Genomic DNA, 45,620 nt, shown 5'->3' with positions numbered 1-45,620 from the left:
CAAAGCAAAAGCCAAGGAACGCTACAAAATAGAAGCCAAAAACAGTGAACTCAAACACGGACACGGGTACGATGTAGCCACATCCTCGGGTTTGCTTGGTATGCAATTGCAAGGAGCCATGGCCATATTTGCAGTGAATCTCAAGCGAATATTGAAATTAACGGATTGAAATTTAGGGTTGATATCCCCGAATAGGATCAAAAAAAAGAAGACATCTCCCCAAAAAAATTGGGTAGATGTCTTCTTTGATTATGAATTTGCCGCCGAAGAAGAAAAACAGTAAGTTCTTCAGTGGCCTCGATGAATGGGATCACATTTTACTATAATTCTCCCTCTCATCTTTACAAGGTTGAAAATAGCCTTGCTGGATTTGCACCGTGCATATATAATGCCGGTTGCCGCGGTTTCATTGGGCCACCCGACATGTATCGATAAGAAATGTGATGATACCTTCCCCCTGCCCGGGTGTCCAATATAAAATGTGTACAGTTCTCATTGCGGGAAAGGCCTCAAAAAGCTGTTCTTGATTTTATTATTCAACTATCGTCTCCAGTTAGCGCAATGCAACTTTCTACCATGTCCTGTTAGCGTGATCTTCATTTTCCATGTGTAGACCCAAATCCTGAAAGAAACGGAGTAGGTAACCATCTGGATCACTAACAACGAATTGTCTGTTGCCAGTTTGCTGGCGTCCTTGACGGTACCAGCGCTCCTCCATAGGAAGGAAGAGTGGAACGCCTGCCGCTATCACATTGGCGTACAGGGTATCAATATCCTGCACCTCGATCTGCAGATTTAGGCCGCGACCGAAGGGATAACTGGGTATTCCGTGTACCAAACGAATACCAGCATGTGTAAGCATGAGTTCGGCACCGTCCAGGTCCAAGTAAGCAAATTGTTCCTCCGGCCGGTCATAACGAACGCGAAATCCTAATATTGCAATATAGAAATGCAAGCTTTCTTTAAAATTTGCACAGGCCAACTCAGGTACGATACGCGGTCCAGTCATAAAGTGTCTCTCCTTTAATCCCATAGATCAAATAAATTGGATATTGCGTAGTTCGTGAAGATGAGGCTGCCGATCCATGCCGACAGCCGCGTCTTAGTTGTATATTGAGCTATCGTATCCCGTTAGTGAAGTAATTTATTTCCAAATTATCCAATCAAAATTTTATATTTATGTAATCATTATTAGTTTCAAGATTATTTATATAAAACTTTAACGCTTCCTTATCCCACTGTTTCCAGTCTTCGTAGTTACAAAAATCATAACTTCGGTATATTGTTGAAATTACCACAACTTGACGAAGATCAATAAACAAGGGAATGCTCTTTAACCAGTTTGAATCAATAGAATTTGTTTTATGATAACCCTCCATAAAGTTATTAAAGAACCGTAATGCAATATTTTTACGTTTCTCACCATCTACAACCCAGGGTATAGGTGTCTCATAGAATAAAGGCATTGCGATATCACTTACAAACCAGCTGTATTCACATCGATCGAAATCAATTAATCTCACTTTTCCGTTTTCATTTAGATAGTTCCCTGGATATATATCTCCATGAATTAGACCATATGAATCATTTGACTTTCTTAACTCCTCAATGGATAAAATAATACTATCAAATCTCTCATGTACTTTGTGTAAGCTATCAGGAACAAATTGCTTGAACTGCCTCAGAGAATTGTTTTCATTCCACTCAGGTCTTTTTATCTGAATTGGCTTGTATTTTTTTGAAAGAGTATGAACTCTTCCAACTATTTCACCAAGACATTGATAAAATTCACTTTTCTCTTCAGCAATCTTCGCTCTAAGACCATTACTAAATTCAAATAAAGAAACTGTAAAATAAGATTCATCAAGATCAATAATCTCCGTATAATTTCCGTTAGGGAATCGTAGAGAATCTGCCACTGAAACACCAGACTCAGCAAGATATTTAATAAAATCTATTTCTGATTCAATTAATGCCCTCTGACGATGAGAATTATGTGTAACTTTTATTATTGTTTCTTTGTTTTCGTAATGCCCACGAAAAACAAAGCTTTGAAATCCTCTCTTCAAGAGCACCAGACTGTCTACTTCTACCCCAATAATCTTTGCTATTGATTCTAATATTTTATTATTATCAAACATGTCTTTAATGAATTTTCCCATGTTCTCTCCTTAAGGTAATATTATTTTTTATATCCAATTATATCCACACAACGCGTCATAGAACAGGTCATTTTTTATTATAATAATGTAACTTTAAAAAGCTTTGTATTCAAAGGAGTCTAGACTCCTGCCCGTTCGTATATGAGGTCGATAATGTGCTAGACAGTCAATCTGAATAACCTGTCTGCCGCCACACAAACCTGCCCCGATAGCTTAATGAGGCCGCCCGCGGCGGCCTCATTAATGTGTTTTCAGTGCTATCGTCTTCGTTAGCGCAATAAGGTATCGGTTGTAAGTGCCCTTACTATCACCCAAGCGCTTAAGATCTGGCAAGGAACATAGGCACTTTATGCATCTTGCAGAACACTCGAAGGCATATCCTCAACATTTTAATGTAAATATACGCTGAACCTTCTCTCAAGAGGGCCTAGCGTTTTTGCTTATTCAGTTTCTATCATTTTCTATTGTGATAAAACCAAGCAGCCAAACCGTAGAGAATACCTCCAAGAAAAAAATACCCATCCATTGCCCGGCTTGACCATAGTGTGTACGTTGATATATGTTCATCTCCAAATATTTGCTCATAAGTCAAACCAGTGATCCCATTTGGCAGAAGGCCAGTTGACCGAAAAAAATCATCGACAAATCCTGCGCCTCCACGCAGAATCAATACCACGCATCCAATCCAACATGCAATAAATATAAATCGGCGAGGAATAAACCGCCCCCAAGATTGAACCGTTGCAAGGGGAACGATAGTGCCGGCAGCAAACATAATGATGACAATGTAAAAATAAATCCATTCTGAAAGACTCGTGGGAAGAGGAGGAATTGGATTAGATGCGTCACCAAGGCCAAAGCGCCCACCAAAAGCCCAATAAATATGAAATAAAATAAATACAGTAACCCAAACAAATGACACATAACCAGGCCAAGTTCTTTTTGACCGCACAGACGACATTTCAGCACTCCATTTTTTGTAAATCATTTACAAACAACTCCTCTCTAGAATTTTGTTTATGGAGATGTCAGTAAGTTGAAAAGCTTCTGTATCTCTCTATAGAGTACTTCTAGATCTTGGCCTTGGATGGGTGAAAAGAGATGTTGACTTCCCACATGGAGGCTGTAAAAAAGCCGGGCCATATCGCGAGAACGTTCACGATTATGACAGATTTGCCATAGGATCTCTTCGAGATATTCAAGTCGTTTTTCGTCAATGCGCTGCTGGTATGATGCAACAAATGGGTCCAGTAAGGCCCAAGCCCGTATGGCCACTTCTAGCTGGTATCTTCGTTCTAGTGATGTCTTCATGATAAGTTCAAACTTATCGAGGGGTGAAAGTTGCTGTTCTGCAATATTTATGGTCTTGAGCGTTCTCTCATTTTCAAATAAAGAGAGGAGGTTCTCTTTATAGCTCTGCCAGTTCTGAAAGTGATGGTAGAATGACCCTTTTGTCACTCCTTAACGGCTTGTGAGTGTATCAATAGTCAAGAATCCCGCACCTTGTTCACCCAGTAGTGAAAACCCTTCCTCCAACCATTTCATTTTCATTTTTGTCGTCATCCTATCGACTCCCTTAAAAATCCATTATCTCTACATCGATTACACCATACCATACCGTGTGGTATGGTATAAAGTAATGATCGCGACCAACTGGAAGCATTTCAACTATCCTGCCCGTAATAATAAAACTATTGAACTGGCTCTGTCGGGAATGAGATCAAGTTCTTGTCAAAATCGGGAATAGGATCAAGTCCTTGTCAAAACCCAATGACAAGAACTTGATTCCATAAAATAAGAAAACCGCGATTTACGCGGCAATTAATGAGATAATGTTCTTGTCACCCGACACAAGTATCATACGGCCGTTGGATGCCGCGCCAGCCGCTTACATTGCATTGGCCATATTCATTATCACCCACAGCAACCACCGTGCCGTCCGATTTAAGGCCGAGAGTATGAGCGCAACCAGCAGCAACCGCCACAATATCGCGCCAGCCACTTACATTGCATTGGTCATGCTTATTCCAACCCACAGCCGCCACCGTGCCGTCCGATTTAAGGCCGATGGTATGATTACTACCCGCCGCTATCGCCACAATACCGCGCCAGCCGCTTACATTGCATTGGCCTTCATTATTTCGACCGACAGCCACCACCGTGCCATCCGATTTAAGCCCGACGGTACGACGCCAACCCGCCGCTACCGCTACAATATCGCGCCAGTCGTTTACATCGCATTGGTCATGCTTATTCCATCCCACAGCCGCCACCGTGCCGACGGATGTAAGACCGATTGTATGAGCATTACCCGTGTTCGTCGCCATATGAACATTACCCGTCGCAACCGCTACAATATCGCGCCAGCCGCTTACATCACATTGGCCATATTTATTATCACCCACAGCCGTCACCGTTCCGTCCGATTTAAGACCAACGGTATGACGACGACCCGCCGCTATGGTATCTTTAGGCCAGCGTTTCACCTTTAACGCCGCTTCAATCGGTGAAGTGTAATCCATGTTTTACCTCCTTGAAAACAAGACCTATTAATGTTGCCATTGAACGTTTACAAGTCCAATCCTTAAATACCGATGTATATCTGTGAATCGAATATTTAAACGAGAGATAGTAGCTTGGGCTACATGTTTTTCCTTGGCCATATCAATGCCTACTACAAAAGAAGTGGTAATCCGTTCATCAATTCATTAATTTTGTCAGGAGATTGTTTAAACTTCATTATAGAGCGCCTCCGTGATGGTGTCGAGGCGCTCCTTTTGTACAAAGGCGATTTTTTAGCTTAAGCGACGCCAGCCTCCTCATTTTACCTCAACTTCCAGTTCAGGTGAATTCGGCTAAAGGCAAAGTTTTTGAAATCATGCTACGTCCACTATTCGGTTCGGTATAACTGACCGCATGCCGCATTAATGTCCGATCCGAATTGAGTTCGGACCGTAACGTTCACACCATTTATCTTCAACGTTCGAACGAACGTTTTGATACTTTCGGGGTCAGATGGCAAGTAGCTTTGAGGCGTCACTTCTGTCGAATTGTAGGGAATTAGGTTCACGTGGTAGAGACGTTCCCAAGCTCCCCTTCCCCTCAACAGAGCGGCAACCGCTTTCGCATGCTCAATCGAGTCGTTGAACCCTCGAAGAAGAATATACGCGATATACACCTTTCTTCCCGTATGCCGAATATGGCAATCCAATGCATTCAGCACGTCGCGGAGTGGAAACCGCTTATTGATCGGCATCAGTTCGCTCCGTTGATCGTCGAACGGCGAATGCAGCGAGAAGGTTAGATTGACCTGCGGAAACTCCCGCGTCAACCTATCGATTCCCGGCAACAGGCCGATGGTGGAAATCGTAATTCTTCGATGTCCTAAACCGAAGAGATGCGGGTTGGTCAAAATCGTCAGCGCATCGAAAAGGTACGGGTTGGCGAGCGCCTCCCCCATACCCATGAAGGACACGCTGTCCAAGGCGTGGCCGTTCAAGTGAAAGTGAAGCAATTGGTCGGTAATTTCGTCGGCGGTCAGATTTCGTTTCAAGCCGATGGTACCAGTCGCGCAAAAGCGGCACCCGAACCCGCAGCCGCATTGAGTGGAAATACAATACGATTTCCACCCCCGTTCATAGGTAAGTCGCACGGCCTCTACGCGTTCGCCACCCCCGATGGCAAACAGTACCTTGCTGACCTGCTGCGATGTGAGTTCCTTTACCGGAATAACGCTGGAGACGTGCGGACCAAGCGTCTGGGCCAACTCTTCTCGCAAAAATTTTGGCAGTATGGTGATCCGTTCGTATTCAGTAATTTTTTGTTTGAAAATAGCGTCCATAATTTGCCCATACCGGTACGCTGGCTGCTTGAAGTCGGACAAGATCTGCCCAATCGTTTCATATTTCGAGGTTGTTTTCATGTGTTCTCCTTACCGCCGGAGAAAAGCAAAAAAGCAACAGTCATCCATCGCATTAATGCGTCATTAACCAACTACGCAGGAAAAAACACGATGCGCTTGCGGACGTAATCGCTACGTGCATCTGTCGATAGATTGGTAAACCTCCGGCAACAGATTTATTTTTTTGTGAACCGGGTCAACCGGAAGGAACCGGTTCACATAATCATCTACAACCTCAATGATCATCGCTTTCATCCTCCTAGAGTGAGTTAAACTTTCAGTTCCACAATTTTTGTTGCGATATGTTTGCAAAACTCGCTGTCGTGCTCTACAAAAAGGATAGTTGGCGAATGCTCCAGCAGCAGCTCTTCGATTTGCATCCTGGAAATGACGTCGACAAAATTGAGCGGTTCGTCCCAAACATGCAAATGAGCGCGTTCACTGAGGCTTTTCGCGATCAGAACCTTCTTCTTCTGACCGCCGCTAAAAGAAGCGATATCCTTTTCGAATTGCAAGCGCGAAAAATCGAGTTTTCTCAAAATCGCTTTGAACAAGCTTTCGTCAATCCCGCTGGATCTGGCGAACTCCGACAAATTGCCCCGCAACTGCGAGGTGTCTTGTGAAACGTAGGAAATTTTCATCTGGCTCCCTTTTCGAAACACGCCGGAATAAGGTATCTCCTCACCGCAAATCAGTTTGAGCAAACTGGATTTGCCTGAGCCGTTCGGACCGGAGAGCACGATGCGGTCTCCTTGCTCGACAGTAAAGCTGATGTCGTGGCAAACGTTCTTCTCGCCATAATGAATCGAAACGCGGTCAAGCTCGACCAATTGGTGTTTATGATAAGTCATCTGCGATATTTTCAGGCTTTCCGTGTTATCGACGTTTTTCAGAAGCTGGGATCTTTCCTCGATCGCGGTTTGCTGTCTTTGCTCGATTGACTTGGATCGCTTCATCATTTTGGCGGCCTTGTGACCGATGTACCCTTTGTCGACCTTGGAGCCGGAGTTACGGGTGCCGTTTTTCGTTTTTTCTACTTCGTACGACCAGTTGCTCGTTCGCTTGGCCGCTTCGGACAGCCGCTTAATGTCCTTCCTCAGCTTATCGTTCTCGGCCAGTTCGAAATTGTCCTGTCGTTGTTTATTCTCCCACCAGTCTGAAAAATTTCCTTTCTGGATTTCGATATTGGTCTTATTGATCGAAATAATGTGGTCCACACAATTGTCGAGAAACGCCCGATCGTGTGACACCAAAATAAACCCGCTCTTGTCGTTCAGATAATCACTTACCAGCTTCCGAGCATGCAGATCCAGATGATTTGTCGGCTCGTCGATAAGCAAAAAGCTGTTTTCCTTCAAAAACAGGACCGCCAGCAGCACCTTCGTTTGTTCTCCGTTGGACAACGTGTCGAACGGTCGGTACAACACATCTTCTGACAATTTCAGCAGCGAAAACTCGCGCATGAGTTGCCAGTGCTCATAGTCCGTATAGATGTCGGCGACCACATCGAATGTATGTTTCTCCTTGTGTTCGACGTGGAACGGGAAATACTCGAAACTGACGTTAGTGGAAATCGTTCCGCTGTATTCATACCTGCCGAGTAGCAGATTGAGAAACGTAGTCTTGCCCCGGCCGTTCCTCCCCGTAAAGCCCAATTTCCAGTTGGTATCGATTTGTAAACTTACATGCTCAAAAATGTTGTCGTAACTGCCGTCATAGGCAAACGTCAGGTTAGTTACCTTGATCAATGACAATTCAGAAGCCTCCTTTGTTCTCAAATAAAAAAGAGCTGCAAGAAAGTTGACCTTTCTTGCAGCTCAAAAAAATAAGGCAAATCCAACCCTGCGCAGAGTCAGATCAGGATATATTTTTTGAGTGAAAAGAATAAGGTAACTTTCTTGCCAATAAAGAATAAAACAGAGCATACAGAACTTGTTTTATTCTTTAAACTTAAGCAAGAAATATTACATTATCCTCTTCAACTCCTATCGTCATTGTTAGCGTAATCTTAGCATACCCGCTATTTCATTGCAACTAACTCTTCGATTAAGATACCATTGATTTATACTCTAGACCTGTACATTCGGTTGTTCGTCAGTTCCTTTGCCCAGCTTGCTGCTGAGCGTGATCGGACCACCGGTCGCTGAACACCGCGCGCCGCAGCGGGGGCACCGCCCCGCAGAGCCTAAGGAAGCCCTTGCCCGTAATCCGGGCAATGCGGCCGGCCAAAGCCTGCTTTGTGTTGCGCATCGAATCCTTTACGGCAGCGAAGCCATACTCCAACATCTGTGCTTCATAATTGTGTATGGCCGGAATGAGGGATTGCTTCCCTTGCTTGACGTCTATCAGCATACGGCAGAGCAGGCTTGCGTCGCGCAGAGCGATATTGGCGCCAATGCCCCCCGCTGGGGTCATGCTGTGAATTGCGTCTCCAAGCAGAGTAACATTCGAACTCTCCCATGGTGTAATCGGAACGGAAGTTTTAAACTCGAATGCCTGGATCGTGTCGGCGCTCGTCGCTTGCAAAGGCAGCAAGTATGAGTTCATCCTCCTTGCACGCTCATTTCAAAGAAGTGACTGCGATGAGTCCCTTGCAATATCAAAAACAACTACGATTGCAGGAGGCACGCCGTTTATTGCTTTCAGATATTCCGGAAGCCGCGAATGCCGGATTCCAAGTAGGCTATGATAGTCCCTCACAGTTCAACCGAGAATATGCCCGCATGTTCGGTTTGCCCCCATTAAGTGATATCAAACGACTTCGTGAGTCTTTAACCTTGCAAGACCTCAGTAATGGGAAGCACCATCCGCCCAACGAGAAAAGGCGGCGACTGCAATCCGGTTGAGTACCGAATTGCAGTCGCTTCTGATAAAAATAAAGACCCCCTTTGCGGAGGTCTTTGATCTTACTAGCAAATATGAATGGCGGATATGGAAATTCGACAAATATTAAACGATTGCGTTTTGTGAACGAAGATGATCCTGCAGCTGGCGGACGTTGATTTGCCGAGTAAGCGAATTTTGTTCAGCCGCCATGGAAGCGGCGACTCCTGCCGCTTGGCCGATTGCCATGCAGTGCGACTGCACCCTTGTCGAAGCCAATGCCTCATGGGTAGCGGAGATACAGCGCCCGGCTACAAGCAGGTTGTCGAGCCGGGCCGGAAGCAAGCTGCGATAAGGAATATCGTAGGCATCGTCCAATTCGGTCCAAACGTTGGTTTGATCGTGCGGGCTATGAATATCGACAGGAAAGCAGCCTTTGGCGATGCTATCGGCAAATTTGGCGCCGTGCAGCACATCGTCCTGTGCCAGCACGTAATCGCCGATAATGCGACGCGTCTCCCTGACGCCAACCCTTGATGCGGCGCTCGATAAAGAAGCACGCTTGAACCCCGGCAAATATTTGCGGGCAAATGCGACAACCGACATGACCTGCTCCCTCAGCTCCACTTCCGCCCGAATCAGATGCTCGTTGTTCGTGCCGTCGATCCGGTTTACGCGCGTAGCGTTAAAGAGCACATCTCCGTCGCGGTAGTCGGAAAATATCGTAAGCCGCTCGCGGCCGACATTCAGCTCGCCCTTGTCCTTGGCTTCGGCGACCATCCGGTTAAAGCCGCTTAACGCAACCATCCGCTTGGCGAAATGTCCGGGCAGATTGCCGGGAAGTTCAGGGTAAGTGACCCATACGAGCTCTTCGCGATGGCTTAAGGTGTAGTCGATAAACGCGTCCAGATCGACATAGCTCATTTTAAATAAGGCCGATACCGGCTGGGCCAAGCCGTCCGTACTGCGTCCGAATTCATACTTGGCTCCCGCGGCAGCCGCAATATCGCCATCCCCTGTCGCATCCACGTAGATCATGGCGCGAATGAGCGATTTCTCCGACTTGCTGCGGATGCCGACCGATTCCACTTTTCCGTCCGCCGCGTTCACTTGATCCACATACGTGTTGAGCAGCAGCTTGACGCCGGCTTCCAGCACAAGCTTGTTCAGTACAAATTTTAATATTTCCGCGTCAAAAGGCGTAATATATCCGCCGGTGCCCTGTGTCGAGCCGGTTTTGTCATAAGGGCATTTGACCGTTCCGGTAGAGCCTTCGTACGTTACCAGTTCGTCGACAACATCTTGAAATATTCCTTTGATGACTTGCGTATCCTGAAAATAATTGGTCATCCATGGTCCAACCAGACTGCCCGTACCGGCGCCGCCCAGAAACGAACTGGGCTCGATCAGAACAGTGCGCGCCCCGCTTCTGGCGGCGGCAATCGCTGCCGCTACCCCGGCCGGACCGCCGCCGATGACGGCGACTTCGTAATCATATTCGCTTGCGCTCATCGCAATCTTCCTCCTTATTTGCTTTTAGCCAGAAGCTCGTCGGCCCGTTTTTTCATCGAGCTGACCGCCTCGGCCGTCGTTTTGTCACCGATTAAGGCGCGTTCGCCTTCTTCATCGACGATTTTTTGAATTTCCGCCAAGTTTTTGAACTGTGTATCGTTTACATACTGCACATCTGCAAAGACGACACGCTTAAACGACTCGACGTCAAACAGCTTTTCCGGATTTTCGCCGAGCACCAGGCTGGCTACCTTGTTTTTGTCGACCTTTTTCCAGGCAGGCACCCTGCCGCTGGAAATGAGCGGCTCGTTGCCCTCGGTCACATACCATTTCAAAAACTGCCAGGCCGCATCTTTTTTATCCGAATTGGCGTTAATCGTTACATAGTCCAGGTACCCTGAACCGCCGCCGATATGTTTGCTTGTCGGCGTCATTTTTGGAGTAGGCGCAAAAGCCGTTACGAAATCGTGAGGGAAATCCTTCGTATTTTTAATGCTGCGGATGCCCGCCGTTCCGTTCCACGCCATCGCCGTTTTGCCGGACAAAAACAGGCTTGTGCCCTGCAGCTTGGACGTTTTTGCTTCCGCATAGGGAGGCTGCACCTTCAAATTGCGTTCCATGTCGACCATCGTATCCAAATACGATTTAAATGCCGGGTTATCCAGATTGCTCGTTTTTTCATCCTTGTAAAAAGCGTTCGGGCCCAGCTCGGTTTTCACCGTTTTATCCATCCACTCGTAAATTTTCGGCTCCAAATTGCCGACAAACGAACCCCAACGCTTGCTGCTGCCATCGCCCTTCGTTAATTTCGCCGCATACTCCTTGTACTGGTCCCACGTCCATTCGGTAGGAATCGGCAGCTTGGCTTCGTCCAAATACGATTTATTGATCGAAACGAAATCGTTTAAAATGATGGCCGGAATATAATACGTTTTGTCGTTGAATTTCGTAATGGCGGTATCTCCGAAGTTGTCCTTCACGTCAAACTGATCCTTAACGATGTATCCGTCGAGCGGCTCAACCATATTGGCGCTGATTCGTTTCACCAGCTTGTCCATCCGGTAGTTGACGAACAAATCGACTTCGCCTCCGGCTAGCAGCGACGTTTCCAGCTTCGTATTGCCCGCCTCGTCATTGACGAACCGCACATATTCAACCTGAATGTCCGGATGCGCTTTATTCCAGTTGTCTACGGCTTGCTTCGGACCGCTTTCCTCCGGGACAGCTCCCCAGAATTTCAGCTTCACTGTTTTTTTCGAGGATGCGCCTCCTGCTTCCGGTTTGCCTCCGGCGTCAGGGTCCGAGAAGCCGCAGCCGGATAAGCTCATCGCGACCAAACCGGTTGAAACCGCCAAACCGACCCATCGTTTCTTGTTCAACATCGTTGTTTCCTCCCTTTTTTGTCTGTTTGTATATTTGGATTAGCCCTTAATGCCGCTGGAGGCGACACCTTGGATGAACCAGCGTTGACCGATCAAAAACAAGGCGATGACCGGCAAAATCGAACTGACCGCCGCGGCCATCATTTGCGGGTAATTGGTGCCGGAATCGTCCACAAAATTAGTCAAGCCCAGCGGCACCGTAAACAGCTTTTTGCTCGTTAAAAACACAAGCGGATTAACGAATTCGTTCCAGTTCCACGTAAAGCTTAATATGATTAACGAAACCATCGCCGGCTTGGATAACGGAATAAAAATCCGCGTCCAAATGTGAAAATGGTTGGCGCCTTCGATTTTGGCGGCTTCGGAAAAATCGCCGGGTATCGTCAAATACGTTTGCCTGAGCAGGAAGATGCCGATCGCCGTAAAAATGCCGGGTAAAATAAGCGCCCAGTGCGTATTATAAATGCCCAAATAATTAAACAGAATAAATCTCGGGATGAGCGTCACCTGATCGGGAACCATCATCGTGGCGAGAAAGATCAGGAAGACGAAATTTTTGCCTTTGAATTGAAAGCGTGCAAAACCGTACGCCGTCGCCGAGCTGATCACCACGACGCCGATTACGGAAAGCGCCGTCACTTTGATCGAATTCAAGTAATACAGCGCGAACGGATGAGAGCCAAACCAAATTTCCTTGTAGTTATTCCATTGCATGGAGGCCGGTATCCAGATCATCGGGTCGTGAAACACGTCAATTTGTTTCTTTACCGACGTGGATAGCATCCATAGAAACGGCAGCAGCATCGTAGCCGCAACCGCTGCAAGCAAAAGCGTCGTCAACAGCTTCACCCGGTTCGTTTTGAACCAGAGCATATAGGCCCACCTGCTTTCTAGTAATTAACCCACCGTTTTTGGCCGAGCCATTGTACGATCGTGACGAAGAAAATAATCAGCGTCAAAATCCATGCCATCGCCGAGGCGTAGCCCATCTTGTAAAAGCTGAAGCCGGCTTGATAGATGTAAAAGGTAAGCACCGAAGTCGAGGTGCCCGGGCCGCCCTGAGTCATCATAAAAATGGCGGCAAACACCTGAAACGAGTGAATGATGCACGTAATCAGGACGAAAAACGTCGTTGGCGACAACAGCGGCAGCGTGATACTGAAAAATTGCTTTACTCTCCCCGCGCCGTCTATGCTTGCCGCCTCGTACAAATCCTTCGGAATACTCTGAAGGCCTGCCAAGTAGATGACCATATTATAACCAATGGAAGCCCATACGCTCATAATGATAATACCCGTCAATGCCCAATGCGGATCCGACAGCCAGCCCGGCGGGTGCTCAATGCCAAAGCTGCGTATCGCCTGGTTGATCGGACCTTGGCTCGGAGAGTACAGCAGTGCCCAGACGAGCGAAATGGCGACGATGCTCGAAACGTATGGCATAAAAATGATCATCCGCAGCGGCGTTTTGAAAAATGCCCCATTATTCAGCCCTACTGCAGTTAGAAGCGCCAAAACCATGATCGACGGTACGGTCGTAACGGCGAAAATAAGATTGTTTTTCAGGCTGTCGGTAAACCAGCGATCCGACCACATCTCTTTATAATTGCTTAAGCCGTTAAACCGAATCCCCTTCAATCCTTCCATAAAGTTCCAGTCGCTAAAGCTGATGAGCAAGGAAAACAGGATCGGCACGACGGTCAATAACCCGAACCCGATCAGCGCCGGCATAATAAACAGCCATCCGGTAAACGCCTCCTTGCGGTAAGTGCTCATGTTCTATCCCCCTTCCTTTCATTCGTGATGTGCGTAGCTTTATCGTAAAACATCCCGCCCTCTCTTGAAACCAACGATCCGGGGCAGGTCGGACACAAAGCTTTGAAAATAAACCGGTTTCAATTGGCGCCAGCCGAGCAAGGCTACGATTCTACGAATTCAGGACAATAAACTACAAACCAAAAAACCATACGTCGACGAATCACGTATGGTCCGGGTTAAACTATTATTTAGGCGTTGTCGTAAAGCGGATGGGTGTGCTGCCGGTGTGCTTTTTGAACACCTTGGAAAAATATTTCGGATTGTCCATTCCGACAAGCTCGCCGACTTCAAACCATTCCAGCTTGCCGCCGCGCAGAAGTTCTTTGGCTTTCTCCACACGAATTTCCTGCACGTATTGGCTGAACGTTTTGCCGGTTTCTTTAGTGAACACGTTGCTGAAATAATTATCGCTCAGATGAACGTACTGCGCTACATCCTGAACGCGGATCGATTCCTGATAATGCGCCTTAATATATTCGATGGCCCGCTGAATCTCGCTGCGGTGTGTGGCCGCCTTCAGCTCCGAGAGAGTTTCCCTTACAAGCTGATGCAAATAATAACTCCATTCCCTGAGCTCGGAATATGTTCCCTTACCGTGCACATGCTCGTACAACGATTCCTGCCGCATACTGGCCGGCAGCTCGCCTCCCCAATCCTTGAGCAGCAAAATGACCGACGACACCCAGGCATGGGCGGCATCGACTACCGCTCCTTGCGCCACGGACACGTCCAAACGTTCCGGGAACAGCTCATGAAACGCTTTTTCGGCAGCTTCGTCATCATGCCCTTCGAGCTGCAGCAAATATTGCTTTAAAGCGAATAGCTCCATAAAGCGCGGCGCAGAATTGCTTGTCGGCCGTTCGGGAGTATAAACGCAAATTCCGTCTCCCCGGTAAAAAATCAAGCTTAATGCGGATTGCGCTTGTTCGTATGCTTCCGTACGGCTTGCCGTATCGGTAAAAACGGCGCTTATTCCCACATGAAATGCGCCGCCGCAGGAGCGATGCCACGCCGTAACCCCCTCCACGAGCAGCTTGGCAGCCCGAACTTTATCGTGAGCCGATCGGCATAGCACAATCCACCTCGGCTGGTCTTGGGCGATAAACCGGCATTGAAGCTCTACTCCGTGCCCAAGCGTCTGTTCAAAGGCCGCTTTTACCGCATCGGCATGAACGCGCAAGCCAGTCCGCGCTTCGTCCCGAAGCTCCAGAACGACAACCGCAAAGCGGTCCCCTTGGCGTATGAAACGATCAGGCTCCTCCCGCTCTTCGCCTTGAAGCCATTCGATCCATTCACTGTTAGCCGCCTTAGGTTCCGGTTTTGCCGTGTTATGCGGATGGAATGAAGACGGTTGCATCGGCAGCATCGAATCCTTGATCCGCAGGACAGACTGAAGCATCTCGTCAGGCTCTACCATGAACTTGTTCATATAATCGACCGCGCCCAATTTTAACGCTTCCCGAACCGTTTGAAAATCTTCCAGCACGCTCAAAATGACGAAACGTATGTGCGGATAATCGGTACGAACCGCTTTGATCATTTCCAGACCGTCCATATAAGGCATTTTAATATCCGTGAGCACAAGATCAGGCTGAACCTGCCGGATCATTTCCAGCCCGCTGCGGCCGTCGGCCGCCTCGCCGGCAATTTCGATCCCTTCCCGATCCCAATCGACGCTGGAGATAACGCCTCTGCGGACAAGAATCTCATCATCTATGACAACCATTTTCATCTTCATTCCCGATCTCCCTCCACGAACGGAAGCATGATGGTCACACGGGTAAGACCTTCATCTTCGGCTCTTTCTATAGTAATGCCGCAAGGCTCTCCGTACATCAGCTTGATTCGCCTGTTGACGTTGGCCAAGCCGATGCTCGGCCCCGAGCGGTCCCGTTTCATTTGCCGCATAATTTCGTCGATCCGCTCCTCCGTAAGCCCGCGGCCGGTATCCTCCACCGTCAAATAAAGACAAGCCCCATGTCGGCGGGAACGGATGCACATTTGTCCGCCGTTTTCCATAAACAATCCGTGCTGGTAAACGTTTTCTACAAGCGGCTGCAGGGACAGCTTGGGAACAAGCGCCTCCAGGCTTTGCTCGTCGATATCGTATTCAACCTGTACGGTATCGCCAAACCGGTATTTTTGAATGGTCAGGAAATAGCTTACGTTTTCCAGCTCCTCGCGCAGCGATATTTCCTCCTGCCCCCGGTGTATACTCGTATTAAGCAGATGCCCAAGCGCCTTCAGCATCTCGGTAATTTGCTTGTTGCCCGACATGATGGACATCCATTTAATCGTGTTCATCGTATTGTATAGAAAATGAGGTGTTATTTGCGCCTGCAGCGCTTCCAGTTTGGCCTGCTCCTTGCGCTTTTCCAAGACGATCTCGTTCTCGATCCTGCCGCGTAAGTCGGCCAGCATGCTGTTGAAGCTTTTCCCGAGAAAACCGATTTCATCGCGGGTTTCAGCACGGAAAACGACGTCGAGCGAGCCATTTTCCACCATTTTCATCGCTTTTCTCAGCTCCCGCAAAGGTTTGGTCATCATGGAAGTGAGCAGCACGATCAGCCCGGCAAACAAAGTGAGGCAAACGATCATGATAACTACCGCGATATTGCGGTTATTTATGATGGTTTTAAACATTTCGCTGTACGGTACGATTTGTACGACTCGCCAGCCCGTCATCGGGATAAGATAGCTGCTGACAACAGACATTTTTCCGCCGATTCGGGTATTAAACGTATCTCCGTTGCGTTCGATTTCAGGCTTTACCGCTTGATAGACGTCCTGAAACCGCCCAGTAGTATCCCCTAGCACGGTTCCATTCTGATCGATGATGAAACCCGGGCTTAATGTTTCGTCATGTTCGGGATTTAACAATTCCAAATAAGGCTGAACCGGCTGGCTGATTACCAGCACTCCCAGATTATCGATCAAATTATCCGCTTTAATCAGCATGGATACGGTCATCAGCTTCTCCCCGGAAGGGTTCACATAGCTATCATGCTGCAACGTCCATACCATAAAGCCGTTTTTATCCAGCGTTTTTTTAAACCACGGCGCTTTCGCAAGATCGTCCCGGGTCGTAACGAAGCTGTTCCAATTCGTATAGTAATTGCCCCTCGTATCATATAGCGTTAAGTAGATGGGATCCGATATGACGGCTGTCGAAACCTCCAAATATTTTTTGTCCATGAAGTGGGAAAGCTGCAGCTTGTCTTTGTCCGTTTGCGGTGGATGCTGCAGCATGGCTCTTAACTGCCCGTCCAGCACGATCGCCCTCGAGGCGTTGGTCAGCTCCATCAACCGCCTTTCGATGTTTCGGTTAACCTGCTGCAGCCTGTCCGAAGTTACTTTGGCGATTTGGCTGCTCATTTCTTGTTCAAAGCTTTTATACACATAAACCCCGAGTCCAATGACGGGCAGCAAAATACATACTGTAAACGCTGTAATAAGCTTCGTGCGCAAGCTGATGAACCCCAGACTTGTGTTCCATCTTCTGCGTATCCCTTCCATCTGCCAACCCTCCGTTCCGGCGCGAAGCAGCCCTGTTATAGCGAACGTCCCTTCTATCATATCAGCATGTTCTACACAACGGAAACTGGAAAATCAAACGAATTCATGTTTTTCTTCTTATAGGAGCATCATAAAAAGCAGGCCAATACAGTCTTGGCCTGCTTTTTTTCTGTCATTCAACTATCGTACCCCGTTTAGCGGAATAACCTGAACCTTTGGTATGGTTCCCCGCATTCTGAAACAGCTAGTTTTGAAAAAGGCATTCCATTCCTAATAATGTCTGTGCAAAGTTATATATGTGTTATTCGTTGGGCATGAAAACATTAGTCAAACTTCCTGACCGATAGTACGGATAATCCATCATCTTTTGAACCTTATTGGCCACATCCGCATTCGTTAACGACTCAACAAAATATAAACCTAAATCAATTGATGCTGAAACACCTCCCCCCGTAAAAGTATATCCATCCCGTACAACACGGGCTTTAACAACCTCTGTGCAATAAGGAGTCAACAAATCATAAGCAGATGGATTCGTTGTCGCCATTTTCCCTTTTAAGAATCCTGCTGCACCTAAAAGCAATGCACCTGTACAGACAGATACTTTGTACTGTACATCGCTTGCACTTTGGATCCATGAAACAAATTCCTTATCATATCTCAGTTCTCTTGTGGGTATACCACCGGGTATAAATATTAAGTCATATCCGGATAAATCTGGACAAACATGCTTTATTTTTATTGTCATACCCCGATCGTCTGTAATCTCTTCTTTGTTTGCACAGAGATCCCATGTTACTCCTTCTTTGGCTTTTAGAATTTTCAACCAAGATACAGCATCGTAAAAACCAACAAAATCTAACGTTGTCATCTTGTCAAACAGAATGTAAGCAATCTTCATCCAGAAGCACCTGACCTTTCTTTAATTGAAATAAAAAAAGCATCTGATCTAAGATCAAATACTTTGCCCAGGCGTTCGGCTTATGAAATATGTGCTCCCTCGTAGTTACCTACGTTACGCCAGTCACACATACCTGAATATAAATTAATATTATCAGTCAATTCCAAAAACTTCAATATAATTTATAATATTTTACAATCGCGGTGACTTGGCATGAAATATTACCTCATGAGTACAAACGCTAGGTCGGAAGCTGCGTTGTTATGCTCCACTCTTGGGGTGGGCACATTTATCCTCATTCAGAGCAGGAGGACTTCCATTTTAATTGATTCATGTATTTATCGCCCCACTCATCTAGTTGGTCTAATAGTGATTTCAGCGACATTCCAAGTTCACTCATCTCATAGACAACTTTAGGCGGCACTTGATTATATACCGTTCTTATAATGATACCGTCTTCCTCCAACTCCCGAAGCTGCTGAGTTAACATTTTTTGTGTAATATCCGGGATTTTCTTTTTTAATTCACTCGTTCTCATTGGCCCGGGTCCACAGTTTAAATGACATAAAATCAATAATTTCCATTTCCCTCCTATCACCTCCAATGTAGCTTCTGCGGGGATATTGTAAACCCGTTTTTCCTGCCTTTCCATGAAATAACCACCTCAAAATATTGTTATTGATGAGGTACTTTCTGGTACCTATATTACTTTTCAGTTCTTATAGCACAAAAAAGTACGTACTTCCTTTTTATCGCTGTTCAATACATAATCTTATTGTACCTCATTCGAAGTATAAAGTAGAAAATGGAAGGTGACGAATATGAAAATCTTGACCGTTGTATCGCACCCAAGGGTGAATTCCTTAACCTTTTCTGTTGCAGACAGATTTACACAAGGACTCTCTGATGCGGGGCACGAAACCGAAATATTGGATTTGCATCGCAATGGATTTAATCCAGTGTTGTGGGAGGCGGATGAACCCGTTTGGTCATCTGATCGCAAGATCTATTCGCCCGAGGTTGAGGCAGAAATCGAACGAATGAAGAACCACGATGCCCTCGCATATATCTTCCCAGTTTGGTGGTATAGTTTACCAGCCATGCTTAAAGGGTATATCGACCGGGTGTGGAACAATGGTTTTGCTTACGGCTCCAATAAACTGAATCATAGACAAGTTCTTTGGCTTGGTCTCGCAGCAGACTCGAAAGCACACATGGAGAAGAGACAATACGAACAGATGATGAACCAGCAGTTGAACATCGCAATAGCCAGTTACTGTGGGATCTTAAATAGCAGGGTAGAGATATTATATGATACCTTGGATTCAAGGCCAGAAATTCACGAAAGGCTGCTGACACAGGCTTATCAACTCGGACTATACTACGATAACTATACAAAAACCGTAACTTTATAATTGATCAACGGGAAAAACAGCAACAAGAACACAACTAGCTTCACGGTCGTGTTCTTTTGTGCTTAAGTATATTTGTTTGTTGGTAGCTAACACTCCTTTGAATAATGGTTTGAGAATCCCGCTGACCTGCACGGTACTAAAAGGTCTACGGAACCTGGCATACAAATGGGTTGCAGGATTAAATCCGGAAGATCCGCTGCCAGATCCATCCCGGGTATCTCGGTTTCGTAATCATCGTTTAGGGACCGGGCTATAGGATATCCTTCTTCATCCAGAGCATCGAGTTCATTTAAAAAGCTTAAATTGGATCGATAAACTGACGCGAAAATGATTGCATTGACTTTTGCCGACGTTTTACAGCGCTACGAACCGCCAATGTTACTTTTGAACTATCACATTAACGATGTAAAAGTTTCTACGGGAACTCCCGAACCATTTTAATTAAAAAAAGGACAGTCACCGTCTCAGTGAAGACGAACAATCCTATACTGGCGAAAAGATACGGAATAGAAAATAACAACTCGAAACCTTCAACAAAGTCAAATATCATCCAAACTACAGCCAAAAAAACCCAAACTCCAGTCAAAGAAAACAATAATACCGTTATTAATTTGCCGATTGCCGACTCAAAAAAGAACCATTCAAGTTTAGCAAACAATGTATTCCCTCCAGACGTGTGCTGGGAGACCGAGCCTAGCAAAGCGAATGCCTAAGTCGACAGCTGTCAGTGAACTCGTTCAGCTATGCTGAACATCGGGGAATCAAATGGGGATTCTACCCCACCTGATTCAAGGCCCACCTTAGAGGTGGGGGTCTTAACCCGATAAAGTCGTAATCGGATAAACATTCGCATCCCCTCTTCGATCTGGGTTAGCAAGTATAGTTGCCGCTTGAAGAGTTGGAGTCGCGAGCCGTAACCGATGCCCCTCCGCATATGCGAACTTCACTGCCATGTGCCAAGTCCGCCAAATCCGACAACGGCGATCTTCTTTCCTGGCGCAGCTCCCCAGTGACACAGCGAGTATGTTGTGATACCGGCGTACAGAAGGTTTGAGAGGGCAAATTTTTATCAATCACAGAGGGAAAACGTAACCTCTACATTCCCCCTGCCAAGGGCCGACGCGAGACCGGTGACATCCTTAATATAACCAATCCTGACGTACCCGCTATACGAATTGGAGAATGTATGATAGAAAAGTACAAGAGAATTTGAAGACCAACACATAATCTCACCCGCACGAATGGTTTCAGGCAGCTCTGTCGATTCGACGGGTAAGTCTTTTGTTATCATATAACTTTGCAAAGAACACAGTACTGCCAACCAACATTTTCATAATCTTCATCTTTTTCACCTCGGGATTTGTAATGTTCCAGCCGGGCACATCCGTGAAGGGATGGCTATAACTGCCGCTCAGCGTCTCTTTTTCCTTGCCCAGCAGACGAACCGACATAACTGCCGCCTGAGGGCGAGTGACTGATCCCTGGAGAGGAAGATGCTTCAGACTTTTTAACCAACATGAAGTAAAAAATGATGGACAACACGCTTGTAGCAAAAATAACAACTCCAAACGGTATAGCCGAATATTCACCTGAAATGCCTAAATCCCCGAACTGTGGAAGCGATGATAGATACATGTCGACAGTGAATGGCCCCAATGCAGAGAATATTGCCAGCATCATGGCAAACTGGAAAGGATGTTTTTTACCAATCGATTCGTTTTCCATCTCTGAAGAATCCTCCTTGCGGACCCTCAGGTCCAATCGTCGCTAACCAAAGGATAGATTCCGCTGCTTGCTTGGGTGTTCTGGGACGATTCATAAATAACCCTCCTGCTTGTTTTGCGGCTAAATGAAACAGCTGCAAGAATTACGGCAATTGCGACTGATGTAGCTGCGATCCAACCGACCGCCCTGATGGATAAGCCTCCCGCCGCAATACCGCCAATTCCCCCGGCTGCAGCGATGCTGAGCTGTAAGATGGAGCCGAACAGGCTCAGCATGATTCCTGAGGCTTCCGGAGCGAGCGCAACCAGATTAAACTGCAAACCTGGACCGGACGACCAAGCCGAGAAAGCCCACAGCATGAGGAGTGGAATGGTGACGAAAGTTGATTTGGCCATACTGGAGAGCAGCACCAAAGCAATGACATGAACAACCATGCTACTCATCAGTGACCTTGGGATACCGATCCGGTCCGTCATAAATCCGCCGAACTTAGAACCGATTAAGGTAGCGATACCGAATGCAAAGAGAGCAATGCTCACTTCCCGTTCGCTCATGGATGTAACGTTCAGCAGAAACGGGGCAATATATGCATAGAGCATTGCATATCCTAACTGCCAGAAGAACGTGACACCAAATCCATTTAGGATTTCCGGATTCTTCAAAAGAATCAGTTGCTTGCCGAGAGGAACAGGAGCATCGCCTTCTGTAGGCGGAATCGTTCGAGCCACAGCGAGGATCGCAAGCAAACTAAGAATACCGATACCGACGAAGATGACCTTCCAGCCGTATGCTGCAGCCACGACGCGGCCAATGGGAACCCCGGCAATAAGGGACGCACTGAATCCAATGATCACGGTGCCAATCGCCCCAGCTTGCTTGCCTGGCGCCGCGAGTTTCGCCGCGACTGTTTTTGCGCCGATTACAAAAACGCCGCCCCCTATGGCAAGTACAATCCGAGATATGATGAGAAAGCCGAAGCCCGGTAAGGTAACTGTCAATACGCTGCCGAGCACTACTATTGCCAGGGAAAGCATTAACAAGTGACGCCGATCCATTTTCGTCGTCGCCATCACGAGAATTGGCGAACCGATCGCGTTCGCAATCGCGAATACGGTGATCAGTTGTCCTGCAGCTGATACCGAAGTATTTGCCCAGGCTGCGATTTGGTCCAGAATACCGGCAATAACAAACTCTGATGTACTGACAAAGAAGCAAATGAACGCTAGCATATAAATTTTCCAAGTATTATTCATTTATTCTCCCCTTTGATATGAGGACAACGTATAAAAGTGCGTTTTTTTATCAGAACGATAGGTGATGCGCGTTGCTTCTGCAAGTACCATTAAAAATGTCCAACGACTCGGTGCGGTACATACGGTTCTTCCAAAAACGCAATTTCTTCAGGTGTTAATTTAATGGAAAGAGCAGCTTCCGCATCCTCGAGATGGGAAATTTTCGTAGCACCGACAATGGGGGCGGTTACCGGATCTTTGCGCAGCAACCACGCAAGTGCGATGTGAACGCGGCGGACGCCATGTTGATCCGCGAGATTGGCAACCCGGTCGACCACCAATTGATCCAAATCTGCTGCGGCATCATATTTTTGTTTGGCAATTTGATCGGTTTCGGCACGATGTGTTGTTGCCTCCCGCGCCAATCTCCCTCCTGCAAGCGGGCTATAAGGAATCACCCCGATTTTTTCTTCCTTACAAAGCGGCAGCATCTCTCGCTCTTCTTCGCGGTAAATGAGGTTTAAATGATTCTGCATAGATACAAATCGTGTCCACCCATTGTTCTCAGCTACATGTAACGCCTTCTGGAACTGCCATGCCCACATGGCAGAAGCTCCGATGTACCGTGCCTTACCAGCCTTGACTACATCGTGAAGTGCCTCCATCGTCTCTTCGATGGGCGTGTTGTAATCCCAACGATGGATTTGATACAAATCAACGTAGTCGGTTCTCAACCTCTTTAGACTTTTATCGATTTCGCTCATGATCGCTTTGCGGGAAAGCCCGGCGCCGTTGGGTCCTTGATGCATTCGTCCACTTATCTTGGTCGCGATGACAATTTCATCACGGTTCGCATAATCCTTCAACGCATCTCCAACAATTTCCTCACTTGTCCCGTCTGCATACACATTTGCCGTATCAAAAAAATTGATGCCAAGCTCCAAAGCTTTTTTGATGACTGGACGTGCTCGCTCCTCATCAAGCACCCATCGATGATGCCCTTTCTCTGCGTCACCGAAGCCCATACAACCAAGACAAATTCGAGATACATCCAAGCCGGTATTTCCAAGATTCGTATAATCCATTTCATTGCTCCTCCTTTTCTTTCCTTAAAATAATAGTCAAATGAGCAACTTTATTGATGTACATCAGGCGTTGGCGCAACCTTGACTGTCGCAGAACGGGCTCGCGTGCTGATCATCGAGTTCAGATAGGGGCTGCCATCGTATTTCGCACGGTACGCATTGTCGATGAGGTCGCCCATCTGCCCATCGATCGGTTCAAAAGTGACTTCCTTCGTCATGCCAGCGACAGTGATTCGCCCCGCCTTCTGCCGTACTGCTGCCTGGTACCAACTGGAGCTCTGCCCGTAGTAGGCGCGTACATAGAGTGAGTCGCCAACCACAACGGACCAAATCCAGGTCGGGGTGCCGTAGGTTACTCCGTCTTCACGGAATGGCGAGATATGAAGGTCATCAGCTACATAAAACTTGTCTAGTTCTTCTTTCGACCATGTGTCCATGAATTGCATCCTCCAAACGAAATGAACATTGATTGTTTAATCAACCCTCGTTTATAATTTTAAACGGAAACAAAATGCTTGCAATAATCAATTCCTCGCGATGTGTGGATTACTCAACAAACCATCAATAATTGCCGATTATCTAAGAAGGGGGACTTTAGAATGACTAAAGTAGATAGAAGGGTGCTCAAATCTCAAGAAGCAATTAAGAAAGCAATTCTTGAACTGATGGCTGAAAAAAACTTCGATGACGTTACAATCCGGGATATTTCCGATAGGGCAAATGTTAATCGAGGAACAATCTATCTCCACTACATGGATAAATATGACTTGCTTGATAAGATTATCGAAGAACACATAAGCAATCTCCGTGAACTTTGCCATTCTGCATCTGAAATGACTTTTAAAGAAGGAAATTATGTCTGGTTCGAATACTTTGCGGACAATCATTTGTTCTTTTCAACCATGCTAAACACAAAAAGCGCAGCTTATTTTCGTAGTCGATTCCTTGATTTAGTCATCCAAGAGTATAAGGTTGAAGTAGATGTAACCGAAGGAAAAAATCAAGGCTTAAGTGAAGATGTTATTCTTCAATTTTTTGGGGCGGCGGTCGTGGGGGCAGTGGAATGGTGGTTCAGGAACGGAATGCCTATACCGCCTCGTGTCATTGCACAACAAACAGGGATATTGTTAGATAGGAATTTTTAATCCCCATTCCTAACTATTCCATCTCAAGCAATTAGAGACATGCAAGTGATCCAACACAAAGGGATCATAATTAGCATCACGACAACTGTCGGCATAAGAAAAGCCGCAGTTACGCGGCTTCATAAGCGAATATGTTCAAGGCATCCAGCATTACAATATTTCGATATACCCTTCTGTTCCATTCACGCGAATTCGTTGCCCGTCTTTGATCAGTCTTGTAGCATTTTCCACTCCGACAACTGCCGGCAAGCCATATTCACGAGCGATAACGGCTCCATGGGTCATCAGTCCGCCAACTTCGGTGATCAGGCCTTTAATGGATACAAACAATGATGTCCAGCCAGGGTCAGTAAAGGCGGTGACTAAAATATCTCCATCTTCCAGATCAGCATCTTCCATCTTTAAGATGACACGTGCTCGTCCTTCTATAATTCCGGAAGAAACAGGCAAACCTACAATAGCTTCGGCTGGCAGATTTTCTCGTTTGTACTCACCCACTATGATTTCACCATCAGACGTGATTACACGTGGGGGAGTTAGTTTTTCAAAAAATTTGTAATCGTCTTTTCGTTTACTGATGATCTGATAATCCAGTTTATTTGTGCGTACAACTTCGTGCAATTCTTCAAAAGTGAGATAGTATATATCTTCTTTTTCATGAATAACGCTAGCTTGTACGAGTTGTTCGGCTTCTTTCAGTAAAGCCTGCTTATAAACGAAGTAGCGATTAATCATGCCGTATTTTGGATATTCACGATAACCGATGAAATTCCGGATTAAGCTGATCACTCGTTTTGTCTCTTCAGCTTTTTGTTCACCATCCGTTAATTGCTTCAATCGATCTAATAACTCTTGTTCTTTTTCTAAAGCCTCCTGTCGCCCTTGCTCAAATTTCCGATTGCCGGCATTAGGCTCAAAGTTTTTGATATTACTGAGAATCATAGGGACAAGTGTAATTGGTTTTTCACTCCAACGAGTTCTCGAAATATCGATTTCGCCGGCACATCGCATTCCGTATTTGTTGAGATAAGCATAGATAGCGTCTTGAGTTTCCTGTCCACCATTAAACTTAATCAGTTCATCCAAAAAATTATCATCTTTTACATGTTGTAAATAATCAATTACTTCCGGATAAGGACGAATTACATCTGCGACATCCAATAGCGCCAGACCCATTTCCGAAGTAATGTTGTTTGGTACAGATTGAGAAAGCGTATCTGCCGCGTTTTTTTCACCTAACCACTCGTACATTTTTTCATTGATCCATGACGAAGCATTCATAGCAGTCATAAAAACCTTTGAACTTTGTGAGTCAAATAAGATCTTCTTTAATTGCTGGATATCTTCCAGAATAAAATCAAATAAATCTGCTCCTGATTTCGTTTGGATGTTTTGTTTTAATTCTTCTATCGATGTTTGACTATTCTTAATCAAATCAGAAACGATTGCCGGATCGTTTTCGATTTGTGCTTGAAATCCCGCAGACGACATACCTTTATTGCTTTTATCGGGACTCAGTTCTGTTTGATCATTTGGTAACAATTTTATAAAATCTCGCTCTATTATGGTCATGATTGCGCCTTTTATGAGTGGATCGGATCCCACGGTATTTAATAAAGTTTCCCGGCCGACAGGTGTAGCCAGCCTAGGTGCAACATCAACAAACAACCTCCCACCGGCTTTACGCATAGGTGCAGGAGTAATTAACAGGTAAAAAGACAATCCCAATGGTTTTATGGGATCTGTCATCATTTGTTGATGACCAACAGATAGATAGACGTGATTTTCTTGATCATTCGCTTCAGGGATCGGGTATAAAGTAGTGATCGCCCGGCTCTGGACAATATAAAAAGTATCATCAAGCAAACACCATTCGATATCTTGCGGGGAACCAAAATAAGCTTCGATCTGTCTTCCGATGTGTGCCAGTTGTAAAATTTGTTGTTCAGTAAGGGTTTGAGTCTTTTGCTGATCGGGATCGATCTGCCGGGTCTCTGTTCCGCCTTCCTTCCGTCCATAGATAGCCAATTTTTTGGTTGCTATCCTCTTATCGACGATTTCCTCTTCCTGTACTTTATAACAATCGGCAGATACCAGGCCAGAGACCAGTGCTTCTCCAAGTCCAAAACTGGCATCGATGGATAACAGCTTTCGGTTGGAAGTAATCGGATCAGCGGTAAATAAAATCCCCGAAGCCTGTGGGAAAACCATCCTTTGAACGATAACGGATAAATAAACCTGACTATGATCGAATCCATTCTGCATACGGTAGATTACCGCGCGCTCCGTGAACAGGGAAGCCCAACATTTGCTGATATGCTGCAGGATGGCATCGACGCCGATGATATTTAAATAGGTGTCTTGTTGACCGGCAAAAGAGGCATGCGGCAAATCTTCAGCAGTCGCACTAGAACGTACTGCATATGCATGTTCATCGCCAAACTGGGAAAGATAGTGGGTAACTGCTTTCACAACATCGGAAGGAATTTCTACATCCATAATGATTTGTCGAATCTTCCTGCTGATTTCACCAATTTGATCTCGATCTTCTACTTTTAGCATGGTTAGTCGATCCAACAAAGCATGATACGATTCGTTTTGTTCGATAGCTTTTTGATATCCCACTGTTGTAACACAAAATCCTTCTGGTACTTGTATTCCTTCAATTTTTGATAATTCCCCTAAATTTAACCCTTTTCCGCCAACGAGCAAAAGCTGTGTTTTATCCATTTCCTGAAAACCGAGAACCAAAGAACTCATTCAACATCTCTCCTAACTATTAAATTGAGAAAAAACATTTGACAAGAGTTTACCGGCATGATACAATTAAAATGTAAGATAGGATAACTTTGATCATTAATTATGAACAGTCATGATTTGATTATATCATCGTGTCTGTTTATGTGCAATAAAAAAGAACCTGGTAAAACTATCCAGGTTCTTTTTTGATTTCATGCTATCACAAAAGAGCGATTTCTCTTTTTTATTTATCCCGATGTTTTTCGGTTTATTGGCGCCCCTCCAGCACCTGCAAGAAATATTCGGGCGGACCCACCTGCCCGCCCTTCAAAGACAGCTCCAAGCCGTCCAAGCCGGCTTCTTCGGCATAAGCGCGGCACAACGGGCCGCCGGGAACAAGCGGCTCCAACAGCTCCAGCGCGTAAATGCCAAGCTCCTTCACCAAGTAGCCAGACGTATCGCCGCCGGCTGCCAGCAATCGGCGGAGGCCGCATTCCAGCACAAGGCGCCGGGCGACTTGTCCGAGCTGCCGGCCCAGCAGCGCTCCCGACTCCGAAGGGTCTCTGCCCAAGGAGATCAGGCGCTCCCGCAATGGGCCGATCGTATCGTCGTCGGGTCCTGTCGAGGTGTAGACGACGACGCTTTTTCCTTCCCGCAGCGCTTCCGACACTTGCTGCGCCAAAGCTTCTTGCGCCTGCCCGGCGTACGCTTCATCCACCAGCTCCATAACCGGAGCGCGGATGCCGGTGAAGCCATGCTGCAGCGCATAGCGGATCTGCCCCGCAGTTACCGGGGAGCAGCTGCCCGAAATAACGAGGAGCCGCTCAGCTTTGCCCGGTCCGCCACCCGAGGGAACCGAAACCGAAGCCGAAACTCTCCCACTTACTCCCCGATTCGCCGCACCTTCGCCAATCAGTCCGATACTTCGCCAATGCGACGTTAAAGCATACTCAACACCGGATGAACCGACGGCAAAAACCGGTCCGCGGTGCGTTTCGTTCCACATAAGCCGACCGGCTTGTTCAAGCATCGGCTCATCCAATACATCGAAAAGGACTGCACCGCTCCCATCACTGACCTTTTCCTCCAGCAGCCGGTCCACATCCCCTGGATCCAACTTCAAATCAAGAACCGATAGCAAGCCGATGCTGATGTCGGTTTGCTTCGCCAGATGCAGCATCAGATCTGATTCATCCATCGGGGTAACCGGGTGGCGCGACATGACAGGATGCCGGTCGAGCCGGTAAACACCGCCGATGGAGGCGGCAAAGTGGTGGCCAAATACGGTATACCGTCCTAGCTCGGGTACACCGGCCAGAATCGGGATATAACGCCCGCTGCCGAATACTCCCCTCCCTATCTCCATCGCTTTGCCGATGCTGCCAATATCCGGCGACGAGTCAAACGTAGAACATACTTTATAATGAACAAGCCGGGGATTCAATACACTTAACGCGTCAAATACCGGCTGCAGCTCACGCTCCATAGCAGCCGGACCGAGAGAACGGCTTATCCCGGCAACGCCGATACATTGCACATCGGGGAACTTTTCCGCCAGCAATCCGGGCGAAGGCGGTTCCAGAAACAGCAACGTCCGGGCTCCGTTTTTGGCCAACGCCTCCATCGCATCCGTAGACCCGGTAAAGTCGTCGCCGTAGTAAGCAAGCAGCAGCTCCGTTCCCGTTTGATCTACACTTACCACTACACTCACCCTTTCCCGTGGCTTCCCCCGAACTTCTCAATAGCCTGAAGCAGCTCGGGTCGCTCCGCGGCATAAACATTAAGCGAAATTCCGCCCATAGCCGCTTCCCATGCTTGCTTCATGCTAGCTACACCGGCTGCCGCGCCGCCCGGATGGGCAAGAATGCCTCCCCCGGCCAAATGAATGACATCATAAGTTTGCAATTCCTTATAGGAAGGTTCAACCGTCATCACAGACTGGCCCGACGAAAGCACAGGCATGGTGGCGTAACCGCCAAACATCGGCTGCAAGCAGCCTTGTACGGAACGGATTACGGATTCGTTGCTTTCGTAAAACTTGCTGTCTAACCCGTTGACATGCAAATGATCGGCGCCGGCCAAACGGCACAGCTTCTGGTAAGCGGCAAAATCGATGCCTAACAGCGGGCAGCGTGTCATGTAACCGAACTGGTTGCGGTGACCGTGAATCGGCACTTCGCTAAAGGTGTTCACATAAGCAAGCCCGGTGAAACCGATGCTGTTGATGCTAACCATAACACAGTTACCCCCATGCCGGATCACATGCTCATGGTTCCGTTTCATTTCTTCGATATCGCCGGTTATATTGAAGGCATACATCGCCTTTTTCCCGGTTTGCTCAGCCGCCCGCTCCAATTCCTCCATAACAGCCGCCACCTTCTGATCCAGCGGGGCAAAAGGCGGGTTCGCATTAAGCTCATCATCCTTTATAAAATCAATCCCGGCAAGCGCCAACCGGCGAACCATTCCACGCAGCTCTTCAATCGAAAGCCCGATGCTCGGTTTAATAATCGTGCCGATTAGCGGTCTTCCTTCAACGCCGGCAAACCGCCGCGTTCCGTTAATTCCGAACTTCGGTCCGGGATAGGCGTCTCCGAAGGAAGCCGGCAGCTCAAGGTCCGTCAGCCGCAAGCCGGAAAACTGCTGAAGCTCGTACAGATTACCCGCTACGGCGGAAAGCAGATTGGGCAACGACGGACCAAAATTATGAAGCGGGAACGCCAGCACCACTTCGCCTCTGTTGTAACGTCCGTTCCACTGCTTCGGGGGCATAGAACCCGGCAATGACGGCTGAGCGACCGTTTCCAGCCGCTTAATGCTGACGATCCTTGCCGCGTGGCGGCTTCGCAGCTCATCCGTTTCCCCGGGGACGGCAGTAAAGGTGCCGGTCGATTGCTCCCCGGCCATCACCTCCGCAGCCGTCTCCAACTCCCACGGCGTTTCAATCAGATAAGTTGCCAACACCTCTTCCCGCACTAGGGCCGCACCTCCTTGTCCTTCGCCTTGTGCAGCGCCCATTCATCCAGGTTTAACATCATTTGAATTTGTTCGCGCACCGATTCCGGTTCAAAAAGCGACCGCCAATTGTCCCGGATTAAATGCTGTTTGCCGTATTCAACAGCGATTTGGCATGCATCGGAAAGCGGATTTTTGGCTTCGCCAAAGGCAACCGCCAGCAAAATATTCATATGGCCGAGCATAAAATCCCTCGCCGCCGCTTCCGGCACTCCTCTGCGCACCGCCTCATCCATCGCTTCCCGGGCGAGCACAGCAACCGTCGCGCCGATTGTTTCGGCCATCGTCGGCTCCATCATCGCCATCTGCTCCAAAGTGATCCGGTGGATTCGGGCAACAGGCGCGTAAATAGCTTCCACTAGTTGCTTGCCCGTTCTGTAATGCGCCTCATCCCCCTGTATCAAGGCACAAACAACGGATTGTTTGGCGGCAACACCGCCAAAAAAGTCGCGCCTCGCCTCCGGCGATGTCTCATCGCTGAACAGCGGCGGATGGCACGGATGCGCCGCCATATAGGCGACGTCGCCGCGCTCCGGCAGCTGACCCAAAAAGGCCGCCGCAGGGTCGAGCACCAGCAGCAGCGTATCGGGCTGCAGCCGCGGAACAATATCGCCGGCTACCCGGCCGATGACGGTATCCGGCACAGCCAAAATGACAGCCCCCGCTCCGTCTAATGCGCTGTCCAAGCTTACCGGGGCCAACCCGATTTCGGCGAGCCGGACCGTCCCCTGCTCCGATACCTCCACGCAAGCTAACTCATATGCGGTTTTCAGCAAATTAGCGGCAAGCCGGCAGCCCATTTTACCGCCCGCTCCAATTAAAGCAACTTTCATCAGGTTTCTTCCTTTCTCCCTCAGGCGGAATAAGTATTCTGCTCCAGCATTGCTTTCACGGCCATTAACCCGAGGCGCGGGCTCGACAGCACCGGCTTGCCGGTCAGTTCACCGAGCCGCTGCTCCATCCGCGCCATGGAGCCTTGCGCCAGCACCAGCCCATCGCATGATGCGGCAAGCAGCTGCGCCGTCTCCGTTATCAAACGGTCGTGCTCCTCCGGCCGGCCGTTAATCAGGGCGTGAAACGCTCCGTCGGCGAGCCCGTCCGCGACGGCAACCTCACGCCCCAGCTTTGCGGCTTGCGCCTTGAGCAGCCGCACGGTTGGCTGCAGCGTCGATGGCAGCGTCGCAATCACGCCGATGCGCCCGAAGCTCCGCACCGCTTCATTGGCCATCGCTTCGTCGATTTTAACAATCGGCACATCGATTAACGGCAAAGCCAGATCAACAATCTCTCCTACCGACGAGCAGGTGTTAAGAATAACATCCGCCCCCATATCCGCGGCTTGCCTGTAATAGCCGATCAACCGCCGGACTATCGCTTTGGATACTTCGCCCTCGCGGTTTACATCATGAATGAGGCCGTCATCGATAATATTGACAAGCCGGCAGTCCGGCAGAACCTGCTGAAACAATTGCTTCAGCGGATCCGCCAAACCCTGCCCCGTATAAATGGCAACAACTGTTTTCACGTATGGATACCTCCTTTATTTAATGACATTAGCTCTGTACCTAGCTAGAATGAATATGATTTCATGTGAAGCGGCTCAACAGCAAATAAGTTTCAACCTTATTAAAGGCTTGTGAGGGACTTATCGTCAGCTCATTTTCCCCCCCCTTACCAATACAGCTCCCGCTCCAGCCTGCGGTAATCGCCCTCCCGCATCGGAGCTTGATCAAACACCTTGCGGTTGTTGTAGAACGGGTGATGCACCCCTTCGGGTGAGAGGTGTATAACGTCATCGCCGCGCCATTTGGCAATAAACTCCTGGCCCACTGCCTTTTCTACCGTCTGCCGATGGCTGAGCGGGAAGGTTACCGTAATCCGTTCCCCTTCGCCCGCCTCTCCCAGCACAAGGAACCGCTGCTTCACCCACATGCTCGGCTCTTTGCCGGACTGATAGCGTACATCATCCCCGATCTCCCTCCGGACCTCTACCTTGGCGTAACCCGCCCAATCGGGGATGCGTACAAGCAGCCGCTTCAACGGCCGGCGAACCTCAAGCACCACCTTGCCTTCATGCGGCAGGTAGCTGTGTACATCCAACCATTGCGATCCGCGGCTGAGCAGGAAATTGACGGACACAGTGCCGTTTTGCTCCGTTACGGTGTTGCTCCATCCCATAAACAACCCCCGGGTGCCGGAGCCGATGCAGCAGGTTTGCAAATCGCTTGTATGTCCGCGGCCGTTCGCCACATCGCAGCAAAAGTCGTTTGGAGCCGAATACCCGGCAAAAGCGCCGCGGGTTCGCTCCGCTACATGAAAATACGACTTTAATCCGGTGTCATCGCACGATGTATCGTCAAGATCCTCCACCCAGCTTAAATCGAGCAGCTGCGATTCCGTAAGATGATTGCGCAAAAACCGCTCCACCGTTGACCAATATTCGGTGTAACCGCAGCGCGCCAACGTAATGCCTGTGGCGATCAGATCGACCAGCGAGCACGTTTCGTGCTCGTAAGCCTGCTCATGCATATCGCCCGGCGTCCAGCCGAAGGAGGTGCACCAGGTTAACGCCCAATCGTAGCTTTTTTTCACAAAATGGATCAGCGACGCATCGTGCGTATGGTAGCCGAATCTCGCGAGCGCGTCCAACGTCCCGATCCGCGTATGGAAGTGGCCGCTGCGGTACGCGAGCGAATCATTAAAGCTGCCGTCCGGGTTAAACACCCCGCTGCGATGCACAATCATCGCCGAAAAAAACTCGCACAGCTCCAGCGCGTCGCCGTTGCCGGTCACTTCGTAATACTTAAGCAGCGGCATGACAAGCCGTCCGCAGAAGGCCGCCGGGTCCGGGGCCAGGCGCAGCTGAACGGCGTTGGCCGATGGCCAGCCGCCCTCTTTATATTCCGAGTTCGAATAATACCAAACATCCCTTTCTTTGACGGCAATGCGCTTTAGCGCAGCCACATGCTTGTCGGCCGCCTCCTTCACCTTCCGGTCTCCGGTCGCCATATACCATGACGTTAACGCTAAAATAACCGCTCGTTGGTCGATCATATTGGCGTTTGGCTCCCACTTTGTTTTCGGATTTTTTTGCCTGTAGCTTAATCCGTCCTCCTTGAAAAAGCTCAGCAAATTTTGCCGATACCTCTCCTCCACCTCCAATCCGTCCGTTACGCCCGTCATATGTCTGGCCAGCACCAGCGCGTCGACCAGCCGTCCGTGGCTTGAGCCGTAATCCCAATCGCCGTGCCGCATATAGGCGGGTTTCTCCATCAGGTTGGCGCTAAAAAAAGGAATGCCGCCATGATCGTCATCGGCAATGCGAATAATGACATTCAGCACATGTCTCGCTCTATCCTCCAATAACAACGTATCCGGAATAAGCTTCGGGTTGAACCGTTCCATTCATCAGACTCTCCTTTATATGTATATTGTTTTCCGGTTATTCCTTTCAGCCGGTCCGGTGCTTATATTCGCTCGGCGTCATGCCGACCGCTTTTTTAAACACTTGGCTAAAATGCCTGTAATCCTCATAGCCGACGAGCGAGGAAATTTCAAAATATTTGTAATTCGTCCGCTCCAGCAGCTCCTTCGCTTTTTCAATGCGGCATTCGGTCATCAGATCTCTGAAATTTTTACCGGTTTCTTTTTTAAACAACCGGCTTAAATAGTCGGCGTTAACGTGGTATTTTTTGGCAAAATCGCTTAAGCTGAGCGGCCGGTCGTATTGGTTCATCATGTCCATCACAATGTTTTCTACGATGTTCGATTGCCGGGAACCGGCTTTACAGCTCGCTGCGGCACCGTTATCCCCCGTTCCCGTCTCAGCCGCATCCGGGGCCTTCCCTTCCTTCCCATCCATGCCGTTTCTGTGGTTCAGCTCATCGACGACCCGTTCAAGCGCCTGCATAAGCTCGGGTTTCTTAACCGGCTTGAGCACATAATCGAAAGCTCCGTGTTGAATGGCCTCCCTGGTATATTCGAAATCGGAATAACCGCTTATGACGATACTAAGCACGTCCGGAAACCGCTCCTTCATAAGCCGCAGCAGCTCTCTCCCGTCCATACCGGGCATGCGCATGTCGAGCAGCAAAATATCGGGGCTGTTTTTTAAAATAAGTCCGTAGGCATCTTCCCCGTCGGCCGCTTCGCCGATAAGCCGCAGACCGTGCAGCTCCCAGTCGATCGCTTTAATAATCCCTTTTCTCACCCAAATTTCATCGTCGGCTATAATGACGTTTGGCATCCAATCTCCTCCTGTCGCACGGTCTTAATTAGCAGCCTTCCAGGAATCTGTCCAACGAAAGCGACCGGGTAAATACTTACTCATCACCAGTTCCTTCCAGACGAGCCCTGAAGCCATCCCCTTGCCTTCCAGTCATTTCGATGGATAAGTATTCACCAAAAATTATCCACCGGACAAACTGCTATCCTTTTAACGAGCCTGCCGTCAGGCCTTCGATAATAAACCTTTGAAGCAGCAAATAAATGACAAGCACCGGAGCGATCACCATCATCATAAACGCGAAAACCAATCCCCAGTTCGTATTGTATTGCGTCACAAAGCTGTAGATGGACAAGATGATCGTCCACTTCGTGCTGTCCGTAATTAAATAAAAGGGACCGAAAAAATCGTTCCAAACGGACATCATAACGACAATGGTGACGGTTACAAGCACGGATACAAGCAAAGGCAGCACAATTGCCGTATACATTCGGAAAAAACCGCAGCCGTCCAAAACGGCCGATTCGTCCAGCTCCCGGGGCACCGACTTCATAAATCCGGTCAATAAAAACACGGAAAAAGGCAGCAAGACGGACGTGTAATAAAGCACAATGCCCAGATACGTGTTATGAATGTGCAAATCCATCATCAGCTTGATCGTAGGGATGATAGAAGCCGGAACGATCAGCCCCATAATAAATAAATAGTAGACCGCGCGCAGCAGCTTGTCGTTGCGCCTCTGAATGACGAAAGCGGCCATCGAAGCGCACAAATTAACGGACATAACAACCAACGCCGAAATTAGGAAGCTGTTAAAAAAACCTCTGGCAATATGCGCGGATTGGAATACCTCGCTATAATTGGCGAATACCCACTCCGTCGGCAGCGACAAGGAGAACAACGCGGCTTCGCGAACCCCTTTTACCGAGTTGATGCAAATCATCACAAACGGAATGACTACGAGCGCAGCCAGCATACAAGCCAGCGCTTCAAGACCGAAACGCCCGGCGCGGCGTGAAACCATCACATCTCCAGCTCCCTTCTGCGCAAGCCGACCAGAACCGGAATGCCAACAGCTGTAATAACCAGAAACAACACGACGTTAACCGCGGTTCCATACCCGTAAATCCCCGAGCTGAAAGCGCCTAATATATAAGTATTAAACACCTGCGTCGCATATCCCGGACCTCCCCGGGTTAACACCATAACCAGCTCAAACACCTTCATCGAACCGATCATCGACAACAGCAAATTAACCGTAAACGATGGAGCCAGCAGCGGGAACGTAATGTGGACAAACCGCTGGCGGAAGCTCGCTCCGTCAATTTGCGCCGATTCCGTCAAATCCTTAGGGATGATTTGCAGCCCGGCCAGATAGATCACCATGGCAAATCCGGACAGCCGCCAAATATCCGTAACAATAACGGAAAACAACGCATATTTCGGATCGTTAAGCCAATCTTGCGCCAACACTCCAAGTCCAACCAGCCGTAGAAAGGCGTTAACCAAGCCGTTGTCCGGATGATAAAGCGCTGTAAAAATATACCCTGTAATGATCGGCGCGATCACGTAAGGCAGGAAAAAGACGGTCCGCAGCACGTTTTGCATCCGCAGCTTGGCGTTTAACAGCAAAGCTAAGCCAAGTCCGCATACGTTTTGAAAAATCGTAACAAAAAATGAGAAAATGATCGTATTTTTAAAAGCTTCCACCATCTCGTCATCGGCCAACATCGCTTTATAGTTATCAAGCCCGATGAACGCCACTTCTTTCACATGGATGTTCCAGTCGGTAAAGCTGTAATAAATCCCCATCAGCTTAGGCGACACGGACAGCAGCAAATAAATCAACAAAGCGGGAAGCACAAAATAATAAGGATACTTTAACGTTTTGGCCATGATGGATTCCCCTTACATGATTAGAAGCCCGGAAGCTTCTTATTGGCGCCGTCTTTGCGGTATTTTTCATCAATTTGCTTGATCGCTTCGTCGATGTTTCCGTTAATAAACATGTTTTGCAAAATTTTATCGTAATCGACCATGGAAGCGGTTAAACGGTTTTTAATATTAACCTGCGCTTTGCCCGCTTGCGTATATTTCACAACGTCCTCCTGCGCCGGGTACAGCTGAGCTGTCGCTTCCTTATAAACCGGTACGCCGGGGTTAGCCTTGTACCAAATATCAAGCGCTTCCTTCGTCGTCATAAACTTGATCAGCTCGACGGCGGCTTTTGCTTTTTTGCCGTTTTTGGAAACGAGGAACTGGTTGGGCGGAGTGATCGTTGCCTGACCTTTATCCGTATCGGACGGCATCGGGAAAAATCCGACCTTGGTGCGGACGAAATCTTCGCCGAACTTTTTGGCCAATGCGGGCAGCATCCCTTCCAGCTGGAGCACCATCGCGACAGAGCCGTTGCCAAACAAGTTTTGCTGCTCATCGTAAGTGCCGGCCAGCAGACTGTTCTGGAAATACCCTTTCGTTTTCAGCTCATGTTGTCGTTGAAGGACTTCCTTAAGCTGCGGAATATCGGCAAGCTTCAGCTCGTTGCGTTCGATTTTGTCCACACCCTCCTTGCCGATGACCGGATCGATAAAGGTAGACCAGCCTGCCAACGAAAATACTTGAACCGGCCATGCGTCCTTGACGCCTTCGTAGATGGGAGTAATACCGGCCGCTTTCGCTTTGTCGAGGATGGCGAGCAAATCCTTGTAATTGTTCGGGACTTCAACGCTAAGCTTTTTAAACACATCCTTGTTGTAGTAAAAGCCCATGCCGCCGGAGGAGCCCCAAGGAATTCCGTAAACTTTGCCGTTTAACGTCTGGAACTGCTTGATGCTGTCGGTCATGCGGTTAAGAAAATCTTCGTTGGTGAAATCGTACAGCTCCTCGTCCGCCCGAAACTTCACGTATTGTTTGGTACCCGGGTCCATCTGAAACAAATCGGGATAATCCTTGGTTGCAAAACGTGTAAGCAGCAGCCGTCCGTAATCCTCACCGCTCGGCAGCGCCTGGATTTCAACCTTATTTCCCGTCTTTTCCTCGTATTTCTTAAAAATATCAACGTACGGCTGCGTGGTTGTCGTGTTGGGCACAACAAAGGTTAACGTAATCGGATCCGCCTTCTTGGGCGCTTCCGCTTTAGACGCCTCATTGGCGGGCGCCGGACTCCCCCCTGCGGCCGTTTGCCCGCCTCCCGCAGCCGGTGCGGAGCTGCCGCACGCCGCCAAGGACAAAGCCAATATACCGCTTATGCCTGCTCCTATGATTTTATTCCCTCTCAATTGATCCCGCCCCCTGCCAGAAATGAGTTACACTTACGAGTATAATAGTAAGCGTTTTCATCTTGAATAGGTGATTATGACCTCTTTTGTTTGCTGATCTGACTTTTTTGATTCTTCGGTAAATCTTGAAAGTCTGACTTATGTCCGCGGCAGCTTCATGCGAATTTCCGTGCCTTGGCCAGGGATACTATCCATATTCATTTCATAAGCCGCGCCAAACTTCAATACAAGCCGGGCATGCACATTGATCAGCCCGATTCCCATCGACGGAAACCTTTGCACCGTTTCCGGGTCGCGCTCTATCGCCTGCAACGCAGCGCGTATGGCGTCGAGCCGTTCAGCCGGCATGCCGATGCCGTCGTCTTGAATGACAAAGCGGATGGAATCGCCTTCCTCCCAGCCTTGAATGAGCAGATTTCCTCTGCCCTTCTTTTTCTCCAGCCCGTGGTAAATTGCATTTTCCACCAAAGGCTGGAGCGTCAGCTTCGGGATATGCAAGCCGTGCAGCCGGTCGCCGATCTGCTGCTCGGCGCTTATTTTCGTACCGAACCGCAGCAGCTGAATGTTCAAATAATCTTGAATGTGCGCAAGCTCCTGCTCCACGGTCACCATTTCGCTGCTTGTCGTGCTGTAGCGGAACATATCGGCCAGTGACGTTGTCATCAGCACAATTTCCTCCGCCTCGTAATAATCGGCCATCGAGCGGATGCTATCGAGCGTATTGTACAAAAAATGCGGATTGATCTGGGAATACAACATCGAAAGCTCGGCTTCCCTAAGCTTAATCTGATAGACGTATTTGGTCGTAATCAAATGTTGGATTTCATCGACCATCGCGTTGAAATTAAACGCGATTTTGCCGATTTCGTCATCGCGGTTTACTTGCGCTCGGATCGCCATGTTCCCTTGACGGATCGCGCTGACCGCTTTGTATAATGCCAAAATCGGTTTCGTTAAATACGATGAAAACAAAACGGATAAGGCGGCTGTTACGATCAAGGCCGTCAAGGCAATAATCCACGTCGATTGTTTAATTTTTATAGACGCTTCGAAAATTTCCTTCTCCGGTGTGATTAGTACGATCGACCAATCCGATACCGTAGAACGGATTCCGGTTATAAGCGAACGCTGCCCGGCAGGATCGGCGCTCCATAAGCTTGCCGCCTCCGCCGTCCATTCCGGCATGTCCGCCTGCCACGGCTGCCCCGGCGTTTCGCTGCCGGTTGAATAAAGTACGTTGCTTTGCCCGTCCAGCAGCAGCACCTTGGTCGCGCTCCCGAGATTGGACAAATGGCTCATATCGCGTATCGAATCGAACTTATATTCCGCGCGGATAATGCTGTACATGTTGCGGTTGCTGGACAAATCGCGGACCATGATCGACGCACCGTACACATACCTGTCTTCGCCCCGCAGCTTGTCCCGGTAAGCACCGCTGAAATACACCGTACCGCCTTGCTGTACGGTACGTTTAGGCCAATCCTCCGTCTCATACAAACGTTTCAACGCCTCAGGGTCTAAACCGGCGGTTTGATAAATGAGCTCGCCGTTGCTTAAAAAAATATAAAAGCCCGCCAAATCCCGCTGCGGCGGCACGTAAAAATTTTTCGAGAAAAAATCGCGCATCGCTTGGTGGAATTGGAGCTTCTTGACGCTGTCAAGCTCTTCATAATGGTTGATATTATCGATAAACTCCGTATTGTAATACGGGGAGAGCAGCCTGTTTTTCGCCTGTTCCTGCTGGAAGTCGAGATTTCGTTGAATTTGCGCCGCCGATTGCTTGCTGACGGTTTCGACTTTATCCTTTTGCGATTCGTGGGCATAATAGTAGGAAATAATGCCAAGCATAACGATGCTCGGGATCGTAAGTAGTATAAAGGTGAAAAACATTTTGCCGCGAATCGTTTTTGGCCTGATTGCAAACAGTTGTGCTGCCGGTTTTCGATAGGACGCTTTCACTTGTCTCAACCCCGTCTCTCTACATTGAAGTTCCCGGTGGCTGCCCGAACGCAGACGGCTTATTGCTTTAACGGTTGCTGCTCCTGAACGTGCTTCGCCGCGCCTTTCCTTAAACAAACATCGAATCTTACAGTTAGTTCCATTATATTCGACATTCCGCATATCGGAAACGGAGAAAAGCTGTTCTAATAGCCACCAGGAGAGTGGGGAATCCGACTTCATGAGCGGAGCGGCATTCATACTTGTATTCACATCCAATCTTCCTTTCTGTAAAATGGTCTGCATTATATCATGGACCATTATTCGGGTTACAGACTATAGTCCCGGATTCAATATTCTCACCTTACTATTGTAACTTTTGATGAAAAAACAGTGCTGATGACACGGTCGAAATTTGTCGATAATAGTAGATAGGAACTATAGTAGCCCGTCTATACTTGCAATATAATGGAATCAATCTTCCGGAAGAGGAATTCGTCTAACAGCTAAAGGAGCGCTAAAAAGAATATGGCTTGGGCCAAAAACAACTATTGGGGTCGCAGAGGATGGCCAGGGATCGTGATTATTACATTGGTCCTGTTATTGGGTACTTTTATTACAGCGTGGTCCGCATTAGCCGCGCCGCTGCCGTCCGGAAAACCGAAAGCCACCTGGTTGTGGGATACTTCGCTAATAACCACAACCACCGGACGCAACCAAATTATTCAGTTTGCTAAAAATCAGCAAATCTCCCGCATCTATCTTCAGGTCAACCCGGATTTAGCAAAGAGCGCCTACCGCAACATGATCAAGACCGCCGCCGGAAATAACATTGAAGTGTACGCGCTTGACGGTGCTCCCAAGTGGGCGCTCCCCGAGAATCGCGGACAGATCGCAAGCCTGATCAGCTGGGTAAAGACGTATAACGCTTCCGTCGTCACGAACGAACGATTCGCCGGCATTCAGCTCGACGTCGAGCCTTATTTGCTTCCGGAATGGTCAAGCGACCAGAGCGGCACGGCGCAAAAATGGCTTGATTCACTGACGTATTTTCATGACGAAACGAAAAAAGCTCCCGCCTTATCGACCTCCGCAGCGCTGCCGTTCTGGCTCGACAGCGTACCGCTCAGCAGCGGAGTCGCATTAGGGGAAGATCTGATCGCCAAGTTGGACGAGGTTGCCCTCATGTCGTATCGGGATGAAGGAAACGCGATAGCGGACCTCGTCAAGGAGGAACTGGCCTGGGGCGACAAGTATGGCAAGAAGGTATGGCTCAGCCTCGAAACGAATCCTGTTCCGGATACGCCGTACATCACGTTCTATGAAAAGGGAAGAGCGGAAATGGACAAGCAAATGGCTCGAGTCGACGAGCTGGTGAAAGCTCACCCTTCTTATGCAGGCATCGCCGTGCACGATTACACAGGCTGGCGCGACCTGAAAAACTAAAGCGACAGAGGCCTTAGTACCCTTAAGCAGCATCCAGGCCGCAGACGACTGCGCTGCGGCCTCGGATGCTCTTCGGCGTTGCACAACCGATGCGGTAAGCATTATTGTTTCTGTAAAGTAAGTGATTGAAAATATGGTTGCCCATCTTTTAATGGAATTGTGTTAAAGCTTATTTCTTTAAAATGTTTTCCTGCAACCGCTCTTATTGAATTATCAGAATATGATGCAAAAAAACGTTTAGGATCGCACCAATCATTATCCCATATCCCCTCTGAATCTTTTCCACCATACAATCCCATATAGAAGAGAGCATTCGGTTTCATTATTCGTTTGATTCCTAAGAGTACGTCATCTATTTCGCTTTTAGGCACATGTAATAGACAATTTAGGGCATATACTGCATCGAATGTACTGTCGGCGAAATCTAAATTGTAAAAGTCCATGACATATGCTTGAAGCCCTCTCTCCTTGCAATAGAGTACCATCTCAGTAGACAAATCAATACTTGTTACTTCAATACCATTTTCCTTGAAATAAAGACTATCAATGCCTGTACCAGCACCAATTTCAAGTAAATTTTTTTTATCCGATGAGAGTAACTTGTTCAGAAAATTTCCTCTCTCAATAACTTTCCATTCAGCGGGTTTAGCATTTACCCTTCTATGAGAGTCAATATCATATGATTTAGCAAGATTAATTTTATTCAAAATTTACACCTCCATTAAAATGTTTTCAAAAAACTTCCTGTACTGATTTTGGTGAGAAATGTACTGTTCCATCATTCGGATAACCAAAGTTTTCAAGGTCTCTTAATTGACTGATTCGACATTCAATCGTTGTACGGAGGTATTAATTTTCGTTTTTTCCTTATCTCTTAAAATAAGATTGCCCCCCTCTTTATTTTCTTATTGTACCATATAAAAGGAACATATGTTCTAAAATTTCGCCTTAAGGATAAGACATTATTCGCCATGGCTCCTGAAGAAAATATGAGGTACACCATACCTCCAAAGCGGTAAAAACTGTTTTGATGAAAAATGAAGTTGAAGACCAACCCCTCAATTAGTAATCTCTTTTGGCCACGCCACCTCCAATTGAATTCCGTTGTTATCCGTGAAAATAAAATTACGTATTCTACCCTGATCGTAAATGTCCGTCATGACAATACCATTGCTCATTAGCTTTGCTCTCAAAGTAAGCCCTTTCTCTTCAGACTGAACCGCAAATGCGATGTGCTGAAGGGCGCCCGGCAAAAAATTATATAAGTCCACTGCCGCCGGATTCTCGGCCAAACGCTTCAACTCTTCGTCGCTCCGAAAGATTTGAGCGTCCGGATTCTCGAAAAAATGAATGCCCCATGTATCTACGTAGCCGGGCCTAATAAAACAATGTCTGCCTCGCTGCTTAAACGCCGGATAAACAGTCCCAACCTGCATCTCTAGCACATTCTGATAAAAACGTATTGTTTCATCCAAATTCCGCGTTACCAAAGCTACATGATGAAATCCCTGCCACACTGGATACGAGGGCTCCCGTTCCTACTGTTCATTGTTCATGAAACTCACGCCCTTTGAATATAGTTATAATTCTAACTAATACCATAAAAAAATTTAAGGTTTACTCCTTCTCAAACAAGTTAATCAATTTGTTGAGAAGCTTTTTGAACATTTCAAATTCTTCAGCAGAGAAACCCTCTTTTACCCTGTCCTCAACGAGGTGTGTAAGCTGCTGGGTCTCCATTGCTATCTTCTTGCCTTCCTCCGTCAAGTAGATTTGCTTGTACCGTGCGTCGTCGGGATGGTTTTTACGTATAATCAACTTTCTCTTTTCCAATCCGTTCATAAGACTGGTTACACTTGGGCGTTCGATCATGAGAATTAGCTCTAATTCCGATGAAGTGATTCCTGGAAAGTGATTAAGAATCCCTAGTGCGCTCCATTGGGTATGTGTAAGTCCGATCGGTTTTAGTTGCTCTTCGACTTCACGACGTAATGTAATGTAGGCTACTTTAACCGTTCGTCCGATGGGTCCCTTATTCCACTCCCAGTTTGAGGTGTTTGGATGACTATTCATGTTTACTCCTCTGATATTGATTAGAATTCTAACTAATTGTAAAACACTAGCTTCTTGATTTCAAGAATGAATGTAGGCAAATTGCTGCATCAAATGCCCGTAATCCCTCTTTATTGCCTGGTACCAGTGCCTCCCAAGGCACTCCGTCCGTAACTTCATTTGTGAACTGGCTGTTCGCCAATACACAACGAGGCGCGTAAGCAAGTGCCGCGATCTACAACGTGATCGAGACGGCGAAGGAGAATGGGTTGTCACTACCCTGACTTGCCGCGTCTTTTCTTGATAGAAACATTAGATTTTTCGCCCGAAATCTTTCAGCGGAGAAACGTTTACGCAATCGGTTGCCCGCTTTAGAAGCAAGGCACGCTCTTGTTCATTCTGTGTAAGCGTTGCTGCACGCTTGAACTCAGCGCATGCTTCCTCATTTCTCTCCAACTTAGCAAGCAAGTCGCCACGAACCGCTGGCAATAAGTGATACTGTTTCAAGGATGGTTCGACTTCCAATGCGTCCACAATCTCCAGCCCAGCGGCCGGTCCATAAGCCATAGAAATAGCAACAGCGCGGTTCAATTCCACGACGGGAGATGGTGCCACCTGGGCAAGGGCATCGTAAAGTGCGGAAATTTCTTGCCAATCCGTTTCCGATGCAGTTCGTGCCTTGGCGTGACAAGCAGCTATAGATGCTTGCAGTGAGTACGGACCATAGGCACCGCCGATTTGCTCGATCCGCTTAAGCGCCGAAAAGCCGCGGTGAATCAAAAGATAATCCCAAAGCGCCCGATCCTGATCCTGAAGCAATATCGGCTCTCCCGATGGACCAATGCGCGCTTTGAAACGTGATGCCTGGATTTCCATGAGTGCAATCAGGCCATGTACTTCCGGTTCCCCAGGGAGAATTTCCGCCAGAATCCGGCCAAGACGAATGGCTTCATTGCACAGCTTTGGACGAATCCAGTTCTCACCGCCGGTTGCAACATATCCTTCATTAAACATGAGATAGATCACATCCAGAACTGATGACATCCGGCGTGAAAGCTCAAGCCCACGGGGAACTTCAAAAGGTACCTTTGAAGCAGAAAGTGTACGCTTTGCTCTGACGATTCGTTGTGCAATGGTTGATTCCGACACAAGAAAAGCTTGCGCAATTTCATCTGTCTTTAATCCGCATAACAGTTTAAGCGTTAGAGCGACTCGAGCTTCCCTGGAAAGCACCGGATGACAAGTGGTGAAGATGAGACGCAGGAGATCGTCATTGATCTCCTCGTCAATTGAATCATAGTCCATTTTCATTTTGAATTCCATGTTGCGGCCGATTTCCTCATATTTTTGATCACGTAATTTGTTTCGACGCAGAAGATCAATCGCCCGACGTTTGGCAACAGTCATGAGCCATGCTCCCGGTTTTTCCGGTATGCCTGACTCCGGCCATTTTTCAAGCGCAATGACTAACGCCTCTTGCGCCAAATCCTCTGCAATACTGACATCTTGAACAATTCGAGCAACACCGGCTATGATTTTGGCCGATTCGACGATCCAGATTCCTTCAATGGTACGATTGTTTCCGTAGGTTGTCACTATATTTTTCTTTTCTCTGATTTCTCGCGTAATTCAGCTTCTTTTGCATACATTTCCGGATCCTCAATTACTTGACGCAATTCAATCTGACCTTCCCCCTGTCCCATCGGGTCCGGCATCCGCATGGCCCACTCGATGGCTTCTTCCCTCGACTTCACATCAATCAGAATGAACCCGGCAATCAATTCTTTAGATTCCGTAAATGGGCCATCCGTAACCACCGGCTTTTCCCCTGGTATCGGAAACGAAAGGCGAATCCCATTTGAACTTGGATGAAGTCCTTTAGCCGCAACCCGCACGCCTGCCTTAACTAATTCCTCATTGTACTTCGACATGGCTTCTCTGAGCTCTAAGCTCGGGAGATTTCCGGCTTCCGAATTATTCGTGACTTGGACAATCAGCATAAATAGCATCCATCTTCCTCCTCGTATAGTATTTCTTGAAGGTTGTTGTTGGGCTAATTTCCAGTACCCTAGGGTACTGGCGGCCGCCTTCAAAATTTCCAATTTGATCTTTGAAAAATAAATGAAAATCTTAAATTGGGACTGGACTTTTCGTGATGCTTCCAGACAATGAATCTTAGGGTCATTCGGGGAAATTCTTTTTCCTCCTGTAGTTCAACTACTTCATAAGTCTGTTTCCCTGGCACTCGTGCGGCACTTCTTACCCGCTGGCTGTTCCCTCCGGCAACCCATGCCCGAAGATAGCAGCTTCG

Annotated in this window: 39 protein-coding genes, 4 pseudogenes and 1 riboswitch; of the genes and pseudogenes, 6 read left to right on the top strand and 37 right to left on the bottom strand. The window is 47.8% G+C overall.

The window, feature by feature from the left end:
• A pseudogene (locus tag E1757_RS34100) lies at positions 1 to 169 on the top strand (IS5/IS1182 family transposase); the annotation flags it as partial.
• A gap of 402 nt (positions 170 to 571) precedes the next feature.
• Here E1757_RS34100 and E1757_RS34095 read toward each other — a convergent pair.
• From E1757_RS34095 to E1757_RS34060, 7 genes are all read right to left on the bottom strand, one after another.
• On the bottom strand, positions 572 to 1,009 hold the full coding sequence (locus E1757_RS34095; RefSeq protein WP_133236699.1) for a bleomycin resistance protein: 438 nt from the start codon (positions 1,007 to 1,009) through the stop codon (positions 572 to 574).
• 154 nt (positions 1,010 to 1,163) lie between these two features.
• Positions 1,164 to 2,162, bottom strand: coding sequence for a phosphotransferase enzyme family protein (locus E1757_RS34090; RefSeq protein ID WP_133236697.1), 999 nt, complete (start codon positions 2,160 to 2,162; stop codon positions 1,164 to 1,166).
• Between the two features lie 454 nt (positions 2,163 to 2,616).
• Positions 2,617 to 3,150 (bottom strand): DUF3995 domain-containing protein, encoded by a 534-nt coding sequence (locus tag E1757_RS34085; RefSeq protein WP_133236695.1) that lies wholly within the window; start codon positions 3,148 to 3,150, stop codon positions 2,617 to 2,619.
• 853 nt (positions 3,151 to 4,003) lie between these two features.
• Positions 4,004 to 4,684: an RCC1 domain-containing protein gene (locus tag E1757_RS34075; RefSeq protein ID WP_133236693.1), complete on the bottom strand. Its 681-nt coding sequence runs from the start codon at positions 4,682 to 4,684 to the stop codon at positions 4,004 to 4,006.
• A gap of 368 nt (positions 4,685 to 5,052) precedes the next feature.
• On the bottom strand, positions 5,053 to 6,084 hold the full coding sequence (locus E1757_RS34070) for a Cfr family 23S rRNA (adenine(2503)-C(8))-methyltransferase (protein ID WP_133236691.1): 1,032 nt from the start codon (positions 6,082 to 6,084) through the stop codon (positions 5,053 to 5,055).
• Between the two features lie 248 nt (positions 6,085 to 6,332).
• Complete coding sequence (locus E1757_RS34065) at positions 6,333 to 7,817, bottom strand: Lsa family ABC-F type ribosomal protection protein (protein ID WP_133236689.1); 1,485 nt, start codon at positions 7,815 to 7,817, stop codon at positions 6,333 to 6,335.
• A gap of 340 nt (positions 7,818 to 8,157) precedes the next feature.
• The gene (locus E1757_RS34060; RefSeq protein WP_425464884.1) at positions 8,158 to 8,589 is read right to left on the bottom strand and encodes an FAD-dependent oxidoreductase; all 432 of its coding nucleotides are present in this window, start codon (positions 8,587 to 8,589) and stop codon (positions 8,158 to 8,160) included.
• Between E1757_RS34060 and E1757_RS34055 the strand changes: the two are divergent.
• Positions 8,589 to 8,909: pseudogene (locus tag E1757_RS34055) on the top strand (helix-turn-helix domain-containing protein); the annotation flags it as partial. The gene E1757_RS34060 and the pseudogene E1757_RS34055 overlap by 1 nt on opposite strands.
• A 103-nt stretch (positions 8,910 to 9,012) precedes the next feature.
• Here the strand turns inward: E1757_RS34055 and E1757_RS34050 are convergent.
• The 8 genes from E1757_RS34050 to E1757_RS34015 all read right to left on the bottom strand — a co-directional run bounded on the left by E1757_RS34050 (position 9,013) and on the right by E1757_RS34015 (position 18,666).
• Positions 9,013 to 10,398 carry an FAD-dependent oxidoreductase gene (locus tag E1757_RS34050; protein WP_133236685.1) on the bottom strand — a complete coding sequence of 462 codons (1,386 nt, stop codon included), beginning with the start codon at positions 10,396 to 10,398 and terminating at the stop codon, positions 9,013 to 9,015.
• A gap of 14 nt (positions 10,399 to 10,412) precedes the next feature.
• Positions 10,413 to 11,780 (bottom strand): extracellular solute-binding protein, encoded by a 1,368-nt coding sequence (locus tag E1757_RS34045; RefSeq protein WP_133236683.1) that lies wholly within the window; start codon positions 11,778 to 11,780, stop codon positions 10,413 to 10,415.
• Positions 11,781 to 11,819: 39 nt separating this feature from the next.
• Positions 11,820 to 12,653: a carbohydrate ABC transporter permease gene (locus E1757_RS34040; protein ID WP_133236681.1), complete on the bottom strand. Its 834-nt coding sequence runs from the start codon at positions 12,651 to 12,653 to the stop codon at positions 11,820 to 11,822.
• Positions 12,654 to 12,670: 17 nt separating this feature from the next.
• Positions 12,671 to 13,555 (bottom strand): carbohydrate ABC transporter permease, encoded by an 885-nt coding sequence (locus E1757_RS34035; RefSeq protein WP_133236679.1) that lies wholly within the window; start codon positions 13,553 to 13,555, stop codon positions 12,671 to 12,673.
• 226 nt (positions 13,556 to 13,781) lie between these two features.
• On the bottom strand, positions 13,782 to 15,335 hold the full coding sequence (locus E1757_RS34030) for a response regulator (protein ID WP_133236677.1): 1,554 nt from the start codon (positions 15,333 to 15,335) through the stop codon (positions 13,782 to 13,784).
• The gene (locus tag E1757_RS34025) at positions 15,332 to 17,113 is read right to left on the bottom strand and encodes a sensor histidine kinase (protein WP_165972416.1); all 1,782 of its coding nucleotides are present in this window, start codon (positions 17,111 to 17,113) and stop codon (positions 15,332 to 15,334) included. Before E1757_RS34025 ends, E1757_RS34030 begins: the two co-directional genes overlap by 4 nt.
• Positions 17,114 to 17,414: 301 nt before the next feature.
• Positions 17,415 to 18,014: a DJ-1/PfpI family protein gene (locus E1757_RS34020; RefSeq protein ID WP_133236673.1), complete on the bottom strand. Its 600-nt coding sequence runs from the start codon at positions 18,012 to 18,014 to the stop codon at positions 17,415 to 17,417.
• Between the two features lie 58 nt (positions 18,015 to 18,072).
• Positions 18,073 to 18,151, bottom strand: a riboswitch (ZMP/ZTP riboswitch).
• 158 nt (positions 18,152 to 18,309) lie between these two features.
• Positions 18,310 to 18,666: a winged helix-turn-helix transcriptional regulator gene (locus E1757_RS34015; protein WP_133236671.1), complete on the bottom strand. Its 357-nt coding sequence runs from the start codon at positions 18,664 to 18,666 to the stop codon at positions 18,310 to 18,312.
• 169 nt (positions 18,667 to 18,835) lie between these two features.
• On the opposite strand from E1757_RS34015, the gene E1757_RS34010 reads away from it, so the two are divergent.
• Both E1757_RS34010 and E1757_RS34005 read left to right on the top strand, forming a co-directional pair.
• Entirely contained in the window at positions 18,836 to 19,429 is a 594-nt protein-coding gene (locus tag E1757_RS34010; protein ID WP_133236669.1) for an NAD(P)H oxidoreductase, read from the top strand.
• A 151-nt stretch (positions 19,430 to 19,580) separates the two neighbouring features.
• Positions 19,581 to 19,670 (top strand): annotated as a pseudogene (locus tag E1757_RS34005) (transposase); the annotation flags it as partial.
• Positions 19,671 to 20,352: 682 nt separating this feature from the next.
• Here the strand turns inward: E1757_RS34005 and E1757_RS36790 are convergent.
• From E1757_RS36790 to E1757_RS33980, 6 genes and pseudogenes are all read right to left on the bottom strand, one after another.
• Positions 20,353 to 20,489, bottom strand: a pseudogene (locus E1757_RS36790) (alcohol dehydrogenase); the annotation flags it as partial.
• A gap of 9 nt (positions 20,490 to 20,498) precedes the next feature.
• Entirely contained in the window at positions 20,499 to 20,720 is a 222-nt protein-coding gene (locus E1757_RS37395) for a cyclophilin-like fold protein (protein WP_165972417.1), read from the bottom strand.
• Between the two features lie 107 nt (positions 20,721 to 20,827).
• Entirely contained in the window at positions 20,828 to 21,154 is a 327-nt protein-coding gene (locus E1757_RS33995; RefSeq protein WP_133236667.1) for a hypothetical protein, read from the bottom strand.
• 26 nt (positions 21,155 to 21,180) lie between these two features.
• On the bottom strand, positions 21,181 to 22,407 hold the full coding sequence (locus E1757_RS33990; RefSeq protein ID WP_133236665.1) for an MFS transporter: 1,227 nt from the start codon (positions 22,405 to 22,407) through the stop codon (positions 21,181 to 21,183).
• Positions 22,408 to 22,496: 89 nt separating this feature from the next.
• A complete protein-coding gene (locus E1757_RS33985; protein WP_133236663.1) occupies positions 22,497 to 23,471 on the bottom strand; it encodes an aldo/keto reductase in 975 nt (324 codons plus the stop codon).
• Positions 23,472 to 23,521: 50 nt separating this feature from the next.
• Complete coding sequence (locus E1757_RS33980) at positions 23,522 to 23,908, bottom strand: DUF2255 family protein (protein WP_133236661.1); 387 nt, start codon at positions 23,906 to 23,908, stop codon at positions 23,522 to 23,524.
• A gap of 162 nt (positions 23,909 to 24,070) precedes the next feature.
• On the opposite strand from E1757_RS33980, the gene E1757_RS33975 reads away from it, so the two are divergent.
• Positions 24,071 to 24,616, top strand: a complete 546-nt coding sequence (locus E1757_RS33975) for a TetR/AcrR family transcriptional regulator (RefSeq protein ID WP_133236659.1) — start codon at positions 24,071 to 24,073, stop codon at positions 24,614 to 24,616.
• Positions 24,617 to 24,766: 150 nt separating this feature from the next.
• Here the strand turns inward: E1757_RS33975 and ppsA are convergent, their stop codons facing one another.
• The 11 genes from ppsA to E1757_RS33920 form a co-directional block, all read right to left on the bottom strand.
• On the bottom strand, positions 24,767 to 27,376 hold the full coding sequence (ppsA, locus tag E1757_RS33970; protein WP_133236657.1) for a phosphoenolpyruvate synthase: 2,610 nt from the start codon (positions 27,374 to 27,376) through the stop codon (positions 24,767 to 24,769).
• 247 nt (positions 27,377 to 27,623) lie between these two features.
• Positions 27,624 to 29,066, bottom strand: a complete 1,443-nt coding sequence (locus E1757_RS33965) for a four-carbon acid sugar kinase family protein (protein WP_246079709.1) — start codon at positions 29,064 to 29,066, stop codon at positions 27,624 to 27,626.
• The gene (locus E1757_RS33960) at positions 29,063 to 30,331 is read right to left on the bottom strand and encodes a ribulose-bisphosphate carboxylase large subunit family protein (protein ID WP_342774633.1); all 1,269 of its coding nucleotides are present in this window, start codon (positions 30,329 to 30,331) and stop codon (positions 29,063 to 29,065) included. Before E1757_RS33960 ends, E1757_RS33965 begins: the two co-directional genes overlap by 4 nt.
• Entirely contained in the window at positions 30,331 to 31,203 is an 873-nt protein-coding gene (locus tag E1757_RS33955; RefSeq protein ID WP_165972415.1) for a phosphogluconate dehydrogenase C-terminal domain-containing protein, read from the bottom strand. The genes E1757_RS33960 and E1757_RS33955 overlap by 1 nt, the downstream gene beginning before the upstream one ends.
• A 20-nt stretch (positions 31,204 to 31,223) precedes the next feature.
• Positions 31,224 to 31,895, bottom strand: a complete 672-nt coding sequence (locus E1757_RS33950) for an aspartate/glutamate racemase family protein (RefSeq protein WP_133236651.1) — start codon at positions 31,893 to 31,895, stop codon at positions 31,224 to 31,226.
• 146 nt (positions 31,896 to 32,041) lie between these two features.
• On the bottom strand, positions 32,042 to 33,775 hold the full coding sequence (locus E1757_RS33945; protein WP_133236649.1) for a glycoside hydrolase family protein: 1,734 nt from the start codon (positions 33,773 to 33,775) through the stop codon (positions 32,042 to 32,044).
• 46 nt (positions 33,776 to 33,821) lie between these two features.
• Positions 33,822 to 34,616: a response regulator transcription factor gene (locus E1757_RS33940; RefSeq protein ID WP_133236647.1), complete on the bottom strand. Its 795-nt coding sequence runs from the start codon at positions 34,614 to 34,616 to the stop codon at positions 33,822 to 33,824.
• A 181-nt stretch (positions 34,617 to 34,797) separates the two neighbouring features.
• Entirely contained in the window at positions 34,798 to 35,619 is an 822-nt protein-coding gene (locus E1757_RS33935) for a carbohydrate ABC transporter permease (RefSeq protein ID WP_246079710.1), read from the bottom strand.
• Positions 35,619 to 36,491 (bottom strand): carbohydrate ABC transporter permease, encoded by an 873-nt coding sequence (locus tag E1757_RS33930; RefSeq protein ID WP_133236643.1) that lies wholly within the window; start codon positions 36,489 to 36,491, stop codon positions 35,619 to 35,621. Before E1757_RS33930 ends, E1757_RS33935 begins: the two co-directional genes overlap by 1 nt.
• Before the next feature lie 20 nt (positions 36,492 to 36,511).
• Positions 36,512 to 37,873 carry an ABC transporter substrate-binding protein gene (locus tag E1757_RS33925; RefSeq protein WP_165972414.1) on the bottom strand — a complete coding sequence of 454 codons (1,362 nt, stop codon included), beginning with the start codon at positions 37,871 to 37,873 and terminating at the stop codon, positions 36,512 to 36,514.
• Positions 37,874 to 38,011: 138 nt separating this feature from the next.
• Positions 38,012 to 39,832, bottom strand: coding sequence for a sensor histidine kinase (locus E1757_RS33920; protein ID WP_165972413.1), 1,821 nt, complete (start codon positions 39,830 to 39,832; stop codon positions 38,012 to 38,014).
• 558 nt (positions 39,833 to 40,390) lie between these two features.
• On the opposite strand from E1757_RS33920, the gene E1757_RS33915 reads away from it, so the two are divergent.
• A complete protein-coding gene (locus E1757_RS33915; RefSeq protein WP_133236637.1) occupies positions 40,391 to 41,257 on the top strand; it encodes a hypothetical protein in 867 nt (288 codons plus the stop codon).
• A gap of 101 nt (positions 41,258 to 41,358) precedes the next feature.
• On the opposite strand, the gene E1757_RS33910 is transcribed toward E1757_RS33915, so the two are convergent.
• The 5 genes from E1757_RS33910 to E1757_RS33890 form a co-directional block, all read right to left on the bottom strand.
• Positions 41,359 to 41,964, bottom strand: coding sequence for a class I SAM-dependent methyltransferase (locus E1757_RS33910; protein ID WP_246079708.1), 606 nt, complete (start codon positions 41,962 to 41,964; stop codon positions 41,359 to 41,361).
• Positions 41,965 to 42,315: 351 nt separating this feature from the next.
• A complete protein-coding gene (locus E1757_RS33905) occupies positions 42,316 to 42,774 on the bottom strand; it encodes a VOC family protein (RefSeq protein WP_133236633.1) in 459 nt (152 codons plus the stop codon).
• Positions 42,775 to 42,874: 100 nt separating this feature from the next.
• Positions 42,875 to 43,330 (bottom strand): MarR family winged helix-turn-helix transcriptional regulator, encoded by a 456-nt coding sequence (locus tag E1757_RS33900; RefSeq protein ID WP_133236631.1) that lies wholly within the window; start codon positions 43,328 to 43,330, stop codon positions 42,875 to 42,877.
• 291 nt (positions 43,331 to 43,621) lie between these two features.
• Positions 43,622 to 44,905 (bottom strand): RNA polymerase sigma factor, encoded by a 1,284-nt coding sequence (locus E1757_RS33895; RefSeq protein ID WP_133236629.1) that lies wholly within the window; start codon positions 44,903 to 44,905, stop codon positions 43,622 to 43,624.
• On the bottom strand, positions 44,905 to 45,318 hold the full coding sequence (locus E1757_RS33890; RefSeq protein ID WP_133236627.1) for a YciI family protein: 414 nt from the start codon (positions 45,316 to 45,318) through the stop codon (positions 44,905 to 44,907). Before E1757_RS33890 ends, E1757_RS33895 begins: the two co-directional genes overlap by 1 nt.
• Between the last annotated feature and the right edge of the window lie 302 nt (positions 45,319 to 45,620).

The sequence above is a fragment of the Paenibacillus piri genome (genome assembly GCF_004354045.1).
In the GTDB taxonomy this organism is placed as follows: domain Bacteria; phylum Bacillota; class Bacilli; order Paenibacillales; family NBRC-103111; genus Paenibacillus_S; species Paenibacillus_S piri.
This window is presented reverse-complemented; position numbering and strand designations above follow the sequence as displayed.

Excerpts from the sequence above, each read along its gene's own strand:
- E1757_RS34095 (WP_133236699.1), bottom strand. The coding sequence starts at position 1,009 with ATGACTGGACCGCGTATCGTACCTGAGTTGGCCTGTGCAAATTTTAAA.
- E1757_RS34090 (WP_133236697.1), bottom strand. The coding sequence starts at position 2,162 with ATGGGAAAATTCATTAAAGACATGTTTGATAATAATAAAATATTAGAA.
- E1757_RS34085 (WP_133236695.1), bottom strand. The coding sequence starts at position 3,150 with ATGATTTACAAAAAATGGAGTGCTGAAATGTCGTCTGTGCGGTCAAAA.
- E1757_RS34075 (WP_133236693.1), bottom strand. The coding sequence starts at position 4,684 with ATGGATTACACTTCACCGATTGAAGCGGCGTTAAAGGTGAAACGCTGG.
- E1757_RS34070 (WP_133236691.1), bottom strand. The coding sequence starts at position 6,084 with ATGAAAACAACCTCGAAATATGAAACGATTGGGCAGATCTTGTCCGAC.
- E1757_RS34050 (WP_133236685.1), bottom strand. The coding sequence starts at position 10,398 with ATGAGCGCAAGCGAATATGATTACGAAGTCGCCGTCATCGGCGGCGGT.
- E1757_RS34045 (WP_133236683.1), bottom strand. The coding sequence starts at position 11,780 with ATGTTGAACAAGAAACGATGGGTCGGTTTGGCGGTTTCAACCGGTTTG.
- E1757_RS34040 (WP_133236681.1), bottom strand. The coding sequence starts at position 12,653 with ATGCTCTGGTTCAAAACGAACCGGGTGAAGCTGTTGACGACGCTTTTG.
- E1757_RS34035 (WP_133236679.1), bottom strand. The coding sequence starts at position 13,555 with ATGAGCACTTACCGCAAGGAGGCGTTTACCGGATGGCTGTTTATTATG.
- E1757_RS34030 (WP_133236677.1), bottom strand. The coding sequence starts at position 15,335 with ATGAAGATGAAAATGGTTGTCATAGATGATGAGATTCTTGTCCGCAGA.
- E1757_RS34025 (WP_165972416.1), bottom strand. The coding sequence starts at position 17,113 with ATGGAAGGGATACGCAGAAGATGGAACACAAGTCTGGGGTTCATCAGC.
- E1757_RS34020 (WP_133236673.1), bottom strand. The coding sequence starts at position 18,014 with ATGAAGATTGCTTACATTCTGTTTGACAAGATGACAACGTTAGATTTT.
- E1757_RS34015 (WP_133236671.1), bottom strand. The coding sequence starts at position 18,666 with ATGGAAAGGCAGGAAAAACGGGTTTACAATATCCCCGCAGAAGCTACA.
- E1757_RS34010 (WP_133236669.1), top strand. The coding sequence starts at position 18,836 with ATGAAAATCTTGACCGTTGTATCGCACCCAAGGGTGAATTCCTTAACC.
- E1757_RS37395 (WP_165972417.1), bottom strand. The coding sequence starts at position 20,720 with ATGATAACAAAAGACTTACCCGTCGAATCGACAGAGCTGCCTGAAACC.
- E1757_RS33995 (WP_133236667.1), bottom strand. The coding sequence starts at position 21,154 with ATGGAAAACGAATCGATTGGTAAAAAACATCCTTTCCAGTTTGCCATG.
- E1757_RS33990 (WP_133236665.1), bottom strand. The coding sequence starts at position 22,407 with ATGAATAATACTTGGAAAATTTATATGCTAGCGTTCATTTGCTTCTTT.
- E1757_RS33985 (WP_133236663.1), bottom strand. The coding sequence starts at position 23,471 with ATGGATTATACGAATCTTGGAAATACCGGCTTGGATGTATCTCGAATT.
- E1757_RS33980 (WP_133236661.1), bottom strand. The coding sequence starts at position 23,908 with ATGGACACATGGTCGAAAGAAGAACTAGACAAGTTTTATGTAGCTGAT.
- E1757_RS33975 (WP_133236659.1), top strand. The coding sequence starts at position 24,071 with ATGACTAAAGTAGATAGAAGGGTGCTCAAATCTCAAGAAGCAATTAAG.
- ppsA (WP_133236657.1), bottom strand. The coding sequence starts at position 27,376 with ATGAGTTCTTTGGTTCTCGGTTTTCAGGAAATGGATAAAACACAGCTT.
- E1757_RS33955 (WP_165972415.1), bottom strand. The coding sequence starts at position 31,203 with ATGAAAGTTGCTTTAATTGGAGCGGGCGGTAAAATGGGCTGCCGGCTT.
- E1757_RS33945 (WP_133236649.1), bottom strand. The coding sequence starts at position 33,775 with ATGGAACGGTTCAACCCGAAGCTTATTCCGGATACGTTGTTATTGGAG.
- E1757_RS33940 (WP_133236647.1), bottom strand. The coding sequence starts at position 34,616 with ATGCCAAACGTCATTATAGCCGACGATGAAATTTGGGTGAGAAAAGGG.
- E1757_RS33935 (WP_246079710.1), bottom strand. The coding sequence starts at position 35,619 with ATGGTTTCACGCCGCGCCGGGCGTTTCGGTCTTGAAGCGCTGGCTTGT.
- E1757_RS33930 (WP_133236643.1), bottom strand. The coding sequence starts at position 36,491 with ATGGCCAAAACGTTAAAGTATCCTTATTATTTTGTGCTTCCCGCTTTG.
- E1757_RS33900 (WP_133236631.1), bottom strand. The coding sequence starts at position 43,330 with ATGAATAGTCATCCAAACACCTCAAACTGGGAGTGGAATAAGGGACCC.
- E1757_RS33890 (WP_133236627.1), bottom strand. The coding sequence starts at position 45,318 with ATGCTATTTATGCTGATTGTCCAAGTCACGAATAATTCGGAAGCCGGA.